At 67.3% G+C, this 57,671-nt stretch carries 48 protein-coding genes and 2 pseudogenes (2 of these 50 running past the window's edge); 27 read left to right on the top strand and 23 right to left on the bottom strand.

Annotated elements, in window-relative coordinates:
• From CFB41_RS32310 to CFB41_RS32280, 7 genes are all read right to left on the bottom strand, one after another.
• Window positions 1-203 carry the 5' end (the start) of a DUF1365 domain-containing protein gene (locus tag CFB41_RS32310; RefSeq protein WP_089459396.1) on the bottom strand. It extends 652 nt beyond the left edge of the window, so only the first 203 of its 855 coding nucleotides appear in the window; it begins with the start codon at window positions 201-203; its stop codon lies beyond the left edge, outside the window.
• The gene (locus CFB41_RS32305; protein ID WP_370539153.1) at window positions 200-1,486 is read right to left on the bottom strand and encodes an NAD(P)/FAD-dependent oxidoreductase; all 1,287 of its coding nucleotides are present in this window, start codon (window positions 1,484-1,486) and stop codon (window positions 200-202) included. Before CFB41_RS32305 ends, CFB41_RS32310 begins: the two co-directional genes overlap by 4 nt.
• A gap of 110 nt (window positions 1,487-1,596) precedes the next feature.
• Window positions 1,597-2,223, bottom strand: a complete 627-nt coding sequence (locus CFB41_RS32300) for a lipocalin family protein (protein WP_089459395.1) — start codon at window positions 2,221-2,223, stop codon at window positions 1,597-1,599.
• Entirely contained in the window at window positions 2,220-3,320 is a 1,101-nt protein-coding gene (locus CFB41_RS32295) for a cyclopropane-fatty-acyl-phospholipid synthase family protein (protein ID WP_089459394.1), read from the bottom strand. Before CFB41_RS32295 ends, CFB41_RS32300 begins: the two co-directional genes overlap by 4 nt.
• A complete protein-coding gene (locus CFB41_RS32290; protein ID WP_089459393.1) occupies window positions 3,317-4,150 on the bottom strand; it encodes a DUF1295 domain-containing protein in 834 nt (277 codons plus the stop codon). The genes CFB41_RS32295 and CFB41_RS32290 overlap by 4 nt, the downstream gene beginning before the upstream one ends.
• A gap of 151 nt (window positions 4,151-4,301) precedes the next feature.
• Window positions 4,302-5,033 carry an anti-sigma factor domain-containing protein gene (locus CFB41_RS32285; protein WP_089459392.1) on the bottom strand — a complete coding sequence of 244 codons (732 nt, stop codon included), beginning with the start codon at window positions 5,031-5,033 and terminating at the stop codon, window positions 4,302-4,304.
• On the bottom strand, window positions 5,030-5,641 hold the full coding sequence (locus CFB41_RS32280) for a sigma-70 family RNA polymerase sigma factor (RefSeq protein WP_089459391.1): 612 nt from the start codon (window positions 5,639-5,641) through the stop codon (window positions 5,030-5,032). The genes CFB41_RS32285 and CFB41_RS32280 overlap by 4 nt, the downstream gene beginning before the upstream one ends.
• A 250-nt stretch (window positions 5,642-5,891) precedes the next feature.
• Between CFB41_RS32280 and CFB41_RS32275 the strand changes: the two genes are divergently transcribed.
• Window positions 5,892-6,461 (top strand): lipocalin family protein, encoded by a 570-nt coding sequence (locus CFB41_RS32275; protein WP_089459390.1) that lies wholly within the window; start codon window positions 5,892-5,894, stop codon window positions 6,459-6,461.
• Window positions 6,462-6,622: 161 nt separating this feature from the next.
• Here the strand turns inward: CFB41_RS32275 and CFB41_RS32270 are convergent, their stop codons facing one another.
• The gene (locus CFB41_RS32270) at window positions 6,623-7,717 is read right to left on the bottom strand and encodes a LacI family DNA-binding transcriptional regulator (RefSeq protein WP_256941329.1); all 1,095 of its coding nucleotides are present in this window, start codon (window positions 7,715-7,717) and stop codon (window positions 6,623-6,625) included.
• A 101-nt stretch (window positions 7,718-7,818) separates the two neighbouring features.
• Between CFB41_RS32270 and CFB41_RS32265 the strand changes: the two genes are divergently transcribed.
• From CFB41_RS32265 to CFB41_RS32255, 3 genes are read left to right on the top strand one after another with little or no spacing between them, the layout of a single operon-like run.
• Window positions 7,819-9,141, top strand: a complete 1,323-nt coding sequence (locus CFB41_RS32265) for an LLM class flavin-dependent oxidoreductase (protein WP_089459388.1) — start codon at window positions 7,819-7,821, stop codon at window positions 9,139-9,141.
• A gap of 47 nt (window positions 9,142-9,188) precedes the next feature.
• On the top strand, window positions 9,189-10,160 hold the full coding sequence (locus CFB41_RS32260; RefSeq protein WP_089459387.1) for a sulfonate ABC transporter substrate-binding protein: 972 nt from the start codon (window positions 9,189-9,191) through the stop codon (window positions 10,158-10,160).
• A gap of 33 nt (window positions 10,161-10,193) precedes the next feature.
• Window positions 10,194-11,348 carry a porin gene (locus CFB41_RS32255; RefSeq protein ID WP_089459386.1) on the top strand — a complete coding sequence of 385 codons (1,155 nt, stop codon included), beginning with the start codon at window positions 10,194-10,196 and terminating at the stop codon, window positions 11,346-11,348.
• Between the two features lie 34 nt (window positions 11,349-11,382).
• Here the strand turns inward: CFB41_RS32255 and CFB41_RS32250 are convergent, their stop codons facing one another.
• The 5 genes from CFB41_RS32250 to CFB41_RS32230 all read right to left on the bottom strand — a co-directional run bounded on the left by CFB41_RS32250 (window position 11,383) and on the right by CFB41_RS32230 (window position 17,919).
• Window positions 11,383-12,120, bottom strand: coding sequence for an OmpW family protein (locus CFB41_RS32250; RefSeq protein WP_089459385.1), 738 nt, complete (start codon window positions 12,118-12,120; stop codon window positions 11,383-11,385).
• Between the two features lie 154 nt (window positions 12,121-12,274).
• Window positions 12,275-14,227 carry an acyl-CoA synthetase gene (locus CFB41_RS32245; protein WP_089459384.1) on the bottom strand — a complete coding sequence of 651 codons (1,953 nt, stop codon included), beginning with the start codon at window positions 14,225-14,227 and terminating at the stop codon, window positions 12,275-12,277.
• Entirely contained in the window at window positions 14,224-15,180 is a 957-nt protein-coding gene (locus CFB41_RS32240) for a fumarylacetoacetate hydrolase family protein (protein WP_089444243.1), read from the bottom strand. The genes CFB41_RS32245 and CFB41_RS32240 overlap by 4 nt, the downstream gene beginning before the upstream one ends.
• Window positions 15,181-15,216: 36 nt before the next feature.
• Window positions 15,217-16,287 carry a VOC family protein gene (locus tag CFB41_RS32235; protein ID WP_089459383.1) on the bottom strand — a complete coding sequence of 357 codons (1,071 nt, stop codon included), beginning with the start codon at window positions 16,285-16,287 and terminating at the stop codon, window positions 15,217-15,219.
• 12 nt (window positions 16,288-16,299) lie between these two features.
• Window positions 16,300-17,919 (bottom strand): bifunctional 3-(3-hydroxy-phenyl)propionate/3-hydroxycinnamic acid hydroxylase, encoded by a 1,620-nt coding sequence (locus CFB41_RS32230; protein WP_256941361.1) that lies wholly within the window; start codon window positions 17,917-17,919, stop codon window positions 16,300-16,302.
• 208 nt (window positions 17,920-18,127) lie between these two features.
• On the opposite strand from CFB41_RS32230, the gene CFB41_RS32225 reads away from it, so the two are divergent.
• Window positions 18,128-18,898, top strand: coding sequence for a TetR/AcrR family transcriptional regulator (locus tag CFB41_RS32225; RefSeq protein ID WP_089459381.1), 771 nt, complete (start codon window positions 18,128-18,130; stop codon window positions 18,896-18,898).
• Between the two features lie 194 nt (window positions 18,899-19,092).
• Here CFB41_RS32225 and CFB41_RS32220 read toward each other — a convergent pair whose 3' ends face one another.
• From CFB41_RS32220 to CFB41_RS32210, 3 genes are read right to left on the bottom strand one after another with little or no spacing between them, the layout of a single operon-like run.
• Window positions 19,093-20,559 carry an efflux transporter outer membrane subunit gene (locus CFB41_RS32220; RefSeq protein ID WP_089459737.1) on the bottom strand — a complete coding sequence of 489 codons (1,467 nt, stop codon included), beginning with the start codon at window positions 20,557-20,559 and terminating at the stop codon, window positions 19,093-19,095.
• Window positions 20,559-23,729 (bottom strand): efflux RND transporter permease subunit, encoded by a 3,171-nt coding sequence (locus CFB41_RS32215; RefSeq protein WP_089459380.1) that lies wholly within the window; start codon window positions 23,727-23,729, stop codon window positions 20,559-20,561. Before CFB41_RS32215 ends, CFB41_RS32220 begins: the two co-directional genes overlap by 1 nt.
• Entirely contained in the window at window positions 23,726-24,892 is a 1,167-nt protein-coding gene (locus CFB41_RS32210) for an efflux RND transporter periplasmic adaptor subunit (RefSeq protein WP_089459379.1), read from the bottom strand. Before CFB41_RS32210 ends, CFB41_RS32215 begins: the two co-directional genes overlap by 4 nt.
• A 493-nt stretch (window positions 24,893-25,385) precedes the next feature.
• On the opposite strand from CFB41_RS32210, the gene CFB41_RS32205 reads away from it, so the two are divergent.
• Window positions 25,386-26,084 carry a TetR/AcrR family transcriptional regulator gene (locus CFB41_RS32205; RefSeq protein ID WP_089459378.1) on the top strand — a complete coding sequence of 233 codons (699 nt, stop codon included), beginning with the start codon at window positions 25,386-25,388 and terminating at the stop codon, window positions 26,082-26,084.
• A gap of 312 nt (window positions 26,085-26,396) precedes the next feature.
• Here CFB41_RS32205 and CFB41_RS32200 read toward each other — a convergent pair whose 3' ends face one another.
• Together CFB41_RS32200 and CFB41_RS32195 are read right to left on the bottom strand one after the other, a co-directional pair.
• Window positions 26,397-28,805: a hypothetical protein gene (locus tag CFB41_RS32200; RefSeq protein WP_089459377.1), complete on the bottom strand. Its 2,409-nt coding sequence runs from the start codon at window positions 28,803-28,805 to the stop codon at window positions 26,397-26,399.
• A gap of 39 nt (window positions 28,806-28,844) precedes the next feature.
• On the bottom strand, window positions 28,845-30,407 hold the full coding sequence (locus CFB41_RS32195; RefSeq protein ID WP_256941327.1) for an anion permease: 1,563 nt from the start codon (window positions 30,405-30,407) through the stop codon (window positions 28,845-28,847).
• 165 nt (window positions 30,408-30,572) lie between these two features.
• Between CFB41_RS32195 and CFB41_RS32190 the strand changes: the two genes are divergently transcribed.
• The 3 genes from CFB41_RS32190 (at window position 30,573) to CFB41_RS32180 (ending at window position 34,412) form a co-directional block, all read left to right on the top strand.
• The gene (locus CFB41_RS32190) at window positions 30,573-31,358 is read left to right on the top strand and encodes a GntR family transcriptional regulator (protein ID WP_089459375.1); all 786 of its coding nucleotides are present in this window, start codon (window positions 30,573-30,575) and stop codon (window positions 31,356-31,358) included.
• A 370-nt stretch (window positions 31,359-31,728) separates the two neighbouring features.
• The gene (locus CFB41_RS32185; RefSeq protein WP_089459374.1) at window positions 31,729-33,084 is read left to right on the top strand and encodes an MmgE/PrpD family protein; all 1,356 of its coding nucleotides are present in this window, start codon (window positions 31,729-31,731) and stop codon (window positions 33,082-33,084) included.
• Window positions 33,081-34,412 carry an LLM class flavin-dependent oxidoreductase gene (locus CFB41_RS32180; RefSeq protein ID WP_089459373.1) on the top strand — a complete coding sequence of 444 codons (1,332 nt, stop codon included), beginning with the start codon at window positions 33,081-33,083 and terminating at the stop codon, window positions 34,410-34,412. The genes CFB41_RS32185 and CFB41_RS32180 overlap by 4 nt, the downstream gene beginning before the upstream one ends.
• Before the next feature lies 1 nt (window position 34,413).
• On the opposite strand, the gene CFB41_RS32175 is transcribed toward CFB41_RS32180, so the two are convergent.
• Genes CFB41_RS32175 through CFB41_RS32160 form a run of 4 tightly spaced genes read right to left on the bottom strand, consistent with a single transcriptional unit; the run spans window position 34,414 to window position 37,588 of the window.
• Complete coding sequence (locus tag CFB41_RS32175; RefSeq protein WP_089459372.1) at window positions 34,414-35,253, bottom strand: amino acid ABC transporter ATP-binding protein; 840 nt, start codon at window positions 35,251-35,253, stop codon at window positions 34,414-34,416.
• On the bottom strand, window positions 35,240-36,025 hold the full coding sequence (locus tag CFB41_RS32170; protein WP_089459371.1) for an amino acid ABC transporter permease: 786 nt from the start codon (window positions 36,023-36,025) through the stop codon (window positions 35,240-35,242). The genes CFB41_RS32175 and CFB41_RS32170 overlap by 14 nt, the downstream gene beginning before the upstream one ends.
• Entirely contained in the window at window positions 36,015-36,749 is a 735-nt protein-coding gene (locus CFB41_RS32165; protein ID WP_089459370.1) for an amino acid ABC transporter permease, read from the bottom strand. Before CFB41_RS32165 ends, CFB41_RS32170 begins: the two co-directional genes overlap by 11 nt.
• A complete protein-coding gene (locus tag CFB41_RS32160) occupies window positions 36,746-37,588 on the bottom strand; it encodes a transporter substrate-binding domain-containing protein (protein WP_089459369.1) in 843 nt (280 codons plus the stop codon). The genes CFB41_RS32165 and CFB41_RS32160 overlap by 4 nt, the downstream gene beginning before the upstream one ends.
• 491 nt (window positions 37,589-38,079) lie before the next feature.
• Between CFB41_RS32160 and CFB41_RS32155 the strand changes: the two genes are divergently transcribed.
• The 17 genes and pseudogenes from CFB41_RS32155 to CFB41_RS32075 all read left to right on the top strand — a co-directional run.
• On the top strand, window positions 38,080-38,754 hold the full coding sequence (locus tag CFB41_RS32155) for an alpha/beta fold hydrolase (RefSeq protein WP_256941326.1): 675 nt from the start codon (window positions 38,080-38,082) through the stop codon (window positions 38,752-38,754).
• Between the two features lie 78 nt (window positions 38,755-38,832).
• A complete protein-coding gene (locus CFB41_RS32150; protein ID WP_089459368.1) occupies window positions 38,833-39,378 on the top strand; it encodes a GNAT family N-acetyltransferase in 546 nt (181 codons plus the stop codon).
• A gap of 31 nt (window positions 39,379-39,409) precedes the next feature.
• Window positions 39,410-40,915 (top strand): MFS transporter, encoded by a 1,506-nt coding sequence (locus tag CFB41_RS32145; RefSeq protein WP_256941325.1) that lies wholly within the window; start codon window positions 39,410-39,412, stop codon window positions 40,913-40,915.
• Window positions 40,916-41,134: 219 nt separating this feature from the next.
• Complete coding sequence (locus CFB41_RS32140) at window positions 41,135-41,692, top strand: GNAT family N-acetyltransferase (RefSeq protein ID WP_179250262.1); 558 nt, start codon at window positions 41,135-41,137, stop codon at window positions 41,690-41,692.
• Between the two features lie 30 nt (window positions 41,693-41,722).
• Window positions 41,723-42,664 carry an ABC transporter substrate-binding protein gene (locus CFB41_RS32135; protein ID WP_089459365.1) on the top strand — a complete coding sequence of 314 codons (942 nt, stop codon included), beginning with the start codon at window positions 41,723-41,725 and terminating at the stop codon, window positions 42,662-42,664.
• A 118-nt stretch (window positions 42,665-42,782) separates the two neighbouring features.
• Window positions 42,783-45,260, top strand: a complete 2,478-nt coding sequence (locus CFB41_RS32130; RefSeq protein WP_089459364.1) for a TonB-dependent siderophore receptor — start codon at window positions 42,783-42,785, stop codon at window positions 45,258-45,260.
• Between the two features lie 151 nt (window positions 45,261-45,411).
• Entirely contained in the window at window positions 45,412-46,413 is a 1,002-nt protein-coding gene (locus CFB41_RS32125; RefSeq protein WP_089459736.1) for an LLM class flavin-dependent oxidoreductase, read from the top strand.
• A 43-nt stretch (window positions 46,414-46,456) separates the two neighbouring features.
• Window positions 46,457-47,779, top strand: a complete 1,323-nt coding sequence (locus tag CFB41_RS32120; RefSeq protein ID WP_089459363.1) for an LLM class flavin-dependent oxidoreductase — start codon at window positions 46,457-46,459, stop codon at window positions 47,777-47,779.
• The gene (locus tag CFB41_RS38905) at window positions 47,779-49,590 is read left to right on the top strand and encodes an amino acid ABC transporter permease/ATP-binding protein (protein ID WP_089459362.1); all 1,812 of its coding nucleotides are present in this window, start codon (window positions 47,779-47,781) and stop codon (window positions 49,588-49,590) included. Before CFB41_RS32120 ends, CFB41_RS38905 begins: the two co-directional genes overlap by 1 nt.
• A gap of 78 nt (window positions 49,591-49,668) precedes the next feature.
• The gene (locus CFB41_RS32110) at window positions 49,669-50,718 is read left to right on the top strand and encodes an LLM class flavin-dependent oxidoreductase (RefSeq protein WP_373558635.1); all 1,050 of its coding nucleotides are present in this window, start codon (window positions 49,669-49,671) and stop codon (window positions 50,716-50,718) included.
• Window positions 50,719-50,880: 162 nt separating this feature from the next.
• Window positions 50,881-51,570: an energy transducer TonB gene (locus CFB41_RS32105; RefSeq protein ID WP_089459361.1), complete on the top strand. Its 690-nt coding sequence runs from the start codon at window positions 50,881-50,883 to the stop codon at window positions 51,568-51,570.
• A 69-nt stretch (window positions 51,571-51,639) separates the two neighbouring features.
• Window positions 51,640-52,566, top strand: coding sequence for a MotA/TolQ/ExbB proton channel family protein (locus tag CFB41_RS32100; RefSeq protein ID WP_089459360.1), 927 nt, complete (start codon window positions 51,640-51,642; stop codon window positions 52,564-52,566).
• A 12-nt stretch (window positions 52,567-52,578) separates the two neighbouring features.
• Window positions 52,579-53,010, top strand: coding sequence for a biopolymer transporter ExbD (locus tag CFB41_RS32095; protein WP_089459359.1), 432 nt, complete (start codon window positions 52,579-52,581; stop codon window positions 53,008-53,010).
• A 3-nt stretch (window positions 53,011-53,013) separates the two neighbouring features.
• Window positions 53,014-53,445, top strand: a complete 432-nt coding sequence (locus CFB41_RS32090; RefSeq protein ID WP_089459358.1) for a biopolymer transporter ExbD — start codon at window positions 53,014-53,016, stop codon at window positions 53,443-53,445.
• A gap of 162 nt (window positions 53,446-53,607) precedes the next feature.
• Complete coding sequence (locus tag CFB41_RS32085) at window positions 53,608-54,951, top strand: LLM class flavin-dependent oxidoreductase (protein WP_089459734.1); 1,344 nt, start codon at window positions 53,608-53,610, stop codon at window positions 54,949-54,951.
• Between the two features lie 208 nt (window positions 54,952-55,159).
• A pseudogene (locus CFB41_RS32080) lies at window positions 55,160-55,528 on the top strand (methyl-accepting chemotaxis protein); the annotation flags it as partial.
• 48 nt (window positions 55,529-55,576) lie between these two features.
• A pseudogene (locus tag CFB41_RS32075) lies at window positions 55,577-55,834 on the top strand (ammonia channel protein); the annotation flags it as partial.
• Between the two features lie 174 nt (window positions 55,835-56,008).
• Here the strand turns inward: CFB41_RS32075 and CFB41_RS32070 are convergent.
• Window positions 56,009-56,914 (bottom strand): LysR family transcriptional regulator, encoded by a 906-nt coding sequence (locus tag CFB41_RS32070; protein ID WP_089459357.1) that lies wholly within the window; start codon window positions 56,912-56,914, stop codon window positions 56,009-56,011.
• A gap of 103 nt (window positions 56,915-57,017) precedes the next feature.
• Between CFB41_RS32070 and CFB41_RS32065 the strand changes: the two genes are divergently transcribed.
• On the top strand, window positions 57,018-57,671 hold the 5' portion of the coding sequence (locus tag CFB41_RS32065) for an aldo/keto reductase family oxidoreductase (protein WP_089459356.1). It continues 222 nt past the right edge of the window; the window shows 654 of its 876 coding nt (coding positions 1-654); it begins with the start codon at window positions 57,018-57,020; its stop codon lies beyond the right edge, outside the window.

Raw genomic sequence — 57,671 nt, 5'->3', positions numbered from 1 at the left:
TAGTCGCGGGAAGCGAGCGCGAGCGGGGCCCGGCGATCGATGCCGAACCAGCCCGCGTCGATCTCGTCCAGCCGCTCGACGTCGCAGCAGACCTGGAACATCGGATACGCGAACGCATGGCGCACCGGCCGCAGCCGTTCATGCATCACGGTGCCGACGAGCAGCCGGGCGGCCATGCCGTCGCGGGCAAAGGGCGCGTTCATGGGCGCGCCCAGGACGGCGCGATGCCGAAGCTGCGGGCGACGCGCAACGCCGATTTCAGTCCATCCTCATGGAACCCGTAGCCTGTCCACGCGCCCGCAAACCACGTATTGCGCCGCCCCTGCAGCATCGGCAGGCGATGCTGTGCATCCACGGCCGCGAGGTCGAGCAGCGGGTGCGCGTAATCGTAGCGGCCGAGCAGGGTGTCGGGCGCGGGCTCGTCGACCGGATTCAACGTGACGACCACCGGCGAGCGGAACGGCAGCGGCTGCAACTGGTTGAGCAGGTAGCTCACGCACACGGGCGATTCGCCGCCCGTGCGCCTCGGCCGGCCGCCCAGGTAGTTCCACGCCGACCACACGCGCCGCCGGCGCGGCAGCAACGCCGTATCGGTGTGAAGCACCGCGACGTTGTGCTGGTAGCGCACGGCGCCGAGCACGTCGCGCTCGGCCTTGCTGGCATCCGCGAGCAGCCCCAGGCTGGTCGGCGCATGGCACGCGAGCACGACCGCGTCGAAACGCTCGTGACCGGCTGTATCGGTCGCCACCGTCACGCCCGCGTCGTCGCGCCGTATCGCGCGCACCGGCGTATTCACCCGCACGTCGTCGAGCGTCGCGGCGATGCGCTCGACGTACTGCCGCGCGCCGCCCGCGACGGTGCGCCAGGTCGGCCGGTTGTTGACCTGCAACAACGCGTGATTCAGGCAGAAGCGCAGGAACGTCGCCGCCGGAAACCGCAGGATGTCGTTGGCCGCGCTCGACCAGATCGCGGCCGCCATCGGCAGCAGGTAGTGATGCTGGAACGATGCGCCGTAGCCGCCGGCCGTGAGCAGTTCCCCGACCGAAAGGCGCTGCCGGTTCGCCGATTCGAGGTGATCGTGCGCGGACGCGTTGAAGCGCAGGATGTCGCGCAACATCCCGAGAAAGGTCGGCGAGAACAGGTTGCGGCGTTGCGCGAACACCGTGTTCAGGTTGCTGCCGGCCCATTCGAGCCGGCCGCCGTCGACCGAAACCGAAAACGACATGTCGGTCGAATGGGCGGCTACGCCCAGTTCGTCGAACAGCGCGATCAGGTTCGGATAGGTCCGGTCGTTGAACACCAGGAAGCCCGTGTCGACGGGGTGGCATGCGCCGTCGAGGTCGACGTCGACCGTGTGCGTGTGACCGCCGAGATAGTCGGCGGCCTCGAACAGCGTCACGCGGTGACGGCGGGCCAGCAAGTACGCGCTGGCCAGGCCCGCGATGCCGGCGCCGACGACGGCGATCCGCCGGCCGGGCCGCGACATTGAAAGTTCCGGGTGCATCGCGAAGGGTCTCCGTCAGTCACAAGTGCAGGTTCTGGAATCACATGTGCTCATATACGACGCACCGCGCGCGGCGGATGCAGGCGCGGTGGTCATTCGCGATCGCCGGGGGACGCGAAGCCCGGCTTGCCGAGCTGGTCCGGGGTTTGCGGCACCCGCCTGAAGCGCGACGTGTCGTAACCCATCGCATCGAGCCGGGCGAGCAGCGCGCGATAGGTGGCGTCGTCCATCGTCGGCTCGCGCGAGAAGATCCAGCCGAGCGTCTTGCCCGGGTAGCCGAGGATCGTGTACCGGTAGTCGGGGTCGACGTAGAGCGTCAGTTGCGTCACATACACCGGCCAGAACAGCCGCACGCGCCATTCGCCGCCGCCGCTGCCGGGCTTCACGGCGTCGACGAACCGATAGCGCTTCTCGGGCTGGTCGAAGCCGCCCTTGCGGCCGACGAATGCGTCGTCGATCTGGCCGTCATCGCGCAGGCGCCACTCGGCCCGGCTGCCGACGTAGTCGCGTTCCGCGAAATACGGGATGTTCGCGATCACGTACCAGCGGCCCATGTAGCGCGGCAAGTCGACGGGTACGGTCGACAGCGGAACGGCGGCGCGCGGATTCGGGTTCGGCGGGCCGCCCGAGCACCCGGCGGCCCCCATCGCGAGCGCCGTCACGACCGTGGCGGCGACGGCGATGCGGCGGAGAACCCGATGCGCGATCGCGGCCCTCATGCGAGCACCCGGCGCTTGTCGAACAGATAGTGGGCGACGCCCCATTCCTGCCCGTCGGCATAGCCGAACAGCTCGGCGACCGCCATGTAGAACATCCGCCAGCGCTGGAACCAGAGGCGGGCGTCGGCGCCGTAGACCGTCTCGAAAATCGGCATGATCCGGTCGCGCGCCGCATCGAGCGACGCGAGCCACTGATTGGCCGTGCGGGCGTAGTGCGTCCCGTCGAGCCACCATTGGCGGGCGATGCGCACGTCGTCCTGGAACCGCAGCAGCAGGTCGGCCGACGGCATCGTCCCGCCCGTGAAGAAATGGCGCGACATCCAGTCGGTGTCGTCGCGCACCGCGAAGTGATAGGCGAGCAGCTTGTGCGCGAAGATGTGCACGAAGAGCTTGCCGTCGTCGTGCATCCAGCGCGCGATTTTGGCGAGCAGTTGCCCGTAGTTCTTCATGTGCTCGAACATCTCGATCGAGAGCACGCGGTCGAAACCGGCGTCCGCGGGATCGAAGTCGAACTCCACCACGTTGCCGGTCACGATGCGCAGATTCGTCAGCCCGCGCTGCGCCGCGCATCGCTCGATGAAGTGGCGTTGACCGTGCGAATTCGACAGGCCGACGATCTGCGCCGCCGGATACCGCTCGGCGAGCCAGAGCGACAGCGAACCCCAGCCGCATCCGAGGTCGAGAATGCGCTGGCCGTCCGCCAGCCTCGCGCGCTGCGCGTACAACGCCAGCATGGCCTCCTCTGCCTGCGACAGCGTTTCGTCGCCACGCGGGTAATAGCCGCACGAATATTTGAGCCGCGGGCCGAGATGGGCCTCGAAGAAGCTGCCGGGCACTTCGTAATGCTGCGTGTTCGCCGCGAGCGTCTCGATTGCGATCGGGCTCGCGCTTAGCTCGCGCACCAGCGTGTCGTGGGCCGCCGCGCGCTGTTCGCCGTCATCCGCGTGTTCGGCGCGCAGGCGTTGCCGCATGAGCGAGCGCATGCCGGCCCGGATCAGCCGGTCCGGCAGCCAGCCGCGCTCGCAGCAGCGGATCAGCCAGGTGTCGTGGGGTGCCGCCGCCGAGGCCGGCGACGGTTGCGAGGTAGTAGCGGTCATGATCGCGTGCTCCGGTCTTCAGGGTGATCGGATCGAGTGGGGGAAGGGCCGGGCGCCGGCCTCGGAGGCCACGGAACGATGGCGCTGGTCGTGCGCATGTACTCGCGGTAGCCCGGCCGGCTTTGCACCAGACGCGCTTCGAGCAGCGGCAAGCCGGAGACCTTGAGCAGCAGCCATGCCATCAGCACGGGCGGGAACAGCGTCAGCCAGCCCCACGGCATGCCGATCGACAGGGCCGTGTAGGCGAGCCAGTGCACGCACTCGAAAAAATAGTTGGGGTGCCGCGAATAGCGCCACCAGCCGGCCCGACAGACCTGGCCGCCGTGGTCGGGATTCGCGAGAAACCGCTTGAGTTGCCGGTCGGAGGCCGTCTCTCCGGCGACGGCGGCGATCCAGATCGCGACTGCCGCGGCAATCGCGAACCGGGACGGGGCTGCCGCGCTGTAGGCGGGGATGAAGAACGCGATCGACAGCAGCATCGAGATCAGCGCCTGCAACTGGAACAGCCAGAACATGTTGCGCGGCGCGGCGTCGCCCCACTGCAGGCGGAACTGTCGATAGCGCGGGTCCTCCGGCTGCCCGCGATTGCGCCGCCACAGGTGCCGCGCGAGTCGCAGCCCCCAGATGCCGCCGCCCGCGGCGACGAGCGCGCGATTCAGTTCCGGGCCGGTCGCCAGTGCGGCGACGAACACGGCGACGCCGCCGAGCGTCGCGGCCCAGACCGGATCGATCATCCCGGCGTTCCGGGATTGCAATTGGGTAATCCACACCGCCGTGAAGGACAGGATCAGTCCGACGAAGGCGAGGAGGGCAACGACGACGGCGGGCATACGGGCTCCGGGGGCGCGATATCCCCTTATACGGAGCCGGCGACCGAACGGATGCAGACGGATGCGACGAGATGCGGCGTGATTCCGTCGAGCGAGACGGCAGCGCGCGGCACGCCGCCGCGCTTGACGGGTCGAGCGCGCGTTGCGCGCGTCAAGTGGTGTGCATCGCGCCGGTAGCGAGCACCGGCCCGGTGGGTTGGCCGCTCGGCGAGCCGCCGTGGGGCTCGAGCGAGACGGCGAGCACCGCGCGTGCATCGAGTTGCGCGACGATCGCCGGCGGCAGCGTCATCGACGCCGGTGCGTTCGATGCGAATACGCCGAGCGAGATCGGCTTCGCATTCGGCGGAATCAGCCAGAGCTCCGTCGAGCGGTCCGCGGCGACGGCTGGCGTGTTCGCGGGCACCACGACCATCCGGGCACGCCGCAAGTCGACCGTGGCGGTCCACCGTGCGACGCCATCCGTTTGTGCCAGCGTGGCTGCCATGTAGTGGCTGTCCTCGGCAGCGGGGCGCGGCGGCGCTTCGCCCAACCGGATCACGTTGACCGTGAGCAGCCCGAGCGCCGCCACGCTCGCGCCCATGCCGACCCAGCGCCACAGTCGCAGGCTGTTCCACCATCCGGCGGACGGCGCCGCGCTGCGTGGGCGCGGCGGGATGAAGCCCAGTTGGTGCTGGATCCTCGTCCAGGTTCGCGCGGGCGGGTCGACGGGCGTGATGTCGTCCGCGAGCGGGGCGAGGCGGCGCTGCCAGCGCTCGAGCGTGGCTTGCAACGCCGGGTCGCGAGCGGCGGACTGCTCCAGCTCGCGGCGCGCGTCTGCGTCGAGCACGCCGAGGGCGTATTCGGCGCAGCGCAATTCGGGATCGTGATCGGCCGGCGTATTCATTGCTCCAGACACACCTTCAGCTGCATCAGGCTGCGCCGGATCCAGCTCTTCATGGTTCCGAGCGGCACACGCAGTCGCGCTGCCAGCTCACTGTAGGTCGCGCCGCTGAAGAAAGCCTCGCGCACCGCGCGGCCCTGCTGCGGATCGAGTTGCGCGAGGCAGCGCTCGAGGCGCTGGCGCTCCTGCGAGGCCTCCGCCAGCGCGGCGGGCGTCGGATCTTCGGCGGGCAGCGCCAGCGCCTGTTCGTCGTCGAGTTGCGCGTCGCGATGCTGCCGCAAGCGGTCGATCGTCTTGTTGCGTGCCAGCGTGATCAACCACGTCATCGCGCCGCCGCGCGTCGGGTCGAACGTATCGATGCGCCGCCATGCGGTGGTGTAGACCTCCTGGAGCAGATCCTCGGCTTCGCCGTGATCGTGAAGCATGCGCACGATTGTCCCGAATACCCGCGATGCGCTCAGCCGGTACAGCTCCGCGAAAGCCGCCTGGTCGCCGGTTGCTGCCTGAAGCATCACCCGGTTCAGATGTTCGCGGCGCGCGAGATCCGCATCGGCATCGCGCGAAGGGGCTGACTGATCGAAGCCGCTGGCACCGCCTGGCGTGTCGCTCATGCGAAGTGGATGGCGCGGACCGCCATGCTGTGAATGTCGAGCGAAATATAGCACTCTCGGATGCATGTGATCGAACGATCGGCGGCGCGCCCGCTGCACGTTGTGCAGCGCGACGCCCGCTGTGATCTCCTCAACCAGATACGAGCGACGCGTCCGCGCGGATGCAGGCAGCCGCAACGTGCGGCGAATGCGGCCGACTACCGTCGGTTGAGTGCACAATGACCGGGTTTCGTGTCTGGAGCGTGATTCAATGAAGCGAAGTATCGTGGGCCGACCGCTGTGGGCGGCAGGCGTGATCGTGGCGGGCGCCGCCCTGGTGCTGGCGGGATGTGCAGGCCTTGCCGGCGGGCCCAGCGGGAATGCACACGTTCCGCAACCCGCGAAATCCGTCGATCTCGATCGCTACGTCGGCAGATGGTACGAGTTCGCGCGGTATGAAAACCGCTTCGAGCGCGGATGCGACGGCGTGACGGCCGAGTATGCGAAGCGGGAAGACGGTCTCGTCGGCGTGCGCAATACCTGCCGCGAAGGCGGCCCGGACGGCCGCGCGCGAAGCGCCGACGGGCGCGCGAAGATCGTGGCCGACAGCGGCGCCGCGAAGCTGAAGGTGTCGTTCTTCGGGCCGTTCTTCTTCGGCGATTACTGGGTGCTCGATCGCGCCGACGACTACGCATGGTCGATCGTCGGTGAACCGTCGGGGCGGTTCCTGTGGATCCTGACGCGCGACGCGAAGCCTTCCGCTGAACAGGCCGCGGCGCTCGTCGAACGGGTGCGGGCGCTCGGTTACGACACGACGATGTTGCGGCGCACTGCGCATTAGGGCGACCGCACGCAGCACGCGTGCACGGCGCCGTCGGGCCGGGAGCAACGCCGAGCGCCGCGGTTGCGCGCAGCCGTGGCCGATGGCGGCGGCGAAAGGCGGGGTGACGCCCTTTGGTCTCCGGTCGCCGAACGCGAAAGCCGGTTCGTTGCCTTCGTCCGTTAACTGCTCGCCCGGATAATCAGTTCGCACGACATCGGTCGCTGGCCTTTGCGAAGCGTGTCGAACGCCGGCGGATCCTCCTGCAGAAGCTGGAAGATCCGCGCGGCCGCCGTGACGCCGATTTCACGCGCGGGCGGCCGCACGGTCGTCAGGCCCGGCGTCAGCATTTCCGCCATCGGATAGTCGCCGAAGCCGACGATCGCACATTGCTCCGGTACGCGAATGCCCGCGCCGGGCGCGGACAGCAGCGCACCGAACGCGAGGTTGTCGTTCGCGAAGATGATCGCGTCGGCCGTGCGGCGGGCCGAACACAGCGCGAGCAGCGCCTCGCGTCCCGCGTGCATCGGCTGCGCTTCGGTCGGTGCTAACACGATCGGCTGACGCCCATGCTCGCGCATGATCTCGGTATAGCCATCGCAACGCTCGCGCGCGCTTGCGTCGCCCGCCGCGCTGTTCAGCACGAACGCGATGCGTCGATAGCCGCGTTCCACCAGATGACGCGCCGCGATGCGTCCGGCTTCCTGGTGCACGAAGCCGATCTGCAGCGGTTTGCGCCGTGGCTGGAAGTCCCACGTTTCGAGCACGGGCACCTGCGTCTGTTCGATCAGTTCCTCGGTGCCCGGGGAATGGAAGTGCGACGTGAGCACGAGTGCCGCCGGCGACCACCCGAGCAATCCACGCACCGCGTTCTCCTCGAGATCCGTCGAGAAATAGCTCGATGCGAGCAGCAACTGGTAACCGTGTGCGGTGACCTCGTCGCTGAAGCTCTGGATCGTGTTCGCAAAGATGGGCCCCGAGATGTTCGGAATGACCATGCCGATGACACGGCTGCGCGCCGAAGCGAGGCCGCCTGCGACGAGATTCGGCACGTAGCCGAGTTCAGCGACCGCATCGGCGATCCGCTCGCGCAGCGGCGCGGACAGCCGCGCCGGATCCTGGAAATAGCGCGACACGCTGATCTGCGACACGCCGACGTGCTCGGCCACGTCGCGCAGGGTCAGGCGTCCCGACGTGCGGCGGGAACGCGCATCGCTTTTAGTCGAATCGGACATATGTTCCGCTGATTTCGTTATTTGACGCGGCTCATTCGCCACGGGAAACTGCCTGTCAATGTTAGCGCTAACCAAACGTGGTCGCCAGCACGAAACGATGCACGGCCCGGTGGTGAGGCGCTGCTTTCGCGACAGGATATCGGATGACGACAGCTTCCCGCCTCATGCATCTTGGGGCCTTTCTGATGGAGACCGGACACCATGCGGCCGCGTGGCGGCATCCGGACGTTCCGGCCGATGGCGGCACGGATTTTCGTGCGTATGCGGCGCTGGCGAGCACGGCAGAACGCGCGTGCTTCGACGCGATCTTCGTCGCGGACAGTGTCGCCGCGAACGTGGGCGACGGCGCCGCGCGATCGGCCCGTTCCGACCGGCTCGATCCGCTGACGCTGCTGCCTGCGCTCGCGGCGGTCACGGAGCGCATCGGCCTGATCGCCACGGCGACGACGACCTACAACGAGCCGTATCACATCGCGCGCAAGTTTGCGTCGCTCGACCACATCAGCGGCGGGCGCGCCGGCTGGAATCTCGTGACGTCCGACAACGCGGCGGAGGCGCGCAACTTCGGCCGCGCCGAACACGTCGGTCACGACGAGCGCTATGCGCGCGCCCGGGAATTCCATCGCGTCGTGACGGGCCTGTGGGACAGCTGGGCCGACGACAGCTTCGTGCGCGACAAGGCGAGCGGCGTGTACTGCGACGCGTCCACGCTGCGCGTGCTCGATCATCGCGGCCCGCATTTCTCCGTGGCGGGCCCGCTCAACGTGCCGCGTCCGGTGCAGGGATGGCCCGTCGTCGTGCAGGCGGGCTCGTCGGAGGCGGGGCGCGACCTCGCCGCGCAGACGGCCGACGTCGTGTTCACCGCGCACGCACGGCTGGATGCCGCGCAGGCGTTCTACCGCGACATGAAGGCGCGTGCGGTTGCCGCGGGCCGCGCGCCGGGCGACGTGAAGATCATGCCGGGCCTGTCGGTCGTCGTCGCGCGTACCGACGACGAGGCGCGCGAGCGCTTCGATGCGCTGCAGGCGCTCGTCGATCCGGTCGCGGGCGTCGCGATGCTGGCGCGGATGCTCGGCAACTTCGACCTGTCCGGCTATCCGCTCGACGGTCCGTTGCCCGACTTGCCGCTCACGGACAGCGGCCAGCGCAGCCGCCAGGCGCTCCTGAGCGCGCTGGCCGGCGACGAGCGCCTGACGATCCGCGAACTGGTGCTGCGCATCGCGGCCGGACGCGGGCACGTGACGGTGGTCGGCAGTGCGACGACCGTGGCCGACCTGATGCAGTCGTGGTTCGAGCGCGACGCGGCCGACGGCTTCAACGTGATGCCGGCCGAACTCCCGGGCGGCCTCGATGCGTTCTGTTCGCTCGTCGTGCCCGAGTTGCAGCGGCGCGGGCTGTTCCGCACGGCCTACACCGGCCGCACGTTGCGCGAGCATCTGGGGTTGCAGCGACCGGTGCGGGCGTAGCGCACCCATGCGTCCCGTCGAATCCATCCGATAAGGAATCTCCGATCATGAAATTTTCCCGACGTTCGTTTCTCCGCACCGCACAGGCCGCAACCGTGGCTGCATTCGCTGGACCATTCGCCGGCGGCGCGCGTGCCGACACCGGCCGCACGCTGCGCATCGGCTACCAGAAGGGCACGCCGCTCACGCTGCTGAAGGCGCAGCGCTCGCTCGACAAGCCGCTCGCCGCGCGCGGCTTCGACGTCGCATGGACCGAATTCCCGGCCGGCCCGCCGCTGCTCGAGGCGATGAATGCCGGCTCGATCGATCTCGGCTACACGGGCTCGCCGCCGCCGATCTTCGCGCAGGCGGCGGGCAGCCGGATCGTCTACCTGGCGGCCGAGCCCGCCGGCCCGCACAACGAGGCCATCATCGTGCTCGACGGCTCGCCGCTCAAATCGGTCGCCGACCTGAAAGGGCGGACGGTGGCGTTCGCCCGCGGGTCGAGTTCGAACTACCTGATCGTCGCCGCGCTCGAAAAAGCCGGCCTGACCTATGCGGACATCAAGCCCGCCTTTTTGTCGCCCGCCGACGCACGCGCGGCCTTCGAAGGCGGCAAGGTCGACGCGTGGGTCATCTGGGATCCGTATCTCGCGGTCGTCCAGCAGACGCTCGGCGTGCGCACGATCGCCGACTATGCGTCGGGCATCGTGCAGCCGTACAGCTTCTTTCTCGGTGCGCCGGATTTCGCGAAGGCCCACCCCGAGGTGTTGTCGGACGTGCTGTCGGCGGTCGCGCGCGGCGACGCGTGGACGGCCGCTCATCGCAGCGACGCCGCACAGTTGATTGCTCGCGAGATCGGCGTGCCGCAGCCCGTCGTCGAGCGCTATCTCGCACGATCCGCATTCGGGCTGCTGCCCGTCGATTCGACCGTGCTCGGCGCGCAGCAACGCGTTGCGGATACGTTCCGCCGAGCGAACGTCATTCCGCGTGCGATCCAGGTCGCCGACATTGCACACCCGGTTTCCTTCACCCGCTGACTCGATACTCCACTCGCTCGCAGAGCCGCTGTCATGAACCGACTCGCTTCCCGTACCGCCGCCATCCGTCCCGTTCGCCGCGCCGCCGCATTGCGCTGGCGCCTTCGCTTCACGCCCCGGCTGAAAACCGGGCTGCGCACGGCGGGTGCGGTCGCGCTCGCCTGCGCCAGCCACACCGGGCACGCGCAGTCGACGCTGGTCATGTACGGCATCGTCGATGCAGCCGTGCAGTACGGCCGCTTCAACAGCACGACTGGAACGACCGCGTCGGCGGCCAGCGGCAACCTGCAGGCATCGCGCTTCGGGCTGCTCGGCAAGGAAGATCTCGGCGGCGGTTATCGCGCGAATTTCCGGCTCGAGACGGGCTTCAACATCTACACGGGGATGGGGGGCGGCGCGACGGCGTTCAATCGCGGCGCATCGGTCGGGCTGTCGGGGCCGTTCGGCAGCGTCGACGCCGGCTATCTGTACCTGCCGATCTACTGGGTGTTTCTCGCGTCCGACGTCGGCACGTACGGGCTCGCGAATCCGGCCGCGATCATGTCGCTCGAACACACGACGACGCTCGGTTCGAGCGGCACCGGCGGGTTCTACCGGAACGCGGTGCGCTACCGGACGCCGGAAGCGCTCGGCGGCTGGTCGAGCGAGATCGGCTATTCGTTCGGTGCGCAGGACCCTGCCGGGCAGACGCTGAACGCGCGCAACGTCGGCGCGAACCTCCAGTACGCGAAGAACGGCGTGCTGGTCGGCTATGGCTTCAACCGCTACCAGTACTATGCGAGCGCGACGGCATCCGACGCGTCGTCGCAGCTCACGCATGTACTGACCGCCGCCTACGATTTCGGCCGTGTGGTGGTGGGCGGGAATTACGTGTATTCGAAGCGTACCGACGGCACGGGATGGTTCGCGTCCGCCGCGTTGCTCAACGCGCGCGTGCGCGTCGGGTTCGGCGACATCAACGTCGGCGTGTCGCGGCGTATCGAGAATGGCGATGCGCGTGCGATCGCTTGCGATGTCGGCTACGTGTACTACCTGTCGAAGCGCACGCAGTTGTATGGTTTTGCGACGACGATCCTGAACAACAGTCATTCGACACAAGGATTCGCGCTTCTGAACAACTCGGCGGCGACGGTGACGCCGGGATTCGACCCATGGGCGGTGACGGCTGGCATTCGAACGTCGTTCTGATCGCGCAATCGGCGTCCCGCCCGTTCTCATTCCGCTAGAACGTATAGGCGACGTTCAGGAACACGCTCAGCGGATTGAGCCGGAGCGTCGAGGTGGATACCACCGGCGTGCCGGTCGCGGTTTGTCCGTACAGCGTCAGGTGGGTCTTCACCGGCATGTAGTTGACCGAGGTGCCGACCGACCAGTGCTTCGTCAGCGCGTAATTCGCGCCGATCTCGAACACGGGGTTCCACGATGCGCTGAGGGTCGCGCGTGCCGAGCCGCCTGGCCCGAAGCTGTCGGTAATGAACTGGCTATTGGTCGCGCGAACCTGCGTGAACCACGTATAGTTCGCGCCGATGCCGAGGTACGGACGGAATTTCGATGCGGCTGCAAAGAGGTGATAGCGAAGCTCGATCGCGGGCGGCATCGGCCGTGTCGTGCCGAGCGTGCCGTACTTCTGCAAGGTGCCGTCGCCGATCAGGTTCACTTTCAGCGGCATGCCCAGAAGTACCGCGACACCCAGATTGTCCGTGACGTAATACTCGGTCGTGATGCCCATCGTGTCGGTCGAACTCGCATGTGCGCCGGTGCCGGCCACTTGCTGATTGACCGCGACGCCGCCGACACTTTGCACGGTCAGCGGCGTCGCGTCCCCCTGCGGCGCAATGTGCAGCCATCCCACCGACGTCGTGATGCTGCCGGCCGTCTGCGCATCCGCGCGGCCCGCCAGCGAAGCCAGGCAGATACAAGCCGCCACGTTTGCTGCGCTCATCGTCCTGTTGAAATTCATCTCGTGTCTCCTCCGTCTCGATCCGCTTTGCGAATGGCGATTCAGTTTTGAAAGTTCATACGGATTACTGATTAAATAGATCGAACTACCTTGAAGCGCGATAGTCATCCGGGCGACTGGTAATCTTCCGTCGCCCGGAATCCGTCGTTGTCGGTCAGGCTGGCCGCATCGGTTGCGCGGCGATCGAGATCGAGAATGCAAACGGGAAACGCCCGAGCACCGAGCGCGCGGCGGCCTCGAGCGCCGGGTCGCTCAGTGCGAGCGCGACCGACATCCTGCCCGCGTCGTCGGTGGTGACGTCGAGCGACGTGCACGGCGCGCCTGCCTGAGCCAACGCGGCGTGCAGCGCATCGCGTGTCTCACGGCGCTTGAGCTCGGGCTTGAAGATCTTGCCGACGCCCGTGAGCGGGATGGCCTCCACGATCCGCACGTGCTTGGGCACCGCAGCCCGTTCCGCGATTTCCTGTTGCATGAACGCGGCCAGATCGTCCTCGGTCGCGTGCAGGCCGGGCTTGAGCTGAACGTACGCGACGGGCAGCTCGCCGGCATGCGCATCGGGACGCCCGACGGCCGCGGCGACCTGCACGGCCGGATGCCGATGGAGGGGTTCCTCGATCGCCGCGGGATCGATATTGTGGCCGCCGCGAATGATCAGTTCCTTCTTGCGGCCGGTCAGCCAGAAGTACCCGTCGGCGTCGCAGCGGCCGAGGTCGCCGGTGTTCAGCCAGCGGTGGCCGTCGCCGAGATCGAGCCACAGCCCGTTGTTCTGGTCGGCACGCAGGTAGCCGCTGAATACGTTCGGCCCCGCGATGACGAGCAGCCCGACCTCGTTTGCCGCGCAATCGCGCACATACCGTCCCGCGTCGTCCACGACGACCGTTTTCATCGCCTGGAACGGGATGCGCAGCCCGATCGAGCCCAGCCGGCGCTCGCCGGTCGGCGGATTGACGCTGCTCACGCACGTTCCTTCGGTCAGGCCGTAGCCTTCGAGGATCCGGATCCCGGTTTTTTCCTGGAACGCCTTGAACACGCCGACGGGCATCGGCGCCGCGCCGCACAGGCCGTATTCGAGCGAATCGATCGCATGACCGTCGACGGGAACGTCGAGCAGCGACGCGTAGAGCGTCGGGACGCCGCTGAAGAAATTGATGCGATGGTGTTCGACGATTTCCCAGAAACGTTTGACGACACCGTCCCCCCGGTAGCCCTGCGGCGTCCCGAGCACGACATGGGCGCCGCGCGAGAACGGCAGCAGGCCGGTCACCATCGCGGCATTGACGTGAAAGAGCGGCAATCCGCAGAACGTCGTCTTGCCGGGGCCGATGCTGTCGCCGAGGAACCGGCTCGCGCTCCATGCGTTCGCGACTTCGTTGCCGTGGCTGCGCATCGCGATTTTGGGCAGGCCCGTGGTGCCGCCGGTACAGAAGAACGAGGACATGTCGTCGGGGCGGGCGCGACGCGGATGATCCAGCGCGTCGCCGGATTCCCGCGCGATCGCCGTACCGAAGTCGTGGATCTCGATGTGGGCAGGCACCGCGGCGCGCAAGCCGCCATCGTCGCGCTCGCCCGCCAGAGTGCCGGGCGGCACCGTGCGGCCGCGAAAACGATCCGCCGGATCGACCAGCACGAGGTGCCGCAGCGACTCGACCCGATCGACGATCGTGGCCGCTTTCTTCCAGAGATCGATGCCGGGGAGCGGCGCGAGCGTGACGAGCACGCTCGCGCCGGCCGCCTCGAGCAGCCTCGCGATCGCTTCGCCTTCCAGCAGCGGATTGATCGCGCAGACGATGCCGGCCGCCTGCCCGCCCCAGATCACGAAATGCGTTTCCGGAAGATTGGGCAGCACATAGGCGATCACCGAATTCGCGCGCACGCCGATGCGGGTGAACATGTTCGCCGTCCGCGTGATGTCGCGCAGCAGCTCGCGATAGGTCCAGCGCTCGGCGTCGCGGTGGGCGTCGGCGGTCGGAAAGAAGGACAGCGCGGGCGCGGACGGGTCGATCGCCGCACCGGCGCAAATCATCTCGTACGTGCTGGCAGGCAGCGCCGGCGGAAAGCCCTGCGCTTCGATCGCCAGTACGTCGTCGTGGGTCGCGATGCCGTTCATGCCGCTTCGTCCATGATTTCGTTGCGTTGCACACCCAGATCGATCGTGCCGTCACGGCTCGCGATCCGCGCTTCGACGATGTCGCCGGCCTTCAGGTACTGCGTGCGTCCCGCCTGCACCTTCATGAACATCTTCCACTTGACCGATTCGGGAAAGAGCGCGACGGCCCGCTGCTTGAGCGGCGACGGAATGCTGAGGGCGCAGCCGGCCGGCGTACCGGTCGCGAGCAGGTCGCCGGCGTGAAGGTCGTGCACGCCCGACAATTCCGTCAACGTCTCGGCCGGGCCATAGACGAGGTTCGACGTCGAATCCTGCTGGCGCACCGCGCCGTTGACCGTCAACGTCAGGTCGAGCGCCTTCAGCTTCGGGAAGTCGCGCCGCTCGAGCAGGCACAGATAAGGGCCGACCGGGCCGAACGTCCGGAAGCTCTTGCCCTTGTAGAACTGCATCTGCGGGATCTGGACGTCGCGCGCGGAGTAGTCGTTGACGATTACGGTGGCGGCGACGTAGTCGTGCAGGTTCTCGTCCGTGATCCGCTGGCGGCTCGTGATGTCGCGCTTGAGGATGAGGCCGAGCTCGATCTCGTAGTCGAGAAACCGCACGTGCCGCGGCTTCACGACCGGCGAATTCGCGGCGACGATGCAACTCGTCGCCTTCGTGAAGATCATGTTGAACTTCTTCGCATCCGGATCCATGCCGGATTCGATCATGTGCTGGCGATAGTTCGCGCCCTGGCAGACGAATTGCTGGTTGGCGGTGACGGGGGGCAGCCATTCCACGTCCGCCTCCGGAATCGTGGGTCCGTCGAGCGTGACGAGCCGCTCGACCGGGTTCGCCGCCAGAAAGCGTGCGGTCGTATCGAAGTCGCCGGGAATCGGCGTGACGGCGCCATCGGCGACGACGCCCCACTGGGCGCGGCCGTTGTGCCGGAAGTGCAGGACGAGCAGTGACATGAGTGGGTCTCTCGTGAGTCGAACAGGCGGTCGGAGTCAGGCGAACAGTTTTGCGAGGGTCAGCAGCTTGCCGAGCGTCAGATCGGGGCTGCGGCGCAGGTTGCGAAACAACGCGGCGATGCTCGACGGCGTGAAGCGCGGCTTCGTGAAGCTGCGCGGCATCGTCGGGCCCCACTGCGCCATCGCTTCGCGGCTCACCGGATGGATACCGGTGGGTTCGTCGGCGGTAAACAGGTCGCCGTCGCAGTAGTGCTCGTGCTTGGCGCCCCACGGGTCTTGCCAGTAATCGAATACCTGGCTGCCGAGAATGTGCCGCCCGATGCCCCACGCGTGGGTCCAGCCGGCGTCGCGCAGCATGCGCTGGCCCATGCCGAGCGCGTCGGTGTCGACGACCTCGAACGCGCTGTGGCTGTAGGTCGACACGAAGCCCTGCGCGAGCGCGAGCGTGTGATGGTCGGCCGGCGTGTCGCCGCGGTCGAGCCGCATGAACGCGACGGCCGGCGAGCCGTCCGGCAGCACCTGGACATCGCTCGGGATGAAACCGAAATGCCGCGTGTACCACGCGCACGTTTCCTGGAAATCGGCGATCTCGAGCACCACGTGGCCGATCCGGACGATCTCCGGCGGCGCGGCGGGCGGGCGCTGCGTGTCGTTGATGCGAACGCGCGCATCCACGGAGTTGAACGCGAGCGGCGCGCGGTGCGCCAGCGCCGGCAGTCGCGTCATGCCGGCCACCGCATCGACGCGAAAACCGGCCGGATCGACGAGCCGCACGCGCTCGCCGCCGCCCGGCCACGCCGACGGCTCGATGCCCGACGCACCGGGCACGGCGGTCAGCGCATGGAGGTCCGCACGGCTGTCGACCTCGAGCCCGAACCCGGCAAACGCCGGCTTGGGCGCGCGGCGCACCACGTAGCAGAAACCGGACGCGCCGGTGGCGCGCAACAGCAGCAGGTCGGCATCGCGCGATGCGGTTCGCAGTCCGAAGTCATTCAGGAAACGTTCGGCTTCGTCGAGATCCGGGCGCTCGAAGACCAGGTAGGCGAGGGCGGCGGCTCGCGTCGTGGGCCGCGGATGGCGGGCAGGCTGGGCGGTGGTGAGTTTCATGGCGATGGAGGCTCAGGAGGGACGGACGACGGATGAAGCGGGAACGGGCATGGCGCGCGGCGCCGCGCCGAGCAGCGACAGGCTGTCGAGCACGATGCGCTCGACGTCGGCGGCCGGCCCGTCGTGGACGACGGTCTTGTCGGGGCGCACGACGGCCACCCAGCCGACGCGCGCCATGCCGGGAAGGAAGGTGCCGTCCAGGTCTTCCCAGCAATCGCGGCCGCCGCGATCCGGTCGCTGGCCGCGTTGCGCGATCTGCACGATGGTGCCGCCGGCGCCCGCCAGCGCGGCCGCGGCGTCCGCCGTGAGCCCGACGCGCGGGTCGCAGCCGAAGCCGACCAGCGTGTAGCCGTTGCCGAGCACGTCGTCGCTCAGGCGCGCGGTGCCGTCGGCGCCCCTCAGCCATCCCTGTGCGAGCGTTGCGCCGCGCGTGAGCTTCGCGCCCGAGCGGCCGCGCACGAAGAGCCCGGTGCGGAACGCGTTCTTCGGCTTGATGCGCAATTCCTCGAGTTGCGCGCGCAGCACCGGCACGCAGCGCAGCGCGCGCATCAGCCCGTGCGTGGCGAACGCCAGGGCCGCGTTGCGCGGCATCACCAGGCGCCCCATGAGCTTCGCGAGCCGGATCATCGCGCGTGCGTGCGGCCGGCGTTCCGCGTCGTACGTATCGAGAATGTGCGGATCGGCGCGGCCGAGCACCACCCAGGCGAGCTTCCAGCCGAGGTTGGCCGCGTCGCGCAGCCCGGCGACGAGCCCCTGGCCGACGAACGGCGGCGTGATGTGCGCGGCGTCGCCCGCGAGAAAGACCCGGCCGTTGCAGAATGCGTCCACCGTGCGCGCGTGGAAGCGATAGACCGCCTTGCGCTCGATGGTGAGTTCGTCGACGTTGCCCCACGGCGCGAGCAGTTCGCGAATGCGGGTATCCGACTCCATCTCGTCGCGGCGCTCGCCCGGGTGCAGCATGAACTCCCAGCGCTCGCGCGCGCCGGGCGCGACCATGTGCGGCGTCGGGCGCCGATGGTCGCAAATGAATTCGACATGATCGATCGGCCGCGGCACGTGACGCGCATCGACGATGAGCCAGTCCTCGGCGTAGGTCTTGCCGTTGAACTGCTGGCCGATCAACTGGCGCACCTGCGAGCTTGCCCCGTCCGCGCCGACCAGGTAGCGGGCGCGGACCGTGTGCGCATGGCCATGCTCGTCGGTCAGCGACGCAACGATGCCGTCGCGTTCGTCGACGAAACCTTCGAACGTCATGCCGAGCGCGACGTGCACGTTGTCGCGCTCGCTCAGCCGCGCGCGCAGGCAGTGTTCGAGATCGGGCTGGTAGAACGTCACGAGTTTCGGATGGCCGTCGAGCGTGCCGAGCGTATCGATCCGCGCGAATTCACCGAGCGCGGGCGAGCGCATCCGGACGTACGGGATCGGCACCGTGTCGAAATCGCGTTCGTCGACGCCCGCCATCTGCAGGATGCGCAGCGCTTCGTTGTCGAGTGCGATGGCGCGCGGCGCCATGAAGATCCCGGGTGCCTTGTCGATCACCACGACCTTCACGCCGTAACGCGCCAGCAGGTTCGCGAGCGCCGCGCCGACCGGCCCGAACCCGACGATCAGGATGTCGGCCGCCGGCGGCAGCCCGCGCGCGTCGGACTGTGCCGTGCTGCCCGCGACGCGCGAATGCGCGCCCCTTGCTTCAAATGTCTTCACCGTGTCTCCATTCGTCTGTCGATCTCGGCTGCCGCGTGCGACCGGATGTGTTGAGTGACATTAAAGTCATAGATGATGATTTTGTCAATGTAGACATTTGAATCTATACTCGACCCATCTCAGAACCGGATCCGTCATGTCGAACACTCCGAAACGCCGGGCACCCAAACGTGCCGCCGCCGAGCCTGCCGTCGCCGTCGCTGCCGACGTCGCCGCGCCGGTTGCCGAAGAGCGCGAGCCGCGCGGGGCGCGGCGCAAGCGCGAAACCCGTGGCCGTCTGCTCGAGGCGGCGTTGAAGCTGATGGCTGAAAAAGGCATGGAGGGCGTGGCCATCAACGAGATCACCGAAGCCGCCGACGTCGGCTTCGGGTCGTTCTACAACCACTTCGAATCGAAGGAAGCGATCTACACGACACTCGTCGAGACGGTATTCGAGGAGTTCGCCGATTCGCTGGATCGCCTGGCGAGCGGCCTGTCCGATCCCGCGGAGATCATTGCGGTGGCGGTCCGGCACACGCTGATGCGGGCACGGCGGGAGCCCGTATGGGGCCACTTCCTGATACGCGAAGGTTTTTCCGCGCGGGTGCTGACGCTCGGCCTGGGCCAGCGCCTGCTGCGGGACATCGGGCGCGGCATCGCCGAGAAACGCTTCGTGGTCGCCGATCCGTTCATCGGCTTCCTTTCGGTTGGCGGCACGGTGCTGACCGCAATTGCGGCTGAGCTCAACTTCGTCGCGCCGGGCGCGCCGGCGGCCGGTGTGCTGCAGGAGCTCGGCTTCAGCGGCGAGCATTTTCCGGAACGCACGGCGGCCACGCTGCTGCAGACGCTCGGGCTCAAGCGCGCGGAAGCCGAGAAGATCGCGAGCCGGCCGCTGCCGGTGGTCGAGGCTGCCGACGCAACGCGCTGATACGGTCGGGCATCCGGCATACCGGATGCCCGATGCGGTATGCCGCGTCGTCGCGACGCCGGTTCATCCCGCGCGACGCGCCGAACATTCATCGTCACGAGCGGCGGCGCGCATCGGGCCTCCGGATTCGGTCCGGCGCGGCCCGCAGGCACGCAACCGGCCCGACGCGTGGCCCGCCGCGCGCCCCGCCGCGATTACTGCCGGGCCACGACCGTCGCACCTGCGTCGGGCGGCAACTCGCCCATCGCCTGCAGCAGCGCGGCCGTATCGATCATTCGACGGCTCGCGGCGCGCACCGAATCGAGCTCCGCATTCAGGTACTGCCGCTCGCTCGCCCGTTGCGCGGTCATCGGCACCGCACCGAGCGCGCGGCGCTGCACCGTTTCGTCGAAGCCTTCGCCGGCCGCGCGCGCCGCGAGTTCGTTCGCGGCCAGCGCCTCGGCGTCGTTTTCCAGCGCGGCGAGCGAATCGGCAACGTCGCCGAACGCGGACAGCACCGTCGCCTTGTACTGCAGCACGGCCGCGTCGTACGCGTCGCGTGTCGCGCGGCGGTGAGCCAGCAGCGCGCCGCCGTGGAACAGCGGCTGCGACAGCCCGGCGCCGACCGCCCACAGCCCGCCCGCACCCGACAGCAGCGCCGGCCAGCTGAAGCCGCCGCGCCCCATCGTCGCGGTGAGCGACAGGCTCGGGAACAACTGCGCGGTCGCTTCGCCGACGTCGGCCGATGCGGCCTTCACGGCGGCCGCGGCCGCGCGAATGTCCGGGCGCGCCTGCAGCAGGTCGGACGGCACGGCCACGGGCACGTGGGCCGGCAGCGACAACCCGCTGAACGCCGGAATCGGCGGCGCCGCGTCAGGCGTACGGCCCAGCAGGATCGCCAGCGCGTGAACCGCGCGTGCGCGTTGCTGGCGCAACGGCGGCAGCGTCGCGGCGAGCGACGCGGCATCCTGCGCCGAGGCCAGCGCCTGCACGTGCGACATCGCGCCGAGCGCGTAGCGCTGCTGGTCCTCGCGCGCGGCCGCGTCGGCCACGGCGACCAGGCGCTCGGTCAACAGGATCTGGCGGTCGAGCGCCGCCGCGCCGATGGCGGTGCCGACGATGTTGGCCGCCAGCGCGCGCCGCGCCGCTTCGAGTTCGCAGCCGCGCACGTCGACACGCGCGGCGCTCGCCGCGTTCGCATACCGTGTGGCGCCGAACAGGTCGAACGTGTAATGCGCCTGCAGTTGTCCGACGAATACGTTGTAGCGCAGGTTTTGCGCGCCCGCGCCGGAAATGTCCGGCGTGCGCGTGCGGGCCACCTGCGCGTTCGCATCGATCGACGGCAGCGTCGACGCGCCGACCTGCGCGCGCAGCTCCTCCTGCGCGGCGGCGAGCGTCTTTTCCGTCGCGGCGAGCGTCGGATTGGCGCGCAGCCCTTCGTCGACCAGCGCGTCGAGCGCGCTGGAGCGATAGAGCCGCCACCACTGCGGAACCGGCGCGGCGCCGACGTCGAATTGCTGCGCGACGCCCGCCGCTTCGGCGGTGCGCGGTGCCTGCGGCGTCGCGCCGTAGTTCGCCGGCGACGGCATCGCGGGCGGCGTGCTGCTCGGGGCCATCGCGCAGCCGCCCAGGCCGAGCGCGGCGCTCGCGGCGAGCACCGAGGTGATACGAGGGAATTTCATCAGCATGTCTCCGAGGAGGCGACGTCCATTGCGCGCGACTCGCGTTCGTCGCTGCGTACCTTGAAGCACGTCGCATAGAGGGCCGGCAGGAAGAAGATGGTCAGCACCGTCGCGATCGTGATCCCGCCCATCAGCGCGGTGGCCATCGGGCCGAAGAAGCCGGAGCGCAGCAGCGGAATCAGCGCCAGCACCGCGGCGGCGGCCGTCAGCATGATCGGCCGGAAGCGGCGCACGGTCGCGCCGACGATCGCGGTGAAGCGCGGCTGCCCGGCGGCGATGTCCTGGTCGATCTGGTCGACGAGGATCACCGAGTTGCGCATGATGATCCCGAACATCGCGATCACGCCGAGCAGCGCGACGAACCCGAACGGCTTGCCGAACAGCAGCAGCGCGGCGACCACGCCGATCAGGCCGAGCGGCGCCGTCAGCACGACGATGAAGGTGCGCGAGAAGCGCTTGAGCTGGATCATCAGCAGCGTCAGCACCGCGATGATCATCAGCGGCATCTGCGCGTTGATCGACGTCTGGCCCTTCATGCTTTCCTCGGCGGCGCCGCCGATCTCGATCCGGTATCCGGCCGGCAGCGCGGCGCGCACCGTCGCGAGCGCCGCGTCGATGTCCCGCGTCACGCCGATGCTCGGCGCTTCGCCGCGCACGTCGGCCTGCACGGTGACGGTCGGCTGGCGGTCGCGTTCCCAGATCACGCCGTATTCGAGCGTGTCGCGCACGTGACCGATCGTGCCGAGCGGCACCGGGCCATGCGGCGTGGGGATCGCCAGGCCCGCGAGCTTCGACGGGTCGATGCGTTCGCGCTTCGGCGCGCGCAGGTCGACGTCGACCAGCTTGTCGCGCTCGCGATACTGCGTGACCGTGTAGCCCGACAGCGTCATCGCGAGGAAGCCCGACACGTCTTCCGACGTCACGCCGAGCTGGCGTGCCTTGAGCTGGTCGATGTCGAACGACACCGATCGCTCGGCCGGCTCGTCCCAGTCGAACTGCACGTTGCGCGTGCGGGCGTCGGCGCGCACCTGGTCCGCGACTTTCTCGGCGATGCCGCGTACGGTCGCGATGTCGTCGCCGCTGACGCGGAACTTGATCGGGAACCCGACGGGCGGGCCGTTCTCGAGCCGCGCGACTCGGGTGCGCACGGTCGGGAAGCTGCTCGCGAGCGTCGACTCGAGCCAGTGCGACAGGCGATCGCGCGATTCGATGTCCTTCGCCGTGATCACGAACTGCGCGAAATTCGGCTGCTGCAACTGCTGGTCGAGCGGCAGGTAGAAGCGCGGCGCGCCGGTGCCCACGAAATCGACGACGTGCGCGATTTCAGGCCGGCCGTCGAGCACCGTCTCGAGCCGCCTGGCCTCGCGCAGCGTCGCGTCGAACGATGCGCCTTCCGGCAGACGCATGTCCACCAGCAGTTCCGGCCGTTCCGAATTCGGGAAAAACTGCTGCGGCACGCGCGTGAACGCGGCCATCGCGATCGCGAACAGCACGGCCGTCACGCCGAGCACGACCCAGCGGCGCTCGATGCAGGCCGAGATCCATCCGGACAGGCGCCGGTAGAAGCCCGTGTCGTACACCGCGTCGCCATGCGCATGACCGTCGTGATGCGCTCGTTCGGGCAGCAAGTGGTAGCCGAGCAGCGGCACCAGCACGACGGCCGCGAACCACGACACGATCAGCGCGATTGCCGATACCTCGAAGATCGAGCGCGTGTATTCGCCGGTACTCGATTTCGCGAGCGCGATCGGCAGGAAGCCCGACACGGTGACGAGCGTGCCCGTGAGCATCGGGAACGCCGTGCTCGTGTACGCGAATGCCGCGGCGCGCGTGCGGCTCCAGCCCTGTTCGAGCTTCACGGCCATCATTTCGACGGCGATGATCGCGTCGTCCACCAGCAGCCCGAGCGCGAGCACCAGCGTGCCGAGCGACACCTTGTCCAGGCCGATACCGAATACGTGCATGCAGAGCGCCGTCACGGCCAGCACGATCGGAATCGTGATGACGACGACCATGCCGGTGCGCAGGCCGAGCGACACGAGGCTCACGACGAGCACGATCGCGACGGCTTCGCCGACCGCTTCGACGAAGTCGTCCACCGAGTGCTTGACCGCGTGCGGCATGCTCGCCACCGCCGTCAGCTGCAGGCCGGCCGGCAGGCCCGCCTGCAGTTCGGCCGCGTTCGCATCCAGCGCCTTGCCGAGGTCGATCACGTCGCCGCCTTTCTGCATCGTGACGCCGATGCCGAGCACCGCGTGGCCGTTCGTCCGCATCTGCGTGACGGGCGGATCGTCGTAGCCGCGCGTGACGGTCGCGACGTCGCCCAGCCGGAACGTCCGGCCATTCACGGTGACGAGCATGTCGGCGAGCGCCTGCGTGTCCTTGAACGCGCCGCTCGGCCGCACGAACACGCGGTCGTCCGCGGTCGTGATGGTGCCGGCCGGCGCGACGGCATTCTGTGCGTCGATCGCCTGCGCGAGCTGCTGCGGCGTGATCGCGAGGCGCGTCAACTGCGCGTTCGAGATCTCGACGAACACGTGCTGGGCGGGATCGCCGAAGTAGTCGACCTTCGCGACGCCCGGCACGCGCAACAGTACGGCACGCAGCCGGTCCGCATAGTCGTGCAGTTGCGCGGGCGAATAGCCGTCGCCTTCCAGCGCGTAGATATTGGTGTACACGTCGCCGAATTCATCGTTGAAGAACGGGCCGACGGTGCCTTTGGGCAGTGTCGCGCGGATGTCGCCGACCTTCTTGCGCACCTGGTACCAGGTCTCAGGTACCTGGTCGACCGGCGCGGAATCCTTCATCGAGAAGAAGATCATCGACTCGCCGGGCCGCGAATAGCTCTTGATGTTGTCGACGTACGGCGCCGCCTGCAGCTGGCGGCCGATCCGGTCCGTGACCTGTTCCTGCACGTCGCGCGCCGTCGCGCCGGGCCAGTAGGTCTGGATCACCATCGTGCGGAACGTGAACGGCGGATCCTCCGATTGCGCGAGACGCGTATAGCCGATCACGCCGAAGATCGTCGCGAGGCCGATCAGGAAGATCACCAGTTGCTGGTGCTTCAATGCCCATGCGGACAGGTTGAAGTGGTCAGCGTCGCTCGACGCGGCTCCGGCCTGGGCGCGATGTCCGTCGCCGGTGCCGTGCGGATGTTGCGGAGCGTTCATGATGCGAGATCCTCCGCATGCAGCGGCGGCACGATGCGCACGCGCTCGCCGGCACTGACCGTGTGAACGCCCTGCATCACGACGCGCTCGTCGTTCGCGAGGCCGGACGTGACGGTGACCGTGCGTTCGTCGTAGCGGCCGATCGTCACCGCGCGCAGTTCGAGCGTGTCGCTGCCCTTTCGGACGACCCACACGGCCGGGGCCTCGCCGCGGTGAAAGAGCGCGGTGGCCGGCAGCGTGATCGCGCGGTCCGCAGCGGGCCCCGCGGCAGCATCGAACGTCACGTTCGCCGTCATACCGGAGCGCACGTCCGGCCCCGACGAGAGCAGCGTCAGCTTCACGCGCCAGGTGCGGCTCTGCGGATCGGCGGCAGCGGCGACTTCGCGCACGCGCGCATCGAGCACCTTGCCCGGAAGGGCCGTCAGGCTGACACGAGCGGGGCGACCGACCGCGAGAGCGGGCAGGTCGCGCTCCGACACGTCGCACACGATGTCGAGATCGCCGCTCCAGTCGAGATGGAACACGGCCTGGCCGGGCTCGACGTTTTGCCCGGTATCGGCATCTTCGGACGTGATCACGCCGTCGTGATCGGCCGTCAGTGTCGCGTAGCGCAGGTGATCGCCGGCGAGCGCCATTTGCGCGAGCGCGGAATCGCGCTGCGCGACCGCCGACGCATACGCGTCCTGCGTCGTCTCGAGTTGTGCCGGTGCGATCAGGTTGGCCTGCGCCTGCGCGCGATCGCGATCCAGTTGCTGTTTGGTGTACGCAACACGGTGCTCGGCCGCATCGAGTTGCGCACGCGCATTCAGCAACGTGTTGCGCAGATCGGCCGGGTCGAGCGTCGCGAGGGCCTGGCCGGCTTTCACCGTGTCGCCGATTCGCACGCGCCGCTCGACGATCTTGCCGCCGACGCGAAACGACAGCGGCGTCGAATAGCGTGCCTGAACCTGCGCCGGCAGCACACGCTGCGCCGTGTCGTTGTCCTCGTGCACCGCCAGTGCGACCACCGGCTGCAGTTCGGGCGCGGGCGTCTCGTGCGAATGGCAGGCCGTCAGCAGAATGGCGCAGCACGCGATGGCGACGGGCGCTCGCCGGGCCGGCGGGACGATGCGTGTCAGAAGCGGGCGCGTGAAGGTTCGCGCGTCAAGACCGGGTGATTTCACGATGTTTCCAAGACAAGTGAGGGTCAACTGAACAGGGTTGGGCGACCACGGAGGCGCCCGGATTCATGCAGATGCGGCGCGGCGCGTTCGTCGCTGTCGATTCTGCATATCAATCAGTACTGCGATATTTCAATTACGGCTTGCTCCGGCTGCAGGCATGCCGATTCCCTGTGCGGGGCAGACGCGAACGTGCGGATGCGCACGCAGCGCTTCGACCGGCGACCACCGCGCAAAGCCGAGCGGCACCGCTCGTCGTTGCGGCCGAAGCCGCGCGCGACACGACGGGTGACGAAGCGGCGGTTACGGCGTGCTCGGCGCTTTTGGCGCCGATTTCGCTTGCTGCCGCGCGTCGGGCACAGCCCCTCGACAGGAGCCGGATGCTGTGATTTTCGAGATTAAACTCATAACTGATAAAGTTGTCAAGTATGAGTCGTGGATCTAAAATTGCGCCATGCAGAAAGTTCTATCGAATAGAGGAAGGGGAGGCGGGCTCATGGACGATCGGACAGTCGGGCCCCTTCGGCCTGCCGGCCGCGCCGGTGTAGCGGCGCCGCGCCAGCCGCGCGGCGCCCGGCGCAAGGAGGCCACGCGCATGCGGCTGCTGCACGCGGCGTTCAGGTTGATGGCGGAAAAGGGGCCGGACAACGTGGCGATCAGCGAGATCACCGAGGCGGCGGATGTGGGGTTCGGTTCGTTCTACTACCACTTCGAATCGAAGGACGGCATCTTCGCCGCGCTGACGGAGTGGGTGTTCGACGATTTTGCGGACGGGCTCGAGCGTCTCGCGAGCGGCTTGTCCGATCCCGCCGAGGTCGTGTCCGTCTGCGTACGCCACACGCTGATGCGTGCGCGCCGCGAGCGGCTGTGGGCCCGGTTCCTGATGCGGGAGGGCTTCTCGGTGCGCGCGCTCGACCACGGGCTCGGCCGGCGGTTGCGGCGGGACAGCGAACGCGGCATCGCCGCACGCCGCTTCGTCGTCGACGATCCGCTGATGAGCGTGCTGGCGATGACCGGAACGATTCTCGCGGCGATCGCCGCGGAGTGTCACACGACGGCTGCGTCGGCGAGCGGCATGCCGGAGCGGGTGGCGGCCCTGGTGCTGCAGACGCTCGGCCTCACGCGCGCCGAGGCATACGATGTCGCGAACCGACCGCTGCCCCCGGGCGTCTTCGCCACGGCGGATACGGCGTGACTGTTTGCGGCATGCCGTTGCCAGGGCGGCTGCGTCCCCGGTTCCCGCATCGTCATCGTGATCTGCTCCGTTGCAGCGATCGCAGCCTCCGGCGCCGGGCACCCGGTGACCGGTTAGCTTATGCGGCCCGAAAGCAATGGGATGGACGCCCCAACCGGAAACGTCGCAGTCGTGCAAAAGTGGGATTGTGCGTGCACCACGTCAACGAATAGGCGCTCCCGTCATGATGGCTACGGTTATTGGCATCGATCCGGCAAAGAACGTGGTCCAGCTGCACGGCGGCAACGAGCACGGCAGGGTGGTGCTAAAAACCTAGCCGAACGTGATGAACTGAGCCGACGACCACACCTTGCTGTCGTTGCGTTGCCGCCCAAAGAAATAGACAGGGCGGTAGCCGAACTCCGCATGGCCGGGCTCGACCTCGATGCTGCCGGAGAGATCGACGGGCAGCGGCTGGTCGGTCAGTCGCTCGAGCGCGACGAACAGCTCCGTTCCGCCAAGCGCATGCGTCGCCGTCCCACTCGCGAGCAGTTCCGCACCGCTGATCTCGAAACGGAATTCAGGCGCATGGACGAATGGATTGCGCTGCAACGGATCGCCGACCTTCGCGAAGCTGTCGATCGTGCCTTCGACCACGATCGTCGCGGCGGCGAGATTGCCGATGTCGAGCTCGATGCTGTCGGCGTCGCCGTAAGTGTCGCTGCGGAATTCGACGTCGGTCGCGCCAGTGCGCCATGCCGATTCCTCGACATGCTCGAACCCGTTAGACCCGAAACGGTGGATCGTGCCGTTGACGATCCGGATCCGGCCGCGCCACGCGGCCCAGCGGTAGCGATCGCGAATGCGGGCGCCGCCCCAGCGCACCCGGACGAGGCGCTCCGCGTAGCCGAGTTCCGCATGCAGGTTGCGCTCCCAGAGCAGACCCTCGTGATCGTACGCGGCCACGTATTCCCACCCGGACTGGCCGAGCAGCCGGTAGTGGAGCCGAGCCGGCCCATGGTGCGCGAATGCGTCGCCTTGCCAGTGATCGCCGCAGCGCACGAGCAGCGCACTGTGCTCGCCGGTGGTCGCCCATGTGCGGCGCGCACGCAGTGCTTCGCCGACGTGCTTGCGATCGAGTGCGGGGGCGAGCACGCCCGTCAGCCCGCCATGTACGCCGAAGACCTGCACGCCGGGTGCGCCGCCGCCCGGCCGGCCGCGATGTTCGTCGCCGCTGGCCGCGACGCCGAGCGGGTAGCCGCGTTCGATCACATCCTGATACAGCCAGCCGAAGTGGCCCCACGACGACGCGATCTCGACGAGCCGTTCAAGCTCGGGGTGGTGCCAGTCCGGAATGTAGCGGCGGCCGCCGACATGCGGCATCACGAGATGTTGCGCGGCATCGTCCGCATACGCATCCCACAGTTCTTCGACGGGCCAGCGGCCGAGCTCGACCGCCGTGCCCTTCATGTCCTCGTTCCAGACGAGCGTGCGATTGTGCTCGCCGCGCGCGTTGTACGGAAAATCCGGTCGCGCGTCGCCGAGGAACACCACGTTGTGATCGCCGCCGGCGGTCGAGCTGCCGCACCATTCCTGTACCGGATACACGACGAAGCGGCCCGGTTCGTTGAAGCGCTCGACCGCATCGACGCCGAGCTGCCAGTTCTCGTCGGTGATCTGGAAGTCGTTCGCGGTATAGCCGAGCACGTCGATGCCGCCGATGTCGCGGGCGTAGCGCGCGTTGTACTCGGGGCTGTTGGTGCCGACCGTGTCATGTGCGTGCACATGCAGATCCGCATACAGCGCGCGCGGCGCGGGCAGCGACGCGTCGATCGTCAGCCATGCTTCGGCCGCGCGCACATCCGGGCGCGTCGGCACGTCGGCGACGATGCGCAGCGTGCCCGCGTCGACCGGCAGGTCGTCCACCGCGCAGCTTGCAAAGTCCGCATCGGGCAGCGCGTGTTCGCGCCGGTAGACGATCTCGCCGCGAACGTCATACGCGACGACACGCGCATGGCCGCCGACCTCGCGGCACGCGTTGCCCCAGCGGTCCTGCAGCGACAGCCGGAATGGTGCGCGCGTGCCGGGCTGCACGAAGCGCGGGCCGTTCAGCAACACGTCGGAAGGCGCACCGGCACGGATGTCGATCGCTATGTCGCCGGGCACCGCGACGAAGCGCGACGTGCCGAGCGGATCGACGTAGAGCCGGAAGCGGAAGTTGTCTTCGGCGAAGGTCTGCACCCGCGTGCCGGGGCCGCGGCGGCGGTCGCCGAGGCGAATCACGATCCGGTCGCCGGCGTTCACGTAACCGTCGACGATGTCGACGATCACGGCTTTCTGGAACGGCCGCTCATGCCCCTTCTGGTCGAAGCGCACGTTCAGCGCCTGCACGGTGGCCGGGCTCTGGCCCGGCACGAGCGGCGCCGCGAGGTACTCCGCGCTGATGTAGTTCGCGGCGCTCGGGTCGCTCGTCTGGAACAGCGCCCAATCCGAATAGAACTTGAAGGTCGCCTTCAGCCAGCCGCCGTCGGCGATGCCGGACGAGCCGACCTCGTAGTCGAGCACGATCTCGCTCCACTCGCCGGCTTCGAGACGGGTGACGTTGCAGCGCACGCGTCCGGCGAACGGCAGGCGTTTGTGGCGTTCGTACAAGCCTTGCGGCGCGACGTGCGGGCCCAGGCGGTCGCGCAGCGCCGCGGCGCGCGCGTCGACGGTATCGATGGCGTCGTTGGATTCGTTCATGGTGGAATGCAAAATGATGTCGACGGAAGGCGGCGCGCGTCAATGCGCGAACGGCCAGGGCGCACTTGCGTCCCAGACGGGAATGCCCATGTACGCGTACCACGGCGCGATCACGCAGAGGCCGTAGACGATCGCGATCAGCACCGCCACCGAGCCGACCTTCGCGTAGTCGGCCGTCGAGAACGCGCCGCTGCTGTAAGCGATGACGCCAGCGGTGATCTGCGTCGGCAGCAAATACGCGAAGCTGTCGGTATCGCTGACGAGCATCGTGAACGCGACCGGATGCAGCCCGAGGCGCGGTGCGAGCGCCAGCGCAATCGGCGCGATCATCGTGACGGCCGCGACATTGGACAACATGCCGATGCGGATCACGTGCGTGCCAAGCATCACGATCGCGATCGCCAGCCACCAGCCGTGCCCGCGCGCGGCAACGTAAACCTGATCGGCGGCCCAGCTCGCGAGCCCCGACGCGCTGATCGCCGACGACAGCGACAACGCACCGGCGAGCAGGAACAGCGTGCCCCAGATCGTGCGCTGTTCGACTTCGGCCCAGCCGAAGCGCAACACGCCGGGCGCGAACAACAGCGCGAGCGCGATCAGCGCGACGATTTCCGACGACAGGTGATGCAGCGGCTCGGTGGCCCACAACACGGCGACGGCCGCGAACAGCGCGAGCACGGCCCAGTCGTTGCGCGCGGCGCGCGGCTGCGCGGCGCGCATCGCCGCGATCGAGTCGGGGCCACCGGGAATCGCGACGGCGCGCGAGCGGAAATGGAATTGCACCCACGCTTGCGTGATCGCGAACATCCCCAGGTAGGGCCACTGCAGCTTCAGCCACGTCAGGTAAGAGATCCGGATGCCGAGCTGCTTCTCCAGCAAGCCGGACACGACCATGTTCGGCAGATGGGCCGTCAGGATGCACATGCCGCTGATCATCGCGCCGTACACGAGCGTCTGGATCACGATCGCCTTGCGTGCGGCGCGTTCGCGCGGCGTTTCGCCGAACAGCCGGACGATGCCGTTCGTGACCGGCAGCAGCGTCGCGGCACGCGCGTTCGCGGCCGGCACGACGAGCGCCATCACGCAGTTCACCGCGAACATCGCCCAGATCACGCCGTTGGCCGTGCGCACCTTCAGCCGGTCGAGCAGGAGCAGCGCGATGCGGCGGTCGAGCCCGCTCGCCTGCATGATCGCGGAGAACAGAAAGGCGGCGAGGCACAGGAACACGACCGGCGCGGCGAAGCCGCTGGCCGCCTTCGGAAACGACGGGCTCGCGTGCGACAGCACGAGCAGCATCGGCAGCAGGATGCCGCTCACGCCGACGGGAATCGCCTCGGTGATCCAGACGATCGCGACCCACGCGACCACGGCGAGCGTCGCCTTGCCTTCCGCGGACAGATGCGCGGGCGCAGGCAGCCACCACGCGATCGCGAAGAACGCGATCCATGCGGCGGCGAAGCCGATCGCGGCACGCCACTGCGCGCTGGTCGATCGGGCTGCCGGGTGCGGATCGGCGGGTCGGGGTGCTGCCGTTTCAGCCCGTGGCGGGCGACTTGCCTGCGTGCCGTCGAGCGGCGGCGTGCCGATTGCGTTTTCAGTCACTGCTATGCTCCCCGTGCGTCGGGCCCCGTGAAACTGAAACGGCAGCCCCGACCGTCTGTCGAGATGTCATAATACGTATTAATACAAGTTGAGCGATCCAATTGCTTTTCATATCGATATCGGGGATCGCGCATAGCGCGAGCCGAGCACGGAGAGGAACATTCGATGACGCTGGTGCGTGACGACGCGACGTCGCTTTACGAGCAGATCGCGACGACGCTGCGCGACGAGATCGAGCAGGGGATCTACGAGCCGACCGGCAAGCTGCCGTCCGAGGCGCAACTGAGCGAGCGTTTTCAGGTGAGCCGCGTGACCGTGCGGCTCGCGCTCGATCGGCTGGCCGACGCGCGTATCGTCGAGCGCAAGCAGGGCAAGGGCACGTTCGCCGCGAAGCAGCGGCTGAGGCACCGGCTCGATGTGCTGCGCGGGCTGCACGATTCGATCGCCGGGCAGCGCGCGCGCGCGCGAATGGAGTTGCTGCGAATGGAAACATGTGACGTACCGCCGGGCTTGCAGCAAGTATTCGCCGCCGACGTCACGAGCTGCATTTATCTCGAACGCCTGCACTGGGTCGACGACGAGCCGATCGCGCTCGCGCAGACCTGTCTGTTGCCTGAGGCAAGTGCCGTCGCTTATGCGCAGGCCGACAGCGTGCCGACTTACGAACTGCTGGAGCAGTTGCTCGGCTGGCGCATTGCCGACGCCGACATGTCGGTGACGGCCGTGGCCGCGCCGGACGATATCGCCGCCCTGCTCAAGACCGGCAAGCTGGCGCCGCTGCTGGTGTTGCGGCGTACGTCTCGTCTGGCCGACGGCCGCACGTGTGAATCCACGCTGTTTCATATTCGGCCGGAGCGCTTCGACCTGGTGGTGCGAAGCGGTGTCGAAGCGCGATTTGTCGCCCATGGCACGCCTTCCGTCGGGGATCACGGCGATGGCGCCGCGCGGTGAATCGATCGGACAGGTCGTTCAGACGCCCGGGAAATCCCGTTCTGATTCAGCTTCCCGATTTTTATTCCTCCCTGGAATTTCGCCGCTTCGTCATGTCGGCGGCACGGCTCGTGTCGACTGCCGGCCTGGCGCGTCACGGCAGCAGCAAGCTGCCGGTCAGCACTGACCCGGTTCATTGACGGCGTCATGCACGGCGCGAAGTTGCCCGGCTCCCGTCGGGCAACGCTGAATGCGCGATATAGAAAGCTCGAATACTTGGTTGGGTCCGCACGAAGGCTTCGCTAGTATCCGACGCTCCCATCGGAGCCGGAACCGGAAGGTTCCGGCTGCGCCGCCCATTGCGGCGTTTCGCGACTTCCCAACTGCCGACATGTCTTCCCACTCGATTCCCGACGGCACCACGCGCCGGCTGGCCGCCGCGATTGCGTGCGCCGAGCCCTCGCGTGATCCATCCGCCATCGCAGCCGCGCGGCGCGGGCTGCTCGATTTCCTTGCCGCCGCATTCGCCGGCGCGCGCGACAACGGTTACCGCAAGCTGCTGGCGGTGTGCGGTCGCGATTCGGCCGGGGCAGTCGCGGTCATCGGCAGTGCGACACCGGCGTCGCCGCAATATGCGGCGCTGCTCAACGGTTATGCAGGCCACGCGCTCGACTACGACGACGTGCACAGCAGCGTGCGCGGCCATCCCGGCACCGTGCTGCTGCCGGCGCTGCTCGCGCTCGCGCAGGTGCGCGCACGCAGCGCGCTCGAACTGCTCGACGCATACGTCGTCGGCGTCGAGACGATGGCGCGGATCGGTCTCGCGCTCGGCAGCCGCCACTACGAACTCGGTTTCCACAACACCGCGACGCTCGGCACGCTCGGCGCGGCCGCCGCCGCGGCACGTCTGCTCGGGCTCGATGCGGCGGCCACCGACAACGCGCTCGGCATCGCCGCGACGCAGTCGGCCGGGCTGCGGCTGCAGTTCGGCAGCGAGGTCAAGCCATTGCACGCGGGCCTGGCGGCGCGCGCGGGGCTGTTCGCCGCCGAACTCGCCGAGGCGGGACTGGCCGGCGCGCCGGGCGCACTCGACGGCCCGGAAGGATTCTTCGCCGTATTCGGCGGTGGCGCGGCGCAGCCGGCGCGCGTGCTGGCCGACTGGGGCGCGCCGTGGCAGATCGTGTCGCCCGGCCTGTACTTCAAGCCGTGGCCGTGCTGCACGGCAACCCATTACGCGGTGCAGGCCGCGCTCGATCTGCGCGCTCGCCACCGCATCGCGCCGGCGGACATCGTTGGCATCGCGGTCACCTTCCCGCCGGGCGGCGACACGCCGCTGTCGAACCGGCTGCCGGCAACCGGCCTCGAAGCGCGCTTCAGCGTGGAATACGCGGTGGCCGCCGCGCTGACGGATGGGCCGCCCGGCGTCGCGACGTTCGCCGACGTGCCCGTGCGCGACGACCTGATCGCGCTTGCCGCACGCGTGACGCGGCGCCACGACGCTGCCGCGCCGCGTGCGTCGACCGATCCCGCGACGCGCTTCTCGGTCGTCGAGATCGCGCTTCGTGGCGGTGACACGCTGCAGCAGCGCACCGAACGCCTCGTCGGTGCCGATGATCTCGCCGCGAAGTTCGCGGATGCAACTGCCCACGATCCCGCGCTCGCGTTCGTCCCGGAACTGGTCGACACGATGCGAAGCACGGCCGATCTCGCACGCCTTTTCCACACCTTTACGTCGCTTCAATCATGAGCACCGATCGCAGCACACCTTCCCGCCGCCAGATGCGCCTGGGGCTGTTCCTCCAGGGCGCCGGACACCACGTCGCCGGCTGGCGCCACCCCGACGCCGAATCCGGCAGCGAGAACTTCGACCTGCTGCGCCGCGTCGTGCAGACCGCCGAGCGTGCGAAGTTCGACATGGTCTTCCTCGCCGACGGCCTGACGAGCGGCCCGGACGCGCATCCGTCCATGGCGATGCGCTTCGAGCCGCTGAGCCTGCTGTCGGCGCTCGCGATGCACACGCGGCACATCGGCCTCGCGGCGACCGCATCGACGACATACAGCGAGCCTTACCACATCGCGCGCGTGTTCGCGTCGCTCGACCACCTGAGCGGCGGGCGCGCCGCCTGGAACGTCGTGACGACCTCGTACGACCGCACCGCCGCGAACTTCACGCGCGGCAACCATCCCGATCACGCGCAGCGCTACGAGATGGCCGGCGAATTCGTCGATGTCGTGAAGGGGCTGTGGGACAGCTGGGACGACGACGCGGTCGTCAGGGACAAGGCGCGCGGCGTGTATTTCGACCCGGCGAAGGTGCACGCGCTCGATCACGCCGGACGCTTCTTCAACGTGAAGGGGCCGCTGAACGCGTCGCGCCCTCCGCAGGGCCATCCGGTCGTGATTCAGGCCGGCTCGTCGGGCCCCGGCCAGGATCTTGCCGCGCGCACCGCGGAAGTGGTGTTCACCGCGCAGCAGACGCTCGAGGAAGCACAGGCCTTCTATCGCGACCTGAAGGGGCGGCTTGCGGCATACGGCCGCGGCGAGGACGCAATCGCCGTGATGCCCGGCGTATTTCCGGTGATCGGCCGCACCGAGCAGGAGGCCAAGGACAAGTATGCGCAGCTCCAGCAATGGACCGATACGTCGGGCGCGCTGACGCTGCTGTCCGACCGTCTCGGCCATGACGTGTCGAAGTATCCGCTCGACGGTCCGCTGCCCGACCTGCCCGAATCCGATCAGTTGAAGAGCCGCGCGAAGCTGCTGACCGATCTCGCACGCCGCGAGAACCTCACGCTGCGCGAACTCTACTACCTCGTCGCCGGCGCGCGCGGGCACCGGATCGTGTGGGGCACGCCGACGCAAGTCGCGGACGCACTGGAGGAGTGGTTCGAGGGTGGCGCCGCGGACGGCTTCAACATCATGCCGCCTTATTTCCCCGGCGGACTCGACGATTTCGTCGAGCATGTCGTACCGGAACTGCAACGCCGCGGCCTGTTCCGCACCGAATACGCGGGCACGACGCTGCGCGACCATCTCGGGCTCGCGCGGCCGCCGAGCCGCTACGCAGCGCGTTGACTCAGACCGCGAAGCGCGTCAGGTCGAGTGCGATCGGCGCGCTGTCGCGGCTGGCGTGCGGGCTGCCCGCGGGGCCGAGCGCATGCGCGAGGAAAGCCCGCGTGCGCGCGCTTTGCGGTGCGCGGAACAGTTGCGCGGCCGGCCCGTGCTCGACGATCACGCCCGCCTCGGTGAAGTAGACGACGTCGCTGATTTCCTCGGCGAACCGCATCTCGTGCGTGACGAGTACGCAGGTCATCCCGTCGCGCACGAGGTCGCGAATCACCGCCAGCACGTCGCCGACGGTTTCCGGATCCAGCGCGGACGTCACCTCGTCGAACAGGATCAGGTCGGGCTGCATCGCGAGCGCGCGGGCGATCGCGACGCGCTGCTGCTGGCCGCCCGACAGCTCGCCGGGGTACGCATGCGCCTTGTCGCCGAGGCGCACGCGTTCGAGCAGCGCGTGCGCGGTGCGCACCGCTTCGGCGCGATCGCGGCCGAGAATCCTGACCGGCGCGGCGACGAGGTTGTCGAGCACGCTCAGGTGCGGAAACAGGTTGTATTGCTGGAACACGAAGCCGACGCGCTTGCGCAGCGCGATTTCGTCGCGCTCGGATGCGAGCTGGTCGACGCGCGTGCCATCGACGTCGATCAGGCCGCGCTGCGGCCGCAACAGCCCCGTGATGCAGCGCAGGATCGTCGATTTGCCGGAGCCGGACGGCCCGATGATCGACACGGCCTGGCCGCGGTGCACGTCGAGATCGATACCGCGCAGCACGGGGGTCGTGCCGTAGGACAGGTGCACGTCGCGCAGGCGGACGAGCGGCTCGTCCGCGCCGCGCGGAGTTTCAGTGGAATGCATGACGTCGTTCGAGAAGGCGGGTGAAGCGGGCAATCGGGTAGCAGTACGCGAAAAACAGGCCGAGTACCGTGAAATAGACGACGACGGTGAAGTCGGCGCGCGCGACGGTGTTGCTCGCGACCTGCGCGGTGTCGAGCAGGTCGTGCACGCCGACGAGCGACGCGAGCGCGGTGGCCATCGTGATGCTCGCGTACAGGTTCATCCACGGCGGCAGCATGCGGCGCACGCATTGCGGCAGGATGATCCAGCGGAACACCTGCACGCGGCTGAACGCGAGCGAACGCGCGGCGTCCCACTGCGCGTGCGGAATCGACTGGATCGCGCCGCGGAAGATTTCCGCGAAGTTCGCGCTCGCCGGCAGTGCAAGGCCGAGCGTCACCTTGAACCAGTCCGGAAACGGCAGCGACGTGTGGCCGAGCCTGATTTCGAACGGGAATACGTAGGTCGAGAAATAGATCAGCACGAGCAGCGGCGCGTTGCGAAACACCTGCACGTACGCGCGCGCCGCAACGCGTGCGATGCCGAGCCGCGACAGCGTCAGCGGGCCGAGCACGAGGCCGGCGAGCGTGCCGAGCGCGATCGCCAGCGCGCTGATGCCGATGTTGACGAGCATCGCGTTGCCGAGCGCGGGCAGCCAGGTGGCGAGCGCGACGAGCGTCGGATGGTGCCGACCGGCAACAGCCAGCGCGACGACGGCCAGCGCGGCCAGTATTGCCGCGACCACGGGCCAGCGCACGAGGCGCGCGGGCGAAGCGAGCGAGTCAATGGCCATAGCCGGGTATCCTCAAGCGGTGTTCGAGCCAGCGCCCCGCGAGGTTGACCGTGAACGTGAGCGCGCCGAAGAAGAGCAGGATCAGGATCATCAACTCGAGCACGTTGTCGCGCTGCGTCCAGATCATGATCGACGCATAGGTGACGTCGCCCACCGCGATCGCCGAGGCGACCGTCGTCATCTTCACGAGGTCGACCAGGTTGTTGACGAGCGCGGGCAGCGCGAAGCGCATAGCGAGCGGCAACTGCACGTACCAGAGCCGCTGGCGGCGGCTGTAGCCGAGCGACTGCGCGGCTTCGAGCGTCGCGCGCGGCACCGCTTCGAGGCCGGCGCGCAGCGCTTCCGCATGAAACGCGCCCTTGTGCAGCGAGATCACGATCACGCTCCAGATGAACGGCGTCAGCGGATTGCCGCCCAGACCGCGCAGTGCGGCGCTGATCAGCATGTTGACGACGAGGAATGCGCAGAACAATTGCACGAGCGTCGGCGTGTTGCGGGTAAGCTCGACGAATGCGCGCGCGGGGCGCGCCAGTGCCGCGCGCGGCGACACCAGCAGCGCGGCGAGCACGACGCCGCACGCGAGGCTGCCGAGCGCGGTCGCGATCGACAGTTCGAGCGTCACGCCCATCCCGTGCACGAACGACGCGCGTTCGTCGGGGGCGAGCACGAAGCCGTAGTCGAGGCCGAGCTTGCGGAGCGCATCGACGGCGGCGGCCGCCGTCATGTGCGTTGCGCCTTGAGCTTCGCGTGCAGGTCGAGCACGGCTTGCGATGGCGTCATGCCGTTCTTGCGCTCGACGTCGAGCAGCCAGCCGCTGCGATGCCAGTCCTGGACGATCCGGTCGAGTGCGTTCTGCGTATCGGTCTCGCCCTTGCGGACCCAAATGACCGACGGCGACGGAATCAGGTCGGTCGGCAGCGGCGTCGCATAGTCCTTCCAGTCCGGATTGCGCGCGACGAGCATGCGCAACGTCGGCGCGACGTGCACGGCGGCCACGCAGTTGTTGCCGCGAAGCGCGAGCAGCGATTCGGGCTGGCCGCGGAACGCCTTCACCTGCGCACCGTATTCCGTCGCGAGCGGCTTCGTGTAGTTGCTGCCTTGCGACACGCAGACCGGCTTGCCGCGCACGTCGGCCCAGGTCTTGATGCCGCTGTCCTTGCGCGTGATCAGCGCGCCGCCGATGAACTCGAACGGCGTCGGCGCATACGACAGGATTTCCGCGCGCTCCGTCGTCAGCTCCATGTTGGCGATCAGCGCGTCGACCTTGCCCTGCTGCAGGAACTGCACGCGGTTCGACGGTTGCACGGGCGTCAGTTCGACGTCGACGCCGAGCCGTTTCGCCACGTCGTTCGCCAGATCGACGTTGAAGCCGACCGGTTTTTGCGTCGCGGGATCGAGCGAGCCGAACGGCGGGCCCGACAGGATCACGCCGATCGTGATCTTGTGACGTTGATGGATGCGATCGAGTGTGCTGTCCGCGCGAGCCACGCCGGAAAAAGCGGAAAAAAGGGCGGCGACGAGCAGCGCGTGGCCCGACGTAGTGCGAAACGATCTGCTGAACATGGGAAAGAGAGACGTTGTTTGGGTGAAGCGGGGCGGCGCGTCGCGCGCCCGGTTGTCGGGAGCGTGTATTTTCGGGATGCGGAACGCATCGAGGAACCAAGAAATTCTCATACCGTTATCTGGTCCTCCGATTTACGCAGACGAACACGACGCTCGCACGACCGGACTGGCGATGTGGCGGAGGGCTTGCGAGCGCATCGGTGGCGATGATCGGGCACGCGTCGAATACCGCTGAATGTTGCTGGCGTTGCCGCGCGCGTTGCGCCGGGCATCCGGGATTCGATATCTGCGCGCGGCAGCGAAGCATCATACCAATCGGTATTTTGAGCGCGTCCGAGGTTGACTAAGATCAAGCCCTCGGGCGGACGCCCGTATCGCCAACCGGTCCGCCCACGCCTGAATCATGGACAACCGCACAGATTCCCCACCGCTCATTTCCCTGCCTGAAAGCGAGCACCGCCCACTCTCGGTGCGCGCGAAGGCGCTCGTGTTTGCCGATCCCGCGTCACGCGCCGTGCTGCGTTTCGTCGAGCAGATCGGGCCGAGCGCAAAGCGGCGCTTATCACGGCGACGAGACGCTGCTCGACTATCTCGCGCTGTTCGACCGTTACAAGGGCGCGCGCAACGTGCTCGTCGCGCATTCGCTCGGCACGGGCAGCACGCTCGCGTTGCTCGATCGGCTCGCGACGCTCGGGCGGCCGCATGAAGCAAGCGGCGCGCTGCAGCTCGGCACGCAGCTCGCGCGCCCGGTGACCCGGCCACCGGCATTGCCGGGCTGGCTGCTCGAATGGATCAAGCCGGTGTTCGCACGGCGGTTTCGGCGGCTCGCATGGCATCCGCAAGCCGATCCGGCGCTGGTCGCGTACGAGTCGCGCGTGGCGCGCCGCAACCGGATGGCGACGTTCCAGGCCGTGCTGCGCGGCGCGCCGTGGCCCGACGCGGCGCGGCTGGCCGTGCTCGACGTGCCGGTCGCCGTGCTGGCCGGCGATGCCGATGGATTGACGCCGCCGGCCGGCGGGCGCGCGCTGGCCGACGCGTTGCCGAATGCGACGTTCGACGTGCTGGCCGCCTGCGGGCATCAGTTGATGCTCGAGCGGCCCGATCAGGTCGGCGCCGCATTGCGTGCGCTGCTCGAGCGCACCGTTCAGCCGGCGCCGTCGGCTTGAGCGTCGATGTATGCATCGGCCGATGGATCATGACAACCCGGCCCGGGGTTCGGGCAACGGTGGAAGAGGAGGCGTTTGATGTCTGAAGTCGAAGTTTCGTTGGATCGGCAGGACCGGCTCGTCCATGTGTCGGCCCGGGATCCGCTCGCGCAGCCGCTGTTCGACGAGCTGGCGTACGAGTACAGCAGCCGTTACGCGGCCTATATCCCGGAGGAGGAACTCGCCAGGGAGCTCGTGCGCTATCCGGTCGAAGCGTTCGCGCCGCCTCATGGCGCGTTCCTGCTGCTGTTGCGTGAGGGCCGGGCGATCGCGGGCGGGGCGTTCATGCGTCATCACACGCCGGCCACCGCGGAGTTCAAGCGGATCTGGGTGAGTCGCGCGCATCGCCGTCAGGGGTTGGCGCGGCGCGTGCTGGCCGAGCTGGAGGCGCAGGCGGTCCGGCAAGGCTACACGCGCGTGCATCTGGGAACCGGGCCGCGGCAACCCGAAGCGGTCGGCCTTTACCGGTCCTCCGGCTATACGCTGCTGTCGTCGCACGATTTCGGCGAGGACGCGCCGCCCGGTGTGTTGTTCGAGAAATATCTGCTGCCGGTTCAGCCGGTGCACACCGGCAACGTGGAATGAGTCGATGACGCCGGACGAGCCGCATGCTTGCGTGCAAACCGAGCTTGCAGATGCCGTTGCCCGCGCGCGACCGTCCGGCCGGTTCGGCTGGCTCGCGCGACGGCTCGATGCGCGCGGTGCTTCGCACGACACCCGTGCCGACATCGTGCTGGGCATCTGCGTCGCGATGGGTTTCACCACGCTGCTCGATCAGGCGATCTTCACGCTTGCGGTGCCGGCGCTCAGGAGTGGACTGCACGCGTCGACAGCGGAAATACAGCTGATCACGTCGGTCTATTCCATCGCGTTCGGTATCGCGCTCGTCCCTGCCGGCAGGCTGGGCGACGTGATCGGGCGCCGCCAGCTGTTTCTGGTCGGGCTCGCGATGTTTACCGGTTTCAGCGTACTGGGCGGATTGGCGGACGACGCCGGAACGGTGATCGCCGCACGCGTGCTGCAAGGGCTCGGCGCGGGGATGATCAATACGCAGATATTCGGCTTGATCCAGGACTTGTTCACCGGCACGGCGCAAGCCAGGGCGCTCGGGCGATACGCGATGGCAGGCGGCTTGTCGGCGCTCGTCGGCCCGCTTCTCGGCGGGCTGGTGCTTGCATCGGTTCCGCCGGACATCGGCTGGCGGCTGCTGTTCCTCGTCAATGCCCCGTTCGGCGTTGCCGTCTTCTGCGTGGCGTTTCGGTATTTGCCGCGCCACCGGCCGTCGGCTCGCCCGTTTTCGATCGACCTGATCGGGTTGATGCTTTTGTCCGCGATCACGCTCGCGCTCATGCTCGCCACGTTGGTCGGGAGTGCCGCGATGCCGTCGCGGCGCGTGTGCTTCGCGGTCGCGCTGGCCGGGCTGCCGTTGTTTCTCGCGTGGGAGGTCGCGTATCAGCGTCGCGGCGGCACGCCGATCCTGTCGCGCAGTCTGGTCGGTTCGCGCGGCTATGTGCTCGGTACGATCGTCGCGATGTGCCAGTTTGCTGCGGGCGTCACGCTCGGGATGGTCAGTGCGCTGTTCTTTCTCGACGGCTTGCATGTCGACCCGCTGCGCTATGCCGCGCTGTCGATTCCTGCCGCGCTGGCATCGACTGCAGCGGCGATGTGGAGCTGGCGTTTCGTCCGCCGCTTCGGCCGCGGCGGGACCGTGCTCGCGATAGCGTGTCATGCGCTTGCCGTCGCCGCGCAAGGTTGCGCGGCCGAATTCCTCGAGATTCGCTGGATCGTCCTCACCTATCCCGCGATCGTGTTGCTGCAGGGCGTCGCCAGCGGCCTGATCCATGCGCCGAATCAGGCGATGACGCTCGCGGCGATCGGCCAGGATGAAGGGCGCGGGCTGGCTGCAGGGTTTCTGCAGCTATCGCAGCGGCTTGCGTGCTCGATCGGCATGTCGTGGGGAACCGGTGTGTTCCTGGTGCAGGCATCGTCTTCCGCCGGGTTGACGGCATACCGCGATGCATTCGTCGAAGTGCTGATGCCGATATTGCTGTTGGTCGCCGGCGCGTTCCTGGCGGCATGCGCGGACTGGGCAAGCAGACGAGCGCAGTGCCCAGCAACGTGACCGGCAGGGCGATCGATGTTTTCGGTGCAAGTCGACCTTTACGATATGTCATCCTGATTATGTGTATCTGTGTGCATAACGATTTCAAAAATGCTTGGTTTGCGCATGAATGGTTAACGCGCACTATTGGGCCTCGCGACACAGGAAATTAACCGTGTCGAACAAATCGTTCCAATCCGGCAAATCAGAGGCAGATGACTCGAAGCATCTGGCGTATCAGTGACAGACGAAGTAATCGACACATCCCCGCTTGATCCGCTCGCGCTGCCCATGTTCGACGAGTTGTCGGTCGAGTATTCCACGCGCTATCAGGACTTTCGCTCGGTGCCCTCGGCAGTCGTGCGCGATGAACTCCTGACGTACCCGGCCGAACTGTTTGCACCGCCCGACGGCGCGTTCGTGCTGATTCGCCGGGGCGACGAAGTCGTCGGCGGCGGCGCATTCCAGCGCTACGACGCAACGACCGCCGAGCTCAAGCGCATCTGGGCGCATTCCGGCGTGCGTCGTCAGGGCGTTGCGCGCCGCGTGGTGGCCGAACTGGAATCCCGTGCGTTGCGGCAAGGCTACCGGCGCGTCTATCTCACGACCGGATTTCGTCAACCGGAGGCCTCCGCGCTCTATGCCGGCACCGGCTATGTACCGCTATACGATCCGGCGATTGCACCGGAAGTGCATTGGCGGCTGCCGTTCGCCAAGGATCTGCTCGAGCCGGGCCGTACCGATCGTTTGCAGGATTTGAAGCCGGACCGGCCGTTGGGTCGGCCGTTCGGCGCATGACGGATGAACACTTCTACGGGATATCGAAACATGAATCGTCGTCGCGGAATCAGGCTGGCAGTGTCCGGCGCGCTTGCCCTCGTCGTCATGGGCGTGGCCGGCCTCGCACAGTCGGCGTCATCGTTGAATCTGAGCCCCGATCAGCAAGATCGCCCGCGCGGCACGCCGGATGCCGCGGCCATCAAGCTGATTCCGGAGAACTTCCGCTTCGTCGAGAAGGGCGTGCTGACGGTCGGGATCTCGGTGAGCGTTCCGCCGATCAGTGTGTATGCCACGGATGCGAAAACGATCGTCGGGGCCGATCCGGATCTCGCACAACTGGTGGCGGACGAACTCGGCCTGAAGCTCAAGCTCGTGCCGCTTGCATGGGCGGACTGGCCGCTCGCCGTCGCGTCGGGGAAAGTCGACGCGGTACTGTCGAATGTGACCGTGACCGAGGCGCGCAAGCAGAAGTTCGACTTCTCGACCTATCGCCGCGACGTGCTCGGCTTCTACGTCGAGCAGAACAGCGCGATCAAGCAGATTCGCGAGTCGAAGGATATTGCCGGACTGCGGGTCATCGGTGACTCGGGCACCAACCAGGAAAAAATCCTGTTGGCATGGGACAAGGAAAACGTCGCGCACGGGCTGAAGCCGATTCACGTGCTGTATTACGAGGATCCATCCGTGCGCACGCTGGCGCTGGCATCGGGGCGCGCCGACGCGATTTTCAGCGTCAATGCGGTGCTGGCTTACCAGGTGAGCCAGGGGGCGAAGATCAGGCAGGTCGGCGCGGTAAGCGGCGGGTGGCCTCGCACGGCAGAGCTAGCTGTCACGACTCGCAAGGACGGCGGGCTAGCGGCGCCCATTACCTATGCGATCAACGACCTCATTCAGAACGGCAAATACCGCCAGGTATTGAGCCGCTGGAATCTCGACAGCGAGGCGATCACCAAGGCCTCGACCAATCCGCCGGGGCTTCCCGATCTCTGATTCGGTCTTGAGCGGATGAAGCAGGACCGCCACCCGGAATGGCGTTTCGTAAATAGTATGTACTACTACTGAAAGGCAGCTCGCTACGTGCCTTCAATCGACAAGGGGCAGAGAAATCATGCGGCACAAACGGGGCGAAGGGGTTTCGCCGAAGACGCGCAGGACAGTGATATCGGTGGCGGTGGCGGCTGGCGTTTTTCATGGCGCGGCCTGGGCGCAGGAAGCGGGAGCGGGGGACGCAGCGGCAGCGGTCGCGACACCGGCGAGTAGCGCGGTCGCACCGGCATCGTCGGCTTCGGCCGCACCGGACGGCAAGGTACAGGTTCAGGATCGCGTCGTGATTACCGGTTCGCGCACCGAGACGCGCGCGAGCAAGAGCCTGACGCCGATCGACGTGATCGGCGGCGATCAGTTGCGCGCGACGGGGCAGACCAACCTGCGCGATGCGCTGGTGAAACTGTCGCCGTCGATCACGCGGACCTCGAACTCGGGCGATACCGGCGTATTGACCGACACGCTGTCACTGCATGGCCTGACGCCCGACCACGTGCTCGTGCTGGTGAACGGCAAGCGCCGCCACACGACGGCCAACATCACGCTCGACCCGGGCCTGAACCAGGGCTCGACCGGCGTGGATATCGATACCATTCCGGTGGGCCTGATCGACCATATCGAAGTGCTGCGTGACGGTGCCTCCGCGCAGTACGGTTCCGATGCGATCGCAGGCGTGATCAACATCATCCTGAAGCGCAACACGCACGGCGGCGAACTCGCGACGACCAACGGACAGACGTATTCGGGCGACGGCTTCAAGACCAGCGAATCCGCGACGATCGGCCTGAACATCGCCGACAAGGGCTTCCTCGATCTGAGCGCCGGATTCGACCGGCAGAACCACACGATCCGCACGGGTCCCGACGACTATTTCGGGCGGTTTCCGCAGGGGCAGGGCTATTACAACCCGATCCTCGGCGACCCGTCCAGCTCGCGCGAGACGGTCGGTTTCAACGCCGGCTACTACCTCGGCGACGACGTCGAGCTCTACGGGTTCGGCACCTATGCGCACCGGAACGGCGATGCGTACCAGAACTATCGTCCACCGTCGGTCCTGCCGCAGGTCTACCCGAACGGGTTCGTGCCGGTCGAAACGATCAACGAGAACGATTACTCGGTGACGGCCGGTGTCAAGGGCAAGAACCTGTTCGGCTGGGCATGGGATCTGAGCACGACCTATGGCGGCGACTACAGCGTGTTCGGAATGCGCAATTCCGCCAACACGGGGTTGTACGCGGCAACGGGATCAACGCCGACCACCTTCCATCTGTCGACCGTCAGCAACACCCAGTTGACGAACAACCTCGACTTGTCGCGGGCATTCAACGTCCCGCTGCTGCCCGCACCGCTGAATGTCGCCGTGGGCGTCGAGCAGCGTCGCGAAACCTATACGATCCGCAATGGCGAGCAGGCATCGTGGATCGACGGCGGGTCGGCTGCGTTGCCGGGGCTCGCGCTGGTCAGCGCGAGCGACATCTCGCGCAACGTGATCGGCACGTACGTCGATCTGTCGACCTACCTGACGCCGAAGTGGCAGGTGAATCTTGCCGGGCGCTACGAGCACTACAACGACGTCGGCGACACGACCAACGGCAAGATCGCGACCCGTTACCAGTTCTCGCCGGCCATCGCGGTTCGCGGCAGCGTGAGTTCGGGCTTTCGTGCGCCGTCGCTGGCCCAGGAGTCCTATACCAGCGTGACCACGTCGCCGGCCTCGGTGGGCGGCATCCTGGCAACGACATCGCCCGGCGCGCGCCTGATCGGCGCGCAGGCGCTGAAGCCCGAGCAGTCGACCAGCTACAACTTCGGATTGGTGCTCAATCCCGTTCGCAACCTGCAGCTGACGATCGATGCGTACCAGATCAATATCCGTAACCGGATCGTTCTTGGCGGAACCGCGTCGGGTGCCGCGGCCATCGCCGCGCTCGAAGGGGCGGGCCTGAGCGTGCCGGGCTCGGTGCCGGCATCGGCGGTCAGCGCGAGTTACTTCACCAATGGCGCCAACACGCGCACGCGCGGGATCGACCTGGCCGGCACCTATCACACCGGGTTCGGTCGCTACGGCCAGGTGGACTGGGATTTCGGCGTGAACCTGAATACGACGTCGGTCACGCGCGTGGCGAACGGATCGAACGGGAAGCCGTCGCTGAACGGACAGCAGATCGCGTCGCTGTCCACGACGACACCGAAGAACAAGATCATCATCGGCGGCACCTGGCGTCTCGACAAGTGGGCGGTCACGCTGCATGAAACGCGCTACGGGAAGACCTCGGGCGAGGGGACGTACTTCGTCGGTCCGAACGCGTTCTCGACGTCGCAGTTCGTTCACTACGAGGAAGCTGCCCGGTACGTGACCGACCTGGAAGTGCGCTATGACGTGACCAAGCAGTTTCAGATCGCGGCGGGCGCGCAAAACCTGTTCGACGTTCGTCCGAGCAAGCTGCCTTTCGAGACGCAACTGGAAGGTATTCAGTACAGCGGCGGCAGCACGATCGGCGTCAACGGCGGATTTTATTATCTGCGCGCGCGCTATCTGTTCTGATCGAACGACCATATCCATAGCAGAAATGACCGTAACGGGGCGTTGATCCGGTATCCATAATGACTGGTCTGCCCGGTGTTTTCTGTTGTATCGGCACCCGCCGGACGCCGCTTCGTTCCGGCGGGCCGGCCGTTCTAAAAGGTTGAGCTTCATGTCTTATTCCCTTTCGATTCTCGACAAAAGCCCGATTGCAGAAGGGGCGAGCGCGCACGACGCACTGAATTTCTCGATCGCGCTCGCGAAGCGTGCCGAAGCGCTCGGCTACAAGCGCTACTGGATCGCGGAACACCACGGCGCGCCCGGGCTCGCGAGCTCGGCACCGGAAATCGTCGTGTCGCATTTGCTCGCGCACACATCCCGAATTCGCGTCGGATCGGGCGGCGTGATGCTTCAACATTACAGCCCTTACAAGGTCGCCGAATCGTTTCGCGTGCTGGCGTCCATCGCGCCGGGCCGCGTCGACCTCGGCGTGGGCAAGGCCCCCGGCGGGCTGCCGCTCTCCACGCGCGCATTGCAGTGGTTTCACGACAAGTCGAAGAAGCCGGATTTCGCCGGACAACTCGCCGAGCTCGATGCATTTCTCGGCGACGGCGTCGCGCCGGATCATCCGCTGGCCGGCGCGCTCGCACTGCCTTCTCCTGCGGAGCCGCCGCAGCGGATCCTGCTGGGCGGCAGCCCGGAAAGCGCCGAACTGGCTGCGCGGCATGGGTGGCAGTTCTGCTACGCGGGCCATTTCAACGGCGACGTTGCCAATATCGAGCGGTCGATCGACGTCTATCGCGACGCGACGGGCCGCGTGCCGCTGCTCGCGCTGTTCGCGGTCGCGGCGGGGTCGTCCGAAGACGCGAAACGTCAGGTCGGCGCACTGAGGATCTTCAAGCTGCGTTTCGGAGACAGGCAGAGCGTCAACCTGCCAAGCGCGGAGGCGGCGGCCGACTTCGCGCGCCAGATCGGCGTGACGGACTACCGGATCGACGAACTGCATCCGCAGGTGCTGGCCGGTACCGCGCAAGAAGTGCACCGGGAGCTGGATGCGCTGCACGAGCGTTTCGGGATCGACGAGTTCGTGATCGACAACCCGGTGACGGACCCGGCGAAACGTCTCGCCTCGGTCGAGGCGCTGGCACGCGTCGAGCAGCCGATCGTCGTTTGACTGCGATTCACGCCTTTTCCATTCTTCGCATGCGGATCTGAACATGACCCAACGTAACCTGACATTCGGACTGATCCTTCACGGCGCCGGCGGCCACATGAATTCGTGGAAGCATCCGGCCGGCCCGGCGGACGCAAGCGTCAATATCGATTTCGTCACCGGCATCGCGCAGAAGGCCGAAGCGAACGGCGTGGCCTTCGTGTTCGTCGCGGACGGCCTCTACATCAACGAGAAGTCGATCCCGCATTTCCTGAACCGCTTCGAGCCGATCTCGATCCTGTCCGCGCTTGCGACGGCGACATCGAGGATCGGGCTCGCCGGCACGCTGTCCACGTCGTACAGCCATCCGTTCACGGTGGCCCGCCAGTTCGCGTCGCTCGACCTGATCAGCGGCGGGCGTGCCGGATGGAACGTCGTGACGTCGCCGCTCGAGGGTTCGGCGAAGAACTACGGCGGCGAACATCCGGATCATGCGCTGCGTTACGAGATCGCCGACGAATATCTGGAGACGGTGCAAGGCTTGTGGGACAGCTGGGACGACGACGCGTTCGTGCGAGACCGCACGAGCGGCCGCTTCTTCGACCGTGACAAACTGCACACGCTGAACCACAAGGGCCGTTTTTTCGAGGTCGCCGGGCCGCTCAACATCCAGCGCTCGCCGCAGGGGCAACCGGTGATTTTCCAGGCCGGCTCGTCGGATGCGGGCATCGAGCTGGCCGGCAAGTATGCCGATGCGGTGTTCACGCACGCGCCGTCGCTGGACGAGACGCGCGCATTTGCCGAGCGCGTGCGCGACAGCGCGGTGGCGCACGGTCGCGCGCGCACCGACGTGAAGATCTTCCCCGGCATCGGGCCGATCGTCGGCGCGACGCGCGAGGAAGCCGACGCGAAATACCGCGCGATTCGCGACCTGCTGACGATCGACGAGGCGCTGGCCTACCTCGGCCGCTTTTTCGAGCATCACGACTTTTCGCAGTATCCGCTCGATGCGCCGTTCCCCGAGCTGGGCGAACTCGGCAGGAACAGTTTCCGCTCCACGACCGATCGCATCAAGGAAGAGGCCAGGAAAAACGGCTCGACGCTCAGGGAAGTCGCGCTTGAAGTCGCCACGCCGAAACCGGGGTTCATCGGCACCGGAGAGGACGTCGCGGACGAACTGATCCGCTGGTTCGATGCAGGCGCGGCTGACGGCTTCATCCTCGGCTTCCAGGTGCAGAAGGAAGGGCTCGATGATTTCGTCCGTTACGTGATTCCCGCACTCGAAGCGCGAGGCCGCTACGACCGCGCGTTACCGGGTGCCACGCTGCGCGACCATCTCGGCTTGCCGCGCCGCGCAAGCCGCTACGCAACCGCAGAGACCGCGTGATGAACGACCTCTCCCGGCTTGCCGGCCGCGCACCGTTCGTGCCCGACACCGCGGCGCCGGCGGGCCCTGACTACGCGGATTACCGCGTCGTTCCCGCCCGCTATCCGGCGAGAACGGCCGGCACCGTCGCGGCGATCGTGCTGATCGCGGCCGTCCTCTATTCGGTGCTCGGCAATCCGCGCTGGGGCTGGAACGTCTTTGCCCACTGGTTTTTCTCGGAAGCCGTGCTCGCGGGTCTCGGGCAGACGCTGCTGTTGACGGCGCTCGGTGCGGTGCTCGGCTTCGCGCTGGCCATTCCGCTCGCGCTCGCGCGGCTCTCGCGTTCGCCGCTGGTGTCGTCGTGCTCATGGGCGTACATCTGGCTGTTTCGCTCGATTCCAACCATCGTCCTGCTGCTGTTGCTGAACAATCTCGGCTATCTGTACGACACGGTCAGGCTGGGTATCCCGTTCACGGACATCGTGTTCCTGCGTGGCCCGACCACGGATCTGATCACGCCGTTCATGGCGGCCGTTCTCGGGCTCACGCTGACGCAGGCCGCGTTTGCGGCAGAGGCGATCCGCGGCGGCATCCTGTCGGTCGATCACGGGCAACGCGAAGCCGCGGCCGCGCTCGGGCTGCCGCGCGCGCGACAGACCTGGCGCATCGTGTTGCCCCAGGCGATGCGCGCGATCCTGCCTGCCGCGTTCAACGACGTGATCGGCCTCGCGAAGGGCACCGCGGTCGTCTATATCCTCGCGATGCCGGATCTGTTCTACACGGTGCAGATCATTTACCACCGCAATCTGGAAGTGATCCCGATGCTGATGGTCGCGACCGTCTGGTATCTGGTGATCCTGACCGTGCTGTCGGCGATCCAGGTGCATATCGAGCGCCACTATGCGCGCGGTGCGACGCGCGATGCGGTCGCCGTGCCGGGCCTCTTCGCAGTCCTGCACAAAATCCGTCTTGCGTTCGAGGCATCGCCGTTCCGTCGCTCGGTGGCGGGCACGCGGCCTGACGCTGCTGCCGCGCCGAGTGCGGAGACTGCCGGCTGGGCGAAGCAGCGCGTCGGCGCGGCCGTCGGCATTCATCGCGTATCGAAGAGTTTCGGGTCGTTGAAGGTGCTCGACAACGTATCGCTGGCGATCCCGTCCGGGAGCGTGACGGTCGTGCTCGGGCAGTCGGGATCCGGCAAGTCGACGCTGTTGCGCACCATCAACCATCTGGAGCGCGTGGACGAGGGCTTCATCGACATCGACGGCGAACTGGTCGGTTATCGCCGCGACGGGCGCACGCTGTACGAGCTCAAGGAAAAGGACATCCTGCGCCGCCGCGCCGAAGTCGGCATGGTGTTTCAGAGTTTCAACCTGTTCCCGCATCTGACCGTGCTCGAGAACATCGTCGAGGCGCCGGTCGCGGCCGGCCTGCCGCGTGCCGAGGCGGAAGCGGAAGCACGCGCGCTGCTCGCCCGGGTGGGCCTGGCCGGCAAGGCCGACGCGTGGCCGCGCCAGTTGTCGGGCGGGCAGCAGCAGCGCGTCGCGATCGCGCGCGCGCTTGCGCTGAAGCCCAAGGTGTTGCTGTTCGACGAGCCGACTTCCGCGCTTGATCCCGAACTCGTGAACGAAGTGCTCGACGTGATTCGTCAGCTTGCCCGTTCGGGGACCACGCTGATCATCGTGACGCACGAAATCGGTTTCGCGCGGGAAGTGGCGGACACGATCGTTTTCATGGACGGCGGGCGCGTCGTGGAGTCGGGGCCGCCGTCGGCGGTGCTGGCGACCCCGACGCATCCGCGCACGCGCGAGTTCCTGTCGAAGGTGTTGTCGTAGCGGGGCCGCGCATGGCCGCATGATCCGCCGGCGTATCGCACGGGCGACAGGGGCCGCGACCACCGCAAATGACGAAGGATGAAAAAGGTGAGCAACGTACGCATTGATCATATTGCGTTCCTGACGCCGGGCAATTATCCCGGCGAGGACGCGCGTGCGGGATTCGAGCGGACGCTCGAACTGTTCCGCGTGGGCGAGGCGCTGGGTTACGACAGCGCGTGGGTTCGGCAGCGCCATCTCGAGCGCGCCGTATCGTCGGCTGCCACGTTTCTCGCGGCGGCGAGCCAACGGACGACCCGGATCGGGCTCGGCGCGGCGGTGATCCAGATGGGCTACGAGAATCCGTTCCGGCTGGCCGAGGATCTCGCGACCGTGGACGTGTTGTCGCACGGCCGGCTCAATGTCGGGCTCAGCGCGGGCGCGCCGAATCACGGCGCGCTGCTCGGCGAGCGCCTGTTCGATACCGATCCGGATCTGGTCGATTTCTCGCATGCGCGTGTGGCGCGCCTGCGCCGCAATCTCGCCGGCGATTGGCTCGGCGACGACGACACGTTCGTGGAGTCGGCCGCGGGCAGGGTGCGGCCGCGCGTGAGCCCTTATGCGCCCGGATTGACGGGCCGGCTCTGGTATGGAGGCGGTTCGAGGCGTTCGATCGAGTGGGCTGCCAAAAACGGCTTCAACCTGCTGATCGGCAATCTGACGACGGGCGAGGGGACGGACAGTTACGTCGATGCTCAACTCCGGCAACTCCAGCTGTATCGCGCGTATTGGAGCGAGTCCGTCGCTCCGCGTATCGCGCTGGGCCGCGTGATCGTGCCGACCGACGGTGCGAATGCACGCGAGCGTGAACGCTATCGCGCATTCGCCGAAGGCCGCCATGCGCGCACGCTAGCGCCGCAGGGTGAGCGGCGCACGCTGTTCGCGCCGGATCTCGTCGGTACGTCGGACGAGATCGTCGAGCGGTTGCTTGCCGACCCGGTGGTCGGACAGGTGCATGAGTTGCGCCTCGAATTGCCTTACGACCTGCCGTTCGAGAATTACCGCCAGATCCTGGAGGACTTCATCACGCATATCGCCCCGGCACTCGGCTGGCAGCCGGTTGGCGGGAGAGCGTCCGCGGCGGCCTGAGGTGATCGACATGACCTTCCATCGAATGCAGCCCGTGATCGAAGCCGGCGATGCGCCGGATGCGGCCGGGCACGCCGTGCGAGCGCGGCGCTTACGCACGCCCCGTGACGCACGGCGAGCGGGCGGTGACGCACCTTCGACCTCGTTGCAACTGGACCGAACATGACAACCGCTTCTCAATCGCAGCTCGCGACAATCGGCCGCCCGCGCCGCTTCGGCAACAAGCAGACTCATCCCGTACGCCGCTTCGGCGGCATCGCGATTGCGATCGTCCTGCATCTCGTGCTGGTCTGGGCGCTCGTGAACGGGCTCGCCACCCGGGTCGTCGAGATCGTCCAGCAACCGATCGAAACGCGAATCATCGTGCCGGTGAAGCCGCCTCCGCCACCGCCGCCGCCGAAGCCGGTCGAGAAGGTCGTGTCGAAGCCGCGGGTGGCCCCGCCGCCGCCGCCGTTCGTGCCGCCGCCGGAAGTACGCGTGCAGGCGCCGCCGCAGCCGACCATCACGCACCAGGACGTGCCGGCGCCGAGCGCCCCCGTACACGAGGCGCCGCCCGCGCCGGCGCCGGTGCCGGTCGCGAAGCCGGTGAACCGCGAGATCGGCGTGGTCTGCCCGAATTCGGACGAAGTCCGTTCGTCGATCGTCTACCCGTCGGAGGCGCAGGACAACAACATCACGGGCGATGTCACGGTCGAATTCACGGTGGACCCGGACGGCCGCGTCACGAACCTGCGGGTCGCGCAGCCGGCCGACCCGGTGCTCAATCGTGCGGCGCTCAACGCGGTCAAGCGGTTTCACTGCATTGCGCAGGGGGAGCCCGTGCGCGTACCGTTTTCCTTCAACCTGAATTGACGCTGGCCGCGGCAAGCCGTTCGACCGGGCCGGTTTTTCACATCGATACATGACGCATACGGAGTCCTTATGAACAAGCGCTTTCGTGCCGCGGTCGCGGCAAGTCTGATGATCACGGCCGGCATCGGCGGCACGCTGGTCGCACCGCAAGCCGTGCTTGCACAGCAAACGGTGGCATCCGCGCCGAGCCAGGCGGCCTCCGGCGGGGTGTCGACCTCCGCCGCGCCGGCTACCGCCAGTGCGCTGCCGCCGCCCGAGCCCGCGACGTCGGCAACCGTCGAGAATCCGTACGGCCTGGGGGCGCTGTGGGCAAACGGAGATTTTGTCGCCCGCTTCGTGCTCGGGCTGCTCGTGGTCATGTCGCTCGGCAGCTGGTACATCATGATCACCAAGTTTGTCGAGCAGGCGCGCGCGAACGGCCGCGCGAAATCCGCCGACGAGCAGGTCTGGAATGCGCCGACGCTGGCCGAGGGCGCCGCCCAGCTCGACGATGCGTCGCCGTTCCGCTTCATCGCCGAGAATGCGATCGAAGCGGGCGAACACCACGACACCGCGCTGCTCGATTCGGTCGACCGCAATACCTGGATCGACCTGAACATCGAGCGTTCGATCACCAGCGTATCGAACCGGCTGCAGGACGGCCTGGCCTTCCTGGGCACGGTCGGTTCCACCGCGCCGTTCGTCGGCCTGTTCGGCACCGTGTGGGGCATTTATCACGCGCTGACCGCCATCGGTATCGCGGGCCAGGCGTCGATCGACAAGGTCGCCGGCCCGGTCGGCGAGGCGCTGATCATGACGGCGATCGGCCTCGCCGTCGCCGTGCCGGCCGTGCTCGGCTACAACTTCCTCGTGCGCCGCAACAAGTCCGTGATGGAGCGCGTGCGCGATTTCGGCGCGCAGCTGCACACGGTATTGCTCGCGGGCGGCAGGCGCGCAGCGGGCGGCGTCCCGACGCCGGCGGCACAGGCGCCGCAGGCACTGGCTGTTCAGTCGTAAGCGGGGCGCGCCATGGCAATCAGTGTCGGCAGTGACGACAACGACGAGGTCATCTCGGCGATCAACACGACACCGCTGGTGGACGTGATGTTGGTGTTGCTGATCATCTTCCTGATCACGATCCCGGTGGTGACCCATACGATCCCGGTGCAATTGCCGGCAGAGCGCGTCCAGCCGCTGCAGACGCAGCCGAAAAGCGTCGAGATCGCGGTGAATCGGGAGGGCGACGTTTTCTGGGGCACGGAACATGTCGACCTGCCGACGCTGGTGGCCCGGCTGAAAGACGTCTCGGCGCAGGCGCCGCAGCCCGACGTGCACGTGCGCGGCGATCAGGCCACGCCGTACCAGTACATCGGCAAGGTGGTGACCGCGTGCGAGCGAGCCGGAATTGGCAAGGTCGCCTTCATTACGCAACCGCCCGCACGGGGCAGCCAGGGAGTTTGAACGATGAGCAGGAATGCAGGTGCCCGCGCGGGCAGGGACGACCCCGACGTGATGGTGGACATCAACACCACGCCGCTGATCGACGTGATGCTCGTGTTGCTGATCATGTTGATCATCACGATCCCGATCCAGATGCATTCGGTGAAGATGAACTTGCCGGTGGGGAATCCGCCGGTTCCGCCGCATCCGCCTCAGGTGGTGCAGATCGATGTCGGCGCCGACGGATCGGTCAACTGGGACGGCGTGGCGGTTCGCGGCGGAGCGGGGCTGGATGCGAAGTTCCGCGCAGTCGCGGCCGAAGCCGACCAGGACGAAATCCGCTTGCGCCCGGACAAGGCGGCGCCGTACCGCGCCGTTGCCGAAGTGCTCGCCTCGGCTCAACGCGAAGGGGCGACGAAAATCGGGTTGATCGGCAGCGAACAGTTCACGCAATGAATGGCGCGGCAGGTTCGTCGAGCGCCCGCGCGTCGGCGCGGGGTGGCAGGGCGCCGATCGTCGGGCCGGCAATGCGTGCCGTGCCGCCGCACCGATGAAGGCGACGCCGACATCGAAAGCTCGAGTAACTTGAACGTCAGTACAACCAATGAAAATGACATCATGAGCGAAGCGCAAACAGAGCGGGCCAACGGTCGGTCCACCCGGATTCACCTTGGCGCGACGATCCACGGCCCCGGTGGACATTACGCCGGATGGCGCCATCCCGACGCCGTGATCGACGCGAGCATCAATCCGGATTTTGCGAAGCGCGTGGCCCGCCAGGCCGAGGCGGCGAAGTTCGACTTCGTGTTCGTCGCGGACGGGCTGCACATCAACGCAAAATCGATTCCGCACTTCCTGAATCGTTTCGAGCCGCTCACGCTGCTGTCGGCACTGTCGGCCGTCACCGAGCGGGTGGGGCTGGTGGGAACGCTGTCGACGTCGTACAGCGAGCCGTTCACGGTTGCCCGACAGTTCGCGAGCCTCGATCACCTGAGCCGCGGGCGAGCGGGCTGGAACGTCGTGACGTCGCCGCTTGAAGGCTCCGCACGGAATTTCTCACGCACCGAGCATCCGGAACATGATGAGCGTTACCGGATCGCCGACGAATATCTCGAGGTGACGAAGGGGCTCTGGGATTCATGGGAGGAAGACGCTTTCGTGCGCGACCGCGCGAGCGGGGTGTTCTTCGATCCGGCCAAGCTCCATACGCTCGATCACAAGGGCAAGTATTTCTCGGTCGAGGGGCCGCTGAACGTGGGGCGTACGCCCCAGGCTCGCCCGATCCTGTTTCAGGCCGGTGCGTCCGAAGCCGGCAAGCAGCTCGCGGCTGCGCATGCGGATGCGGTTTTCACCCATCACGATACGCTCGCTCAAGCGCGCGAGTTCTATGCGGATCTCAAGCAGCAGCTGATCGAGCAGGGGCGTCAACCCGACGATCTGAAGATTTTTCAGGGGATCGGCGTGATCGTCGGGCGGACCGCCGAGGACGCGGAGCAGCAATACCAGGAGAGCCTGAAACTGATCACGATCGGCAGCGCGCTCGACCATCTGGGGCGTTTTTTCGAACATCACGATTTCGGCCAGTATGCGCTGGACGAGCCGTTTCCCGAGTTGGGCGAACTCGGCAGCAACAGTTTTCGCAGTGGGACTGACGAAATCAAGCGCAATGCGCGCACGCGGGGCCTGACGTTGCGCCAGGTCGCGCTCGAAGCAGCTGCACCGCGGCCGCGTTTCATCGGTACGCCCGAGCATATTGCGGACGGCTTGCAGGAATGGTTCGAAGCCGCCGCCGCGGACGGTTTCATCGTCGGCGGTGGTACGCCAAGGGCATTCACCGACTTCGTCGAGCAGGTCGTGCCGATCCTTCGGGAGAGAGGCCTGTTTCGTAGCGAGTACGAAGGCACGACCTTGCGTGACCATCTGGGCGTGCGCTATCCGAGAAATCGCTATTCCGCTGCATGATTCGGCGCAAACGCGATTTGGGGGCGGGCATGGTCAAGTGCCCGCCCGGCGCCCAATGTGGCAGCCGCACGCACTCCATTCAAGCTGCCGTCCCAGGATCTCGTTGACGATAAGCTTCATTGAATTCCGCCGCACCCCCCTGCTTAGCCTTTGCGTTTCTGCACCAGAAACTTGGCCAATTTTCACTAACGTTGCCAGCACGTTGCGCGTTCGCAGTCTGGCGCAGCGCAGCGCGCAGGCTGCGCGCGAAGTGAAGCAGCTGGTGGAGGAAGCGGTGCCCGGCGTGGAAGCGGCGTTGGTGCAGCAGGCCGGTGAGACGATGGGAAAAATTGTTGCATACGCTGCCGACGTCCGGTCCGTCGTCTCGGGCATTGCGCGTTCGGCGACCGAGCAGACACACGGTATCCAGGAGGTTAATCGAGCACTCATGCAGCTCGACGAAATGGTCCAGGAGAACGTTGCGCTGGTGGAGGAATTGGCGGCTGCATCTGCCGCTTTGCAGACACAGGCAGATGCGCTCGCGTCGAACATTGGCAGATTCAAAATAGACCGAGCATTCTTCCAAAATCACCTTTGAGGCGCCCGATGGTCCTAAACGGTCGGGTAAAAAGTGCCATTACATTGTTCATCGGTATTCGCGTCGCCGTCGCTAGGCGGAACCGGGATCTACGACTACGTCGCGAACAAGGTCGGCGACTACCACATCGGTGAACAACTGATTGCACAGTGCTGGGGCGTCGGGACGTCGCTCGTTTGGTCTGCGGTCGTGTCGGTGGTCGCATTCAAACTCGTCGATATGACGATAGGTCTGCGAGTCGACGGCGAGGGTGAACGCGAGGGGCTCGATGTCAGTTCGCACGGGGAGACCGCATACCATTCGTGACGATCAGCGTAGTCGCAACCGCGTCAGGCCGTTGCCGCCGATATCGGAATGCCGGGGAGCCAAACCTGGACAGGATCGTGGGTAGGAGGCTACCTGCAACCGCGGGAATCTCACCCGGCGGGTCTCCGCGAGCGATGGTCGCAGTCTGCTGCCTGGATACCTGCCGCCGGTCGTTCAATACCCGGCATCCGCCTTGATGAAATCGACGAACGCGCGCAGCGGCGCCGGCACGAAGCGTCGCCCGGGATAGTACAGATACGGGCCTGAGAACGGCCGCCACCAGCCGTCGAGCACGGGCTCGAGCACGCCGCTCGCGAGATGCGGGCGCAGCCAGTCTTCGTACAGATGCACGATGCCGAGTCCCGCGCACGCGGCATCCACGACGAGATCGACGGCGCCGCCGATTTGCACGACCAGCGGCCCCGACGGCTCCACGCGCACGACTTCGCCGTCGCGCTCGTACTCCCACGCCGGCATCGCGCCGCTCGCGAAGCGGCCGCGCAGGCACGCGTGACCGAGCAGGTCGCGCGGATGGGCCGGTCGGCCGCGGCGGTCGAGATAGGCGGGCGCCGCGGCAGTCGCGAAGCGTTGCGAGCGCGGGCCGATCGGCACGGCGATCATGTCCTGTTCGAGGCGCTCGTCGTAGCGAATGCCCGCGTCGCAACCGGCCGCGAGGATATCGACGAAGCGCTCGTCGGCCACGACCTCCAGCCGGATCTCCGGATACGCATCGAGAAAGCGCGGGACGATCGACGGCAGCACGAGCCGCGCCGCACTCATCGGAACGTTGAGCTTGAGCGTGCCGACCGGTTTCTCGCGGAACGTGTTGACCACGTCCAGCGCGGCCTCCACCTCGCTCAGCGCCGGCGTGAGCCGGGCGAGCAGGCGCTCCCCGGCTTCGGTCGGCGACACGCTGCGCGTCGTGCGATGCAGCAGCCGCACGCCGAGTTGCGCCTCCAGCCTGCGCACTGCTTCGCTGAGGCCCGACGCGCTTGCACCGGCCACGCGTGCGCCCTCGCGGAAGCCCTTTGCGCGGGCCACCGCGACGAACGCATTCAGATCGCCGAGATCGACTTGCATTGTTCGCCTTTTCGTACAGGTCGTGCGTATTATGACCGGTTATCGCGCAGTGCGACGCGGCGTAACCTGCGGTTCATTCTTCATTCGATGCAGGAGCAACGCCATGTCACCCATCGTTCAATCCGGTACGTTTTCTGTCGCGGGCCGCAGCGTTCACCGCCTCGGCTATGGCGCGATGCAACTGGCCGGGCCGGGCGTGTTCGGCCCGCCGAAGGACCGCGACGCGGCGCTCGCCGTGCTGCGCGAAGCCGTCGAAGCGGGCGTCGATCACATCGACACCAGCGATTTCTACGGCCCGCACGTGACGAACCGACTGATTCGCGAAGCGCTGCATCCGTATCGCGACAATCTGCTGATCGTGACAAAGATCGGCGCGAAGCGCGGCGACGACGGTTCGTGGCTGCCGGCATTTTCTGCCGACGCGCTCGCGGCCGCCGTGCACGACAATCTGCGCAACCTTGGCCTCGACGTGCTCGACGTCGTCAACCTGCGGATCATGTACGACGTGCACGGGCCGGCCGAGGGCTCGATCGAGGCGCCATTGACGGCACTGGCCGAGCTGCAGCGCCAGGGTCTCGTGCGGCATGTCGGGCTCAGCAACGTGACGGCCGCCCAGATCGCGGAAGGCCGGCGGATCTGCGACATCGTCTGCGTGCAGAATCATTACAACCTCGCGCACCGCGACGATGATGACCTGATCGATGCGCTCGGACGCGACGGCATCGCGTACGTCCCGTACTTTCCGCTCGGCGGGTTC

The sequence above is a fragment of the Burkholderia sp. AU33803 genome (assembly GCF_002223095.1).
In the GTDB taxonomy this organism is placed as follows: Bacteria; Pseudomonadota; Gammaproteobacteria; order Burkholderiales; family Burkholderiaceae; genus Burkholderia.
Note: the sequence above shows the minus strand (reverse complement) of the source record. Positions and strands in the feature narration are given on the sequence as shown.

Bases quoted from the DNA above. Each gene is read 5' to 3' on its own strand.
- CFB41_RS32300 (WP_089459395.1), bottom strand. From the start codon at position 2,223: ATGAGGGCCGCGATCGCGCATCGGGTTCTCCGCCGCATCGCCGTCGCC.
- CFB41_RS32185 (WP_089459374.1), top strand. From the start codon at position 31,729: ATGTCTTCCCACTCGATTCCCGACGGCACCACGCGCCGGCTGGCCGCC.
- CFB41_RS32110 (WP_373558635.1), top strand. From the start codon at position 49,669: ATGAAAAAGGTGAGCAACGTACGCATTGATCATATTGCGTTCCTGACG.
- CFB41_RS32280 (WP_089459391.1), bottom strand. From the start codon at position 5,641: ATGAGCGACACGCCAGGCGGTGCCAGCGGCTTCGATCAGTCAGCCCCT.
- CFB41_RS32105 (WP_089459361.1), top strand. From the start codon at position 50,881: ATGACAACCGCTTCTCAATCGCAGCTCGCGACAATCGGCCGCCCGCGC.
- CFB41_RS32235 (WP_089459383.1), bottom strand. From the start codon at position 16,287: ATGAAACTCACCACCGCCCAGCCTGCCCGCCATCCGCGGCCCACGACG.
- CFB41_RS32240 (WP_089444243.1), bottom strand. From the start codon at position 15,180: ATGTCACTGCTCGTCCTGCACTTCCGGCACAACGGCCGCGCCCAGTGG.
- CFB41_RS32205 (WP_089459378.1), top strand. From the start codon at position 25,386: ATGGACGATCGGACAGTCGGGCCCCTTCGGCCTGCCGGCCGCGCCGGT.
- CFB41_RS32125 (WP_089459736.1), top strand. From the start codon at position 45,412: ATGTCTTATTCCCTTTCGATTCTCGACAAAAGCCCGATTGCAGAAGGG.
- CFB41_RS32255 (WP_089459386.1), top strand. From the start codon at position 10,194: ATGAACCGACTCGCTTCCCGTACCGCCGCCATCCGTCCCGTTCGCCGC.
- CFB41_RS32150 (WP_089459368.1), top strand. From the start codon at position 38,833: ATGTCTGAAGTCGAAGTTTCGTTGGATCGGCAGGACCGGCTCGTCCAT.
- CFB41_RS32135 (WP_089459365.1), top strand. From the start codon at position 41,723: ATGAATCGTCGTCGCGGAATCAGGCTGGCAGTGTCCGGCGCGCTTGCC.
- CFB41_RS32160 (WP_089459369.1), bottom strand. From the start codon at position 37,588: ATGTTCAGCAGATCGTTTCGCACTACGTCGGGCCACGCGCTGCTCGTC.
- CFB41_RS32180 (WP_089459373.1), top strand. From the start codon at position 33,081: ATGAGCACCGATCGCAGCACACCTTCCCGCCGCCAGATGCGCCTGGGG.
- CFB41_RS32170 (WP_089459371.1), bottom strand. From the start codon at position 36,025: ATGGCCATTGACTCGCTCGCTTCGCCCGCGCGCCTCGTGCGCTGGCCC.
- CFB41_RS32175 (WP_089459372.1), bottom strand. From the start codon at position 35,253: ATGCATTCCACTGAAACTCCGCGCGGCGCGGACGAGCCGCTCGTCCGC.
- CFB41_RS32305 (WP_370539153.1), bottom strand. From the start codon at position 1,486: ATGTCGCGGCCCGGCCGGCGGATCGCCGTCGTCGGCGCCGGCATCGCG.
- CFB41_RS32095 (WP_089459359.1), top strand. From the start codon at position 52,579: ATGGCAATCAGTGTCGGCAGTGACGACAACGACGAGGTCATCTCGGCG.
- CFB41_RS32220 (WP_089459737.1), bottom strand. From the start codon at position 20,559: ATGAAATTCCCTCGTATCACCTCGGTGCTCGCCGCGAGCGCCGCGCTC.
- CFB41_RS32100 (WP_089459360.1), top strand. From the start codon at position 51,640: ATGAACAAGCGCTTTCGTGCCGCGGTCGCGGCAAGTCTGATGATCACG.
- CFB41_RS32130 (WP_089459364.1), top strand. From the start codon at position 42,783: ATGCGGCACAAACGGGGCGAAGGGGTTTCGCCGAAGACGCGCAGGACA.
- CFB41_RS38905 (WP_089459362.1), top strand. From the start codon at position 47,779: ATGAACGACCTCTCCCGGCTTGCCGGCCGCGCACCGTTCGTGCCCGAC.
- CFB41_RS32085 (WP_089459734.1), top strand. From the start codon at position 53,608: ATGAGCGAAGCGCAAACAGAGCGGGCCAACGGTCGGTCCACCCGGATT.
- CFB41_RS32295 (WP_089459394.1), bottom strand. From the start codon at position 3,320: ATGACCGCTACTACCTCGCAACCGTCGCCGGCCTCGGCGGCGGCACCC.
- CFB41_RS32225 (WP_089459381.1), top strand. From the start codon at position 18,128: ATGTCGAACACTCCGAAACGCCGGGCACCCAAACGTGCCGCCGCCGAG.
- CFB41_RS32190 (WP_089459375.1), top strand. From the start codon at position 30,573: ATGACGCTGGTGCGTGACGACGCGACGTCGCTTTACGAGCAGATCGCG.
- CFB41_RS32285 (WP_089459392.1), bottom strand. From the start codon at position 5,033: ATGAATACGCCGGCCGATCACGATCCCGAATTGCGCTGCGCCGAATAC.
- CFB41_RS32200 (WP_089459377.1), bottom strand. From the start codon at position 28,805: ATGAACGAATCCAACGACGCCATCGATACCGTCGACGCGCGCGCCGCG.
- CFB41_RS32290 (WP_089459393.1), bottom strand. From the start codon at position 4,150: ATGCCCGCCGTCGTCGTTGCCCTCCTCGCCTTCGTCGGACTGATCCTG.
- CFB41_RS32250 (WP_089459385.1), bottom strand. From the start codon at position 12,120: ATGAATTTCAACAGGACGATGAGCGCAGCAAACGTGGCGGCTTGTATC.
- CFB41_RS32165 (WP_089459370.1), bottom strand. From the start codon at position 36,749: ATGACGGCGGCCGCCGCCGTCGATGCGCTCCGCAAGCTCGGCCTCGAC.
- CFB41_RS32245 (WP_089459384.1), bottom strand. From the start codon at position 14,227: ATGAACGGCATCGCGACCCACGACGACGTACTGGCGATCGAAGCGCAG.
- CFB41_RS32265 (WP_089459388.1), top strand. From the start codon at position 7,819: ATGACGACAGCTTCCCGCCTCATGCATCTTGGGGCCTTTCTGATGGAG.
- CFB41_RS32090 (WP_089459358.1), top strand. From the start codon at position 53,014: ATGAGCAGGAATGCAGGTGCCCGCGCGGGCAGGGACGACCCCGACGTG.
- CFB41_RS32275 (WP_089459390.1), top strand. From the start codon at position 5,892: ATGAAGCGAAGTATCGTGGGCCGACCGCTGTGGGCGGCAGGCGTGATC.
- CFB41_RS32215 (WP_089459380.1), bottom strand. From the start codon at position 23,729: ATGAACGCTCCGCAACATCCGCACGGCACCGGCGACGGACATCGCGCC.
- CFB41_RS32260 (WP_089459387.1), top strand. From the start codon at position 9,189: ATGAAATTTTCCCGACGTTCGTTTCTCCGCACCGCACAGGCCGCAACC.
- CFB41_RS32070 (WP_089459357.1), bottom strand. From the start codon at position 56,914: ATGCAAGTCGATCTCGGCGATCTGAATGCGTTCGTCGCGGTGGCCCGC.
- CFB41_RS32120 (WP_089459363.1), top strand. From the start codon at position 46,457: ATGACCCAACGTAACCTGACATTCGGACTGATCCTTCACGGCGCCGGC.